Genomic DNA, 56600 nt, shown 5'->3' with positions numbered 1-56600 from the left:
AGCCTGATCATCGGCGTGCTGCTGCTGGCCGCCGTACTTCTGAACAACACCTTCCGCACCATGGCGTTGAGCCACTCCGCACCACGTGCTAAACCAAAGGCCAGCAAATGACTACCGCACCTCTGCTACAGCTCAAAAACGTCTACAAATCCTTTGGCCCGGTAGATGTACTGCACGACATTTCCCTGGACGTCAAAGCCGGTGAAGTACTCTGCCTGCTGGGTGACAACGGCGCCGGCAAGTCCACACTGATCCGCCTGCTGTCCGGCGTACACAAGCCCACCTCGGGCGAGATGCTGATGAATGGCAAACCCGTGGCCTTCAACACCCCACGCGATGCCAGCGACCACGGCATTGCCACCGTGCACCAGTTCGGTGGCACCTTCCCACTGATGAGCATTGGCCGCTCGTTCTTCGTCGGCGCGGAACCCACCAAGCAGTGGGGTCCGTTCGAAGTGTTCGACCGCAAGCGGGCCAACGAGATTGCCGTACGCGAAATGCGCGAGCTGGGCATCACCCGCATCACGGACGGTGACCGCCTGGTGGGCGGCCTGTCTGGCGGCGAACGGCAGGCGCTGGCGATTGCCCGTGCCGTGCACTTCGGCGCCAGCGTACTGATTCTGGACGAGCCCACCGCCGCCCTGGGCGTGAAGGAAGCCGCACACGTGCTGCGCATTGTTCTGCAAGCCCGCAGCAAAGGCATTGCCGTCATCTTCATCACGCACCAGGTGATGCACGCGCTGACCGTGGGCGACCACTTTGCGGTGCTGATCCGGGGCGCCAAGGCGGCCGACTTCCGCAAGGGCGAAAAAACCCGGGAAGAAGTGACCGACCTGATGGCCGGCGGCGAGTCCATGGCCTCGCTGGAAGCAGAAATCGAAAGCCACCTCTAACTTTTCCCTTAAACCTGACCCTGACTGACATTGAACATGACACACACCTTCACCCTCGCCGCCTGCGCCGAAATGCTCTGGCAAGACAAACCCATGGAATGGCGTGTAAAACGCCTGACCGAATTGGGCTTCCAGGTCGGCCTGTGGAACTGGCCTGAACATGATCTGGCCATGCTGGAAAAATCAGGTGCCACCTTCTCCATCATGAATGGCTACCTGCGTGGCCGCCTGTCTGACGATGAGGGCGCGGAGGAGTTGCTGCGCACCGCGCGCGAGACCGCCCAAGTGGGCAAACGCCTGGGCGTAGCGCGCCTGAACCTGCACGGCACCGGCCTGGGCGATCGCGGCCTGCCGGTCACCCCATGCACGACGGTCACTGGCCCGATGTGGCTCAAGGCCCGCGACACGCTGTGCCGCATTGCCGACATGGCCGACAAAGAAGGCGTGGTTTTCACGCTGGAAAACCTGAACCTGCCGCTGGACCACCCCGGCGTTCCCTTTGGCCGTGCTGAAGATACGCTGGCGCTCGTGTCGTCCGTGAACCATCCACGGCTGCGCCTGAACCTGGACCTCTACCACGCACAAATCGGCGAGGGCAATCTGATTGAGTTGTGCCGCGCCTGCCTGCCCTGGATTGGCGAGGTGCAGGTGGCCGATGTGCCAGGCCGCATAGAGCCCGGCACGGGCGAAATCAACTACGCCGGTGTTGCGCGCGCCCTGTTTGCCATGGGCTACCACGGCCCGGTGGGCATGGAGGCCTTTGCCAGCGGCGACCCGGAAGCCGCACTGGAAGCCTTCCGCAGCGCCTTCACGCTCTGAACCCCACATCTTTCCCCTTTCATTTTTAACCCCCTCGCAACCGGCTTGAACGCCGGGTCTGCATCTACTTTTTTGGAGAACTCTATGATCAAAGTCGGACTTCTGGGCGCAGGCCGCATCGGAAACGTACACGCCAAAAGCATTGCCGCCAACGCGCAAAGCCAGTTGGTGGCTATTTCGGACTTCCACCCCGCAGCCGCAGAAACCCTGGCCGCCGCCTACGGCGCCAAGGCACGCAGCACCGAAGAGATCATTGCCGACCCCAGCATCGGTGCGGTGCTGATCGCCACCTCTACCGACACGCATTCCAACCTGATCGAAGCCGCCACCGCCGCCGGCAAAGCCGTGCTGTGTGAAAAGCCGGTGGACCTGGACCTGGAACGCGCACTGGCCTGCCAGGCCGCCACAGCCAAGCACCACCGCCCGGTGATGATTGGCTTCAACCGCCGCTTCGACCCCAACTTCGCCGCCCTCAAAAAGTCATTCGACGCGGGCGAAATCGGCAAGGGCGAACTGCTGTCCATCACCTCGTTCGACCCGGCACCTCCACCGGTCAGCTACATCAAGGTGTCGGGCGGCCTGTTCCGCGACATGGCCATCCACGACTTTGACATGGCGTGCTGGATCTTTGGCGCTGCACCTGTGGCCGTGACCGCCGTGGGCAGCAGCATCGTGGACCCCGCGATCGGCGAAGCCGGTGACGTGGACACCGCCGTCATCACCCTGCACTTTGCTGATGGCCGTATCGCGGTCATCAAGAACAGCCGCCGCGCCGTCTATGGCTATGACCAGCGCATCGAGTTGCTGGGCTCCGACGGCCTGCTGCAAGCCGGCAATATGCTGGAGAGCAGCATCACCAAGACCACCGTGCAAGGTGCCATTGGCGCCAAGCCCGAATACTTCTTCCTGGAGCGCTATATGCGCTCGTACGAAGCCGAATGGCGCGCTTTTGTGCAGGCCATCAGCACCGAATCGGCCCTGCCCGTGAGCCTGCAAGACGGCGTGAATGCACTGGCCGTGGCAGAGGCTGCCACGCTGTCCGCCCGCCTGGGCAAGACCGTGCAACTCAAGAACGGCCGTCCCGTATCCGCCTGATCGCGGTACGCAGGCTAAACACCCACGCTAAGCCTGCCGCCGATGCGAAGCACGCAGCACCAGCGCCCCAGGGGCCAGCACCGAGCCCTGGGGCGTTTTTTCATCTGGGAACATGCGGCGAATGCCTTCGGATACCAGATGGTCCACGGGCTGCCGAAAGGTGGTCAGCTCGTAGCTGGGGGACCCGGCCAATTCGATGTCATCGAACCCGACGATGGCGATCTTGCGTACTGCATTGGCCGTCACCAGGGCGTCCATCGCACCGATGGCCAGGATGTCGTTCTCGCAAAAAAGGGCCTCCATGCGCTCGCTGCGTGGCGTGGACTCCATATAGCGCAGCAGGGACTGCATGCCCTCCTGGCGGCTGTAGTGCGCCGTTTCCAACACAGCACACAAATCCACCCCGCGACTGCGCAGCCCGTGCTTGAAGCCTTCCTGGCGGCGCAACTCGGTGCGCTCGGACATGGGGCCCGCCATGTAGGCAATGCGTTGCTGGCCTTGCTCCAGAAACAGTTCGGCGATTTCCACCCCGGCAGAAAAGCCATCGGTGCTGACAAACGGAATACCGGCCTGCCCGGTGTTGCGCATCAGCACCACCAGAGGAATGTGCTTGATGTTCTGCGCCAGATGGACCAGCTCGCTCTTGAGCGTGGTACCCAGAAACATGATGCCGTCCACCTGGAACTGGTCTGCCAGACGCAAGGCCTCTTCTGGCCCGTATTCCTGGCTGATATTGAGCAGCATGGAGCTATAGCCCCGCGCCTGCAATTGCCGGGTGGCTTCATTCAGCAGCTTGAGCAGGTTCGGATTGGCCAGCTCGTCCACCACCAGGGCAACCAAGTTGGAGCGCCGTGTGGACAAGCTGCGGGCCAGCAAATTGGGCGTGTAGCCCAGCTCTTTGGCGACCGCTAGGATGCTTTCTCGCACCTTGGGCGCCACCGACGCACCATCAGTAAATGCACGCGACACCGTCCATTTGGACACGCCTGCCCGGTCTGCCACATCGCTTGCGGTCACTTTCTTGGGCGGTTTATCTGCAGGAGCGGAGGACATGGGCACTCGGGTTCTGGGGCTGGGCCTGGGCAGTTTAGCAAAGCCCCCCTTGGAGATACCGCCGGCCAACCAGGTCTCGACCCTTGCGCCAACACAACCTGTGGCGCATGCCAACAACGCATTGGAGCAAATGGCACGCGGCCTGTGCGGCCTGCACGACATCAGCCGCCCCACGCCACGCCCAAGCAAAATCGAGCCCGTGGCACTGGGCCGCGAATTGGTGGAGTGGATACAGAACGACATCCCCCTGCTCAAGCCCAAAATGCGCAAAGTGGCAGAACACCTGCTGCAGCACAGCGCCAGCCTGCACATGCAAGGCATACAGAACCTGGCCCAGCAAACCCATACCGCGCCAGCCACCATCGTCCGCCTGGCCAAGCGCTACGGCTTCAACGGTTTCAGTGACCTGAAGGTGGCCTTTCTTCAGGTGCTGCCTGCTGCAGGCAAGGCGGAAACACCGCCATTGGAAGCACCTCTGCACCGCCCACCCAAACACCAGGGGCCAGACATCTTCGGCGACGCGCTGATCGCGCGCATCCGCCAGGACCTACCCCGGCTCAGCCCCAAGATGCGCAACGTGGCCGAGTACCTGCTTCACCAAAGCAGCAGCCTGCACCAGCAGCGCATCAAGACACTGGCACTGCAAGCCCATACGATTCCGGCCACCATCGTGCGTGTGGCCAAGCGCTACGGATTCATCGGCTTCCACGACCTGAAGCTGGCCTTCCTGCCGAACGCTGAAGCAGCCAGCCCCGAAGCCAGCGCAGCACTGGCAGAGCTAGACCGCTGGGCGCGGCACATGCACGCCGTACGCGCCATGGTGGAACATGCTTTCTTCCTACAGGTTGTACTGGCCCTGTACGCAGCGCCCCAGATCGCGGTATGTCCGGTACGGCCGGGCGACTTGGCCGTGGCAAGCTACCTCACCAGCCGACTGGCGGCGCTGAAGACGCGCACGGCATTGGCCGGACCGGAGCAGTTGGCACCCCTGATGGCTTGCGCACCCGCGCAATCCGTGGTGCTGGAAGTGTGTTTGGCTGAACACGCGCACAGGCCTCGCGCTATGCCACAACGGCGTGGCAACGCAAAGCTGAGGTGGATCCGCATGCAAACCGGTGCGACACCATCTGCGGACGCGCAAGACCTCAGTCTGAACGTCCCCGGTGCAGCCGAATCGCCGGCCAACCATGGTGCTTTTGCCCTGGTGGATGCGTTGTGCGCGGCATTGCTTGCGCATGCCAGCGCCCGCTAAGCTTCCCGCAGCCCACTAGTGCGCGGGTTTGGCAACCGCAATTGCGCGCATGCTGACTTGCACCGCGGGCGCGCCGTCGTACACCGTGGTGATGCTTTGCACCTGCACCGGCACGGCGCTTCCGTCCAGGCGGAGCAGCACCTCCTCGAACGGAGCCGAGGGTACATGGACCTGGCTAGCCTGCGCCAGACGTACCATGGCAGCGGCATGGTAATCCGGGTGCAGCCGCTCCAGGCGTGACTGCCCCAGCAGCGCGCGGGCATCCGTAGCGCCCAGCAAGGCAGTAGCAGCCGCATTGGCAAAAATGATCTTGCCAGCGCGGTACACGCATATCGCATCTGGCGACCACTCCACCAGCGCCTGGTAGCGCGCCTCGCTGGCGCGTAGCGCGGCCAGGGCGGCATGCTCCACCGTCACATCGGTCAGCACCAGGCGCTGCACAGACTGGCCCGCGGCATCCCGGGCCACGACGCCCACCACGTGCACCCACAAGCGGCCGCCGTCTGCCTTGGTCATCTGCAGATCGCAGGTCTGAGGCACACCGGTATCAACCAGGCGCCTACGATAGGCATGGAAAGCATCCTGCTGCGCCACTTCCACAAAGCGGTACATGCGCTGGCCCACCAGGTTTTTACGTGCCAGCCCCAGCAGCAAGGCTGCCGCAATATTCGCGTCGTGCACCACCCCGTGCTCATTCAGGCTGAAATAGCCCACAGGCGCCTGGTCAAACAAATCCAGGTAATGCGTGCGCGAAGCATCTGTCAGGGCCTGGCTGTGCAGCAGCTCCTGGTTCTGGCGCTCCAGCTCTTGCTGGCTGAGGTGCATGGTGTACATGGCGTGGTGCATATCGCCATGCTCGTCAGTGATGTGAATGGGCAGCGCTTGTACGGATGCTTCGCCATGTCGGTCGCTCACCCGGCGATGAAGCCCTTGCCCACCGGCAGCACGGCCGCCGTTACGTCTGTCCATAATGTCCAAGATATTCCCCTTTCTTGGTACCAAGCCGCATTGCCGTGCGGCGATCCCGGGGCGCTACCAGGTTCTTCAGCTCTTATCTGCCTGTTTCGCCCAGCTAAATGCCAGTGTATGTGTGTAAGCAAGCTTTGTGCAGCTTGGTTACGCAAACTTGCATGCGGCTCTTCAATAAGCCATTGCCAGCCAGCCGAAAAACGCTGTTTTACTATCTTTTAGATAGCTGCTAGCGCAGGTAAGACATGCGCTGGAGGTCGTTTTAATAGATGACGTTCTAAGGACATATTACAGGCTCAAAACGCCCGCAGAGCCGGCCGCATCTGAGGCCACAGGCTTGATCACACTCCACCGGCGATTGCTGGGCACAACGCAGACGGCAAGGCCCATGGCGCCGCATTGCGCGCCTTGCTACGCAATGCATAGCGGCTACCGCAGGTTTTACGTGCGCCAGTGGCCTCTATTGTTGGAATATGTGTGTGGCCGTCAGCGATGCCGTGCACCGTATCGGGCCTCGGGAACTCAGCCCTTGGCGGCCAGCTTGTCCTGCGTCTGCGTGTCGAAATCACTGGCCGCGTGGCGCTCGTGCAGCTGCTCGGACGGCTCGCCCCAGGCGCGGTTCACCATACGCCCGCGCTGCACCGCCGGACGCGCGGCGATCTGCCGGGCCCAGCGCACAACATGGGTGTATTCGTGCACGCTCAAAAACTCGGCCGCACCATACAACTGTCCCAACACCAAGCCGCCGTACCAAGGCCACACCGCAATGTCGGCAATGCTGTAGTCGTCACCCGCCAGGTAGCCGTGCTCGGCCAGGCGGTGGTCCAGCACGTCCAGCTGGCGCTTGACCTCCATCGCATAGCGGTTGATTGGGTACTCGAACTTGGCCGGAGCGTAAGCATAAAAATGGCCAAAACCGCCGCCCAGAAACGGCGCACTGCCCATTTGCCAGAACAGCCACGACAGGCACTCGGCCCGCGCCGCACCGCTGGCAGGCAGAAAAGCGCCAAACTTCTCCGCCAGATACTGCAGGATGGCGCCCGACTCGAACACCCGCACCGGCTCGGCACCGCTGCGGTCCATCAGCGCAGGAATCTTGGAATTGGGGTTGACCTCGACAAAGCCGCTGCCGAATTGCTGGCCTTCGGTGATGCGGATCAGCCAGGCGTCGTATTCAGCACCGGTGTGGCCCAAGGCGAGCAGCTCCTCCAGCATCACCGTCACCTTGATTCCGTTCGGCGTGGCCAGCGAATACAGCTGCAGCGGATGGTTACCAACTGGCAGTTCTTTGTAGTGGGTGGAACCGGAGATCGGCCGATTGATACTGGCGAACTCGCCACCGTTTTCCTTGTCCCAGGTCCAGACTTTGGGTGGCATGTAGGCATTGGTGTCGGTCATGCGGTTTCTTTGAAATGGTGTGGATCAAAACAGAATAGATGGCAGGTTAACGGCTGTGCGATGACCCCGGGGCTTTAGGGTTTTGAGGGAACGTGGTAAGCGCTAGAGCAGCGCAGTTCAAATACCGGCCTTCGTTGCAAAGGCTGGTCGGACTGGCAAGGGACTTGTGCCGAGACTTCACTATCCCGCCGCCACGATCACATGCGCCTGGATTTTCCCGGCCACCGGGCCTACACCGTGGCGGCTGACAATCGCCTCAGTCGCACGGTCGGTGGCCAGCTGCAGCAGGCTGGCATCACGCACCTCGATTTCATTGCGCAGCGGCGTGCCCTGGCAATAGGCTGTGGCAGCGTCGCGTGCCGAGGGTGCGTGGCTCAGCTTCTCGCGGGTCTTTATCTCGATGTCGATAAACCCTGCGCGACTCAATTCCTCGCGGATCAATGCGACGTCGTGGTAACCGTGCGGCGTGCGGGCAAGAAAGCGTGGTGGATCATGCGGAAACACCGTGGCGACGGCCCTGGTGACGTCGTCGGCAAAGGCGTTCTCTTCGATACGGTCCCAGACGCTGAAGACGAAGCGCCCGCCGGGCTTCAGCACGCGACGTGCCTCGGCGTAGCCGGCGACCCGGTTCGGGAAAAACATCGCACCGAACTGGCAGCACACCACATCGAACGCGGCATCGTCGAACGGCAGAGCCAGCGCGTCAGCCTGTCGCCATGCAATGCGGCTGTCTATCCCCTGCCGGGCGGCAGCATAGTCGAGCATGGGCTGGTTCAGGTCGGTCACCACATAGCGCGCGTCGGCACGCAACTGGGGCGCCAACGCTCGCGTCACCACGCCACTGCCGGCAGCCGTCTCCAGCACTGCGCCGGGCGAAAAGCCGGCGACAAGCTCCGCTGTATCGGCAGCATAGCCCCCGAAAATCAGGGGCACCATCAGCGTATCGTAGAACTTCGGGATAGAGCCCGCGAATACCTTGTCGCTTTCAGCCATGGGGCCTCCTTGCAAGCACCTGAATGGTGACCATGCGCCATAGTGGCCCCGCACGCTGGGCTCGTCAATGCATAGGCCCGCGAATATGAGGTCAGCTGCATGAATTCTGAAACATGGTTTTAGGATCTGGAGGCTATGGTGCGTGCACCCTTCTCCCACGATGTAAATTCATACGCCGGATGTATTGGCCAGGGTTTTCCGTTTAGCTCACGTTCGGCGTCAAAAATCCTAACGCTATCAAAGGCAATTCCATGAAGACCCAGTACTACACGGCGACGAGCCTCGACGGATTTATCGCCACCGAAGATGATTCCCTCGACTGGCTATTCCCGCTGGGTGATATCAACGAAACGGGCTACCCGGCTTTCATCGCTGAAGTTGGCGCGTTGGCCATGGGCTCGGCCACCTATGAATGGATGCTGCGCCACGCGCAGACTGTTGAAACCGAAACAGGTGCTTCCTGGCCATACGTGCAACCAACCTGGGTCTTCACCCACAGGGTGTTGCCGCCAGTTCCGGGAGCCAAACTGCACTTCGCATGTGGAGATGTGCGCTCCGTGCACGCCGCCATGCGCGAAGCCGCTGGAGGCAAGAATATCTGGGTTGTCGGCGGCGGCGACTTGGCAGGCCAATTTCACGACGCCGGCCTGCTCGACGAGGTGATCGTTCAAATAGGCTCCGTCACTCTTGGCAAAGGCAAACCGCTGTTTCCCCGCCGACTGACCAGTCCTTCGCTGAAGCTGGTTTCAGTCAAGCAGATCGGCCCGGGCTTTGCGGAGCTGCGCTACCAAGTTCCTTCACCCAGCACAAACAGTACTGAGTGACCGCGAGGGCAGCCACGAAGACGGCCCTAGCTACGGCGCATTATTTCTTTGTCGCCACACGGTCGGGCATGGACTTGGCGACCAACTCCCGCACATGGGGGATCATTTTGTTGACCGAATCCAGGAACGCGGCCGAAATCACTTTGCCTTCATTGGTATTGGTCCAACCGGCCGCGCCACCACCACCGGCAGCGCCGATCATCAGGCCCGCAGTCCCCAAATCTGTGGCGCGCGCCGAGCCCTCGGCGCTCACCAATTGCTCGGTTGTTTGCGAGTCGGTCAGGGTCAGCACCACTTGGGCTTCCTTGAACTTCACCTTCTCGGCCAGACCCGCGAACTGCCCAATGTACGGAATACGCGCCAGGATGCCCTCCAGCCCACCGCCAGCGTTCTGCTCCGAAAACACCAGGGTGGGTGTCAGTACGTATTGGGCTTCCAGCACATGGCCACGCGGGTTCACGGTGCTGTCCTTGCGGGTCAAACCTGACTCTTGTAAATCCAGCTCTTGCCGGGTGCCTTTGAGGCCCAAATTGCGGTCCACCACGCGAAAGCAGCCGCTTTGCTGCAGCATCAGCCGCACCAAAGGCACAGGCGAGTTGGGCAACCCGCCCGCGCTGCTGGTGTAGGTATAGCCGTTGGGGTTTTCGATCACGCCCAGCGTGGCAAGCGGAGCATCGCACTTTTCAATCTTGCGTGTTTCGCCCGTGGACTGTTTTTGCCCAGCGGCGCCTGTCGCCAAGCCACCGGCATTGCCGGTTTCAATCCCCGAAGGCTTGCAAGCAGCAAGCAAGGCCATCACCAAGGTGGCGGCAACAAGAGCGGGAGCAGATCGGTTCATAGGTAGGGACTAAATAAAGTTCGGCACGGATGGTACATGCAGCCTATGGGACTACAGCCCCCTAGGCCGGACAATCGTTTGTTACGAATTGCATCTACCACGGGCCCGGGAATGCGCGACCAGTTTGCTAAATCCTGCAAGCCGCAAACCCCGCCCCATCCGCCAGCACAAAGTCCCGAAACGCCGCCCCCAGATCCGATGGCACGGCATCGCGGCGGTGCAGCAGGCACCAGTCCAGCATCTTCGGCATGTCCTGCAGGTCCAGCACCGCCAGCATGCCGGCGGCCAGCTCGACCTGGAACACGTGGGCGGATAAGAAGCTGATGCCCATGCCGACCATCACGGCCTGCTTGATGGTCTCGTTGCCGGACAGCTCCATCGACACATTCACCTGCAGCGACTGGGATTGCAGCAGGTGCTCCAGGAACTGCCGGGTGGCCGAGCCGGGCTCGCGGAAGATGAAGTCCTCGGTGCGCAGATCGGCCCAGCTGAGCTTGCGCCGCGCAACCAGCGGGTGGTTGGGCGGGGCCACGATGCAGTGCGGGTTGCGGGCAAAGGTTTCAGCCTCCACATCGGCCTCGCTGGGGGGGTAGCCGCCGATGGCCACGTCCAGTTGGTGCTCTTGCAGCATGGCCAGAATCTTCTCGCGCCGCTCCACCGTGAGCTTGAAGCGAATGCCCGGGTGCCGCGCCTTGAAGGCCATCAGCAGCGCCGGCGCGAAGTAATGCGCGGTCGGCACCACGCCGAGGTGCAGCAGGCCGCCCTCACCGCTGCGGCTGGCGGTCATGGCCTCGTCTGCGATGCGCACCTGGTCGAGGATGCGGCGGGTGTGGCGCAGCAAGGCTTCGCCCGGCGGACTCAGCACCAGACGTTTGCCGGTTTTGACGAACAGCGGCTGGCCCACATCCTCCTGCAGCTGGCTGATCTGCATGGACACGGCAGGCTGGGTCAGGTGCAGCTGTTCGGCGGCGCGCGAGTAGCTGAGGCTGGTGGCCACGGCCTCAAAAATCCGCAGCTGGCGCAGGGTGGCGTTTTTCATAGCAATCGGTACAGGGTTTCACCCTGAAATCAGGCATCCAACAGGTAATAGAACGGGCGTTCACATCGGGATCTGGCGGGTAGTTTCCCTTAGCTGCGGCGCAGCAATTCCAACCCTATCCGCATGGCGTACCGACCCACGCTGGAGCAAGCCCAAAGTATAAGTAAAACTTTGACAAAACATAAAAATACATGTGTTGTGGATATACATAGGCATACCTAGACTTGCGGCCATTGCAACCCCTTTTGCCCTTTCGCACACCACCTGCTCTCATGTCCAACACCACCATCGCCCCCTTCCCTACCTGGAACGACGCCCACGCCGCCACGCTGGATGCACCCGGCCTGCTGCTGTACCGCTCGAACCTGCTGGGCTCCGACCTGCGCATCACCAACTACGGCGGCGGCAACACCTCCGCCAAGCTGGTGCAAAAAGATCCGCTGAGCGGCCAGGACACCACCGTGCTGTGGGTCAAGGGCTCGGGCGGCGACGTGGGCTCGATGAAGCTCGACGGCTTCAGCACCTTGTACATGGACAAGCTGAACGCTCTGCAAAAGCTCTACCGCGGCCCGCAGTTTGAAGACGAGATGGTGGCCTACCTGCCGCACTGCACCTTCAACCTGAACCCGCGCGCCGCCAGCATCGACACGCCCCTACACGCCTACCTGCCGTTCGCCCATGTGGACCACATGCACCCCGACGCGGTGATCGCCATTGCCGCCATGGCCAACAGCGAAGCGCTGACGGCGAAGATTTTTGAAGGCACGGTCGGCTGGCTGCCCTGGCGCAAGCCCGGCTTCGAGCTCGGCCTGATGCTGCAACGCTACCAAGCCGCCCACCCCGACCAGCGCGGCCTGGTGCTGGCTGGCCACGGCCTGTTCACCTGGGGCGACAGCGCCAAGAGCTGCTATGAAAACACCGTGGGCGTGATCGCCCATGCGCAAAACTGGCTGGGCCGCGAGCGTGTGGCCCGCAAGGCGGTGAGCTTTGGCGGCGTAGCACAGGAATCACTGCCCACCGCCGAGCAAGACGCCACCCTGGCCCGCGTGCTGCCGGTGCTGCGCGGCCTGGCTTCCAAGAGCGGCCACAAGCTGCTGCATGTAGACCGCCAGCCCACGGTGATGGAATTCGTCAACAGCCGCGACCTGGCGCCGCTGGCCGCCATGGGCACCTCCTGCCCGGATCACTTCCTGCGCACCAAGATCCGCCCGCTGATCCTGGAAGCCTCTGTCTACCAACTGGAAGGCGCCGCCCTGGCCGCCGCGCTAGAAGAAAAGCTCGTTGCCTACCGCGCCGACTACGCCGCCTACTACGAGCGCTGCAAGCGCGCCGACAGCCCGGCCCTGCGCGATGCCAATCCGGTCATCATCCTGTTGCCCGGCATCGGCATGGTGTCGATTGCCAAGGACAAGGCCACGGCGCGCATCGCTGGCGAGTTCTATGTGAACGCCATCAACGTGATGCGCGACGCCAACGCCATCGATACCTATGTGGGCCTGCCCGAGCAAGAGGCGTTTGACATCGAATACTGGTTGCTGGAAGAAGCCAAACTGCAACGCATGCCCAAGGCCAAGCCCCTGGTCGGCAAGGTGGCAGTGGTCACCGGCGGCGCCGGCGGCATCGGCCGGGCGATCGTCGAACGCTTTCTGAACGAAGGCGGCTGCGTGGCGCTGCTGGACATCGACGTAGAAGCACTGGAATCCACCCGCGCCGAGCTGGCCAAGCGTTTTGGTAAGGACGTGGTGCGCAGCATGGTCTGCGACGTGACGTCCGAAGACTCCGTCATCAACGCCTATGTGCAGGCCACGCTGGAGTTTGGCGGCGTCGACATCCTGGTGTCGAACGCAGGCATCGCTTCCGCCGCGCCGATCGAAGACACTAGCCTGGCATTGTGGATGCGCAACCAGAACATCCTGGCCACCGGCTACTTCCTGGTGGGTCGCGAAGCCTTCCGCCTGATGAAGGCCCAGGCCATCGGCGGCGCCATGGTCTATATCGCCAGCAAGAACGGCATGGTGGCCAGCGCCCAGGCCAGCGCCTACTGCGCGGCCAAGGCGGCCGAGATCCAGCTGTCGCGCAGCTTTGCCTTGGAAGGCGCACCGCTAGGCATCCGCTCCAACGTGGTGAACCCCGACGCGGTGATCCGCGGCAGCAAGATATGGACCGGTGCCTGGAGCCAGGAGCGCGCCGCCGCCAACAAGATCAGCGAGGAAGAACTCGAAGCCTTTTACCGCGACCGCTCCATGCTGAAGCGCAGTGTCTTCCCCGAAGACATTGCCGAAGCCACCTACTTCCTGGCCAGCGACCTGGCCGCCAAATCGACCGGCAACATCATCAACGTGGATGCAGGTAACCTGGCTGCATTCCCGCGCTGATTGCCCATTAAAAACACAACACGAGACAGCCATGACCACGACCAAAATTGCTCCTGAATTAATAGCTGACCACGCACATAGTGCCAGTGCCAGAGTCGATTCTGACTACAAACATCTGGGCGAACAGCTGGCCCGCCGCAATGTCAACATCGACACGCTGAAAGCCGAAGTAGCGAAGTTCGCCGTGGCCGTGCCCAGCTGGGGCGTGGGCACCGGCGGCACCCGCTTCGCCCGCTTCCCCGGCAAGGGCGAGCCACGCAATGTGTTCGACAAGCTGCAGGACTGCGGCGTGATCCAGCAGCTGGTGCGCTGCACCCCCACCGTGTCGCCGCATTTCCCCTGGGACAAGGTCAGCGACTACAAGGAACTGCGCCAGCATGCCGAGTCCTTCGGCCTGGGCTTTGACGCGGTCAACTCCAATACCTTCTCCGACCAGAAGGACCAACCGCTGTCGTACAAATTCGGCAGCCTGACCCATGCTGACGCCGGTGTGCGCGCCCAGGCCGTAGCGCACAACCTGGAATGCATCGAAATCGGCAAGCAGATCGGCAGCAAGGCGCTGACGGTGTGGATTGGCGACGGCTCCAACTTCCCCGGCCAAAGCCACTTCCGCCGCCAGTTCGACCGCTACCTGGACAGCAACCGCCAGATCTACGCGGCCCTGCCAGCCGACTGGAACATGTTCCTGGAACACAAGATGTTCGAACCGGCCTTCTACGCCACCGTCATCCAGGACTGGGGCAGCAGCCTGCTGGCCGCGCAAAGCCTGGGCGAGAAAGCCCGCTGCCTGGTGGACCTGGGCCACCACGCGCCGAACACGAACATCGAGATGATCGTGGCGCGCCTGGTGCATGCGCAAAAGCTGGCCGGCTTCCACTTCAACGACAGCAAGTACGGCGACGACGACCTGGACAGCGGCAGCATCAACCCCTTCCAGCTGTTCCTGGTGTTCAACGAGCTGGTCGATGCGGCGCAAAGCAAGGTGCCCAACTTCAACCCCGCCTACATGCTGGACCAGTCGCACAACGTGACCGACCCGATAGAGAGCCTGATGACCAGCGCCGTGACCGTGCAGCGCTGCTACGCCCAGGCCCTGCTGGTCGACCGCACGGCCCTCACCGGTTACCAGGACGGCAACGACGTGCTGATGGCGGCGCAGACCTTGAAGGCCGCCTTCCACACCGACATGACCCCGCTGCTGCAAAAGATCCGCATCGAAGCCGGCGGCGCCGCCGACCCCGTGGCAACTTACAGAACTTCGGGCTACCGCACTGACATGGCAACTATTCGCCCCGCCAGCGGCCCCAGCAGCGGCATTGTTTAAGGTAGCTGTGCCCCCAGCACAGCGCCACCCCATCGAGACCGGCGCGCAGCTCCCCAGCTGTAGCGCCGGTAGCGACACCGGCCATAACTCCATTGTTAAGGCCAATTTTTGATACCAACAAAGACATCCAGGAGACAAGCATGAAGAAACAAATCGCAACCCTGCTGACCGTGGCATTGAGCGCGGCCTTGGCCAGTCCGGCATTTGCTGCGGACAAGATCGCCCTGGTGGTGAAGAGCCTGGGCAACGGCTTCTTTGACGCGGCCAACCAGGGTGCGCAGGAAGCAGCCAAAGAGCTGAAAAATGTGGAAATCATCTACACCGGCCCGGCCAAGGCCACGGCCGAAGGCCAGATCGAAATCGTCAACTCGTTGATCGCGCAAAAGGTCTCGGCCATCGTCATCTCGGCGAACGACCCCGACGCCCTGGCACCAGTGCTCAAGCGCGCCATGGACCGCGGCATCAAGGTCATCTCATTCGACTCCGGAGTGCGCAAAGACGGCCGCATGATGCACCTGAGCCCCTCCAGCAACCCGCTGATCGGCGAAAAACTGGTGAAGATGACGGCCGACGCCGTAGGCTCCACCGGTGAAGTGGCCATCCTGTCCGCTACCGCACAGGCCACCAACCAGAACATCTGGATCGACGAAGCCAAGAAAGTACTGGCCCAGCCCGCCTACAAGGGTCTGAAGTTGGTTAGCGTGGTCTACGGCGACGACCAGACCGACAAGAGCTACCGCGAAGCCCAAGGCCTGTTCAAGAGCTACCCCAACCTGAAGGCCATCATCGCCCCCACCACCGTGGGTGTAGCGGCAGCCGCCAAGGCTGTGCAGGATGAGAAGAAAGTCGGCAGCGTATTCGTAACGGGCCTGGGCCTGCCATCTGAAATGGCCGGCCATGTGAAGAGCGGCGCGGTCAAGTCCTTCGCCATCTGGAACCCTATCGACCTGGGCTACTCGTCCATCTATGCGGCCAGCCAGTTCATCTCTGGCAAGGTCACTGGCAAGCCGGGTGAAAAGGTGTCTCTGGGCCGCGTTGGCACCGTGACACTGGATGCGAACAGCGAAGCCGCCATGTCGGAACCCTTCACCTACGATGCCACCAACGTCGAGAAGTTCGCGAAGTTTTTCTAACCCCCAGGCTGCAGTGCTGCGCACTTTTCGCCAACCCCCCTCATATCGGTTTGGAAAACCGATATGACATGCAGGGGGCAACCCCAGTGGCCCGGCAGAGCCGGATCCACGGGGTTTCTGGTGGAGTTGCGGGGTGACTGATTGGGTGTCGGTGAACCGACAAGTTCGTGGGGCATCTCTGTCAGGGTGGGTGCCCCTTTTTTATGCAAAGCTGGATTTCTAAATGAGTGACGTATTGCTTAGCCTGCGCGGCATCCACAAACGCTTTGGCGCTACCCATGCGCTGCGCGGCGTGGACCTGGATTTGCAGGCCGGAGAAGTGCTGGCCCTGGTGGGCGAAAACGGCGCCGGCAAGTCCACTTTGGTCAAGCTGCTTACCGGCGTGATTCCGGTGGACGAAGGCAGCATCTCCTTGCGCGGCGTGGCACACAAGTTTGCCAACGCCCAGGCCTCGCAGGCCGCCGGCATTCTGGCCGTGCACCAGGAGACGGTGATGTTCGAAGAACTCAGCGTGGCCGAAAACATTTACGTGGGCCGCCACCTGATGCGTGGCCCTTTCATCGACTGGAAGAGCATGAACACCCAGGCCCAGCAGGTGCTGGAGCAAATCGGTGCGCGCTTCCAGGCCAGCACCATGGTGAAAGACCTGAGCCTGGCCGAGCGGCACCTAGTGGAGATCGCCCGTGCCCTGTCGCAAAAAGCCCAGGTCGTCATTCTGGACGAGCCCACGGCGGCCTTGTCGCAGCAGGAAATCCGCGACTTCTACGGCATCGTGCGCAAGCTGCGTTCCCAAGGCGTGGGTGTAATCTTCATCACCCACAAGTTCGACGAAATATTTGCCGTGGCCGACCAGTATGTGGTGCTGCGCGACGGCACCACCGTGGGCAGCGGCCGCATTGCCGAGGCCACCGAGCAAGACCTGGTGAAGCTGATGGCCGGCCGCGCCATCGACCAGATCTACCCTGCCATCACCTCGGTGCCGGGCGATGTAGTGCTGACGGTGCAAGACCTGTCCCACCCCACCGAATTTGACAAGCTGAACTTCACGTTGCGCAAAGGCGAGATCCTGGGCTTTTACGGCCTGGTGGGCTCCGGCCGCAGCGAATCCATGCTGGCGCTGATGGGGCTGAACCCCGCTGCCCGCGGCACCTTCACCGTGGGTGGCAAACCCTTTTCGCCCAAAGACCCGGCGGACGCCATCAACGCCGGCATCGCCTATGTGCCTGAAGAGCGCCAGCGCCAGGGCGGCATTCTGAGCTTTTCGGTGCAGCACAACATCAGCCTGGCGGGCCTGAGCCGCTTTGCACGCGGGCCCTGGTTGTCGCAAGTGCGCGAATCGGCACTGTGCCAACGCATGATCGAGCGCCTGCGCATCAAGACCCACTCACCCGACACCCTGCTGTCCGGCCTGTCGGGCGGCAACCAGCAAAAGGTGGTGATCGCCAAATGGCTGGGCCTGGAGCCGCGCATCGTGATCCTGGATGAGCCCACCAAGGGCATCGACGTGGGTGCCAAGCAGGCCGTGTACCAGTTGATAGCGGAAATGGTGGAACAAGGCCTGGCGGTGATTCTGGTGTCCAGCGAACTGCCCGAGGTGATGAACCTGGCCCACCGCACCATCGTCATGCGCCGTGGCGTGCAGGTGGCCGAATTTGCCCGTGCTGACGCGCATGCGGAAGCCATTGTGGCGGCGGCATCCGGCGCCACTGCGGCCAGCAGCCCGCCGCCTGCGGCGCGGCCCACCCCGGTATTGCGAGAGGCATTTGCAGCATGAAAAAGTTCAACGTGATTCGCAGGGAATGGCTGCTCCTGGCCATCATCGTGGTGATTGCCCTGGCCGTGGGCGCACGGGCTCCCGTATTCCTCAGCTGGCGCAACGGCCTAGACATCGCCAACGACTCGGCCATCCTGAGCATCCTGGTCATGGGCCAAATGCTGGTGCTGCTGACCCGCGGCATCGACCTGTCGGTGGCATCCAACCTGGCGCTGACCGGCATGGTCTGCGCGCTGCTGGGCCGGGCCTGGCCCGAGGCGCCCATCGTGCTGCTGATATTGGTGTCGCTGGTAGTAGGTGCGCTGCTGGGCAGCGTCAACGGCTGGCTGATCACCCGCTTTGCGCTGCCACCCATCGTGGTGACGCTGGGCACGCTGTCGGCCTACCGGGGCGCGATCTTTGTGGCCAGCAAGGGCGCCTGGATTTCCGACCAGGACATTCACCCCGCCATCAAGGGCCTGCCGCGCGAGGTCTGGCTGGGCCTGCCCGCCCTGGTGTGGTTTGCGCTGGCCGTGCTGGTTGCCAGTGCCGTGTTTTTGAAGCTGCGGCGTGAAGGCCGCGAGATCTACGCCCTGGGCGGCAACCCGCATGCGGCGGCCTATGTAGGCATCTCGGCCAACAAGCGGCTGATGATGGTTTACACCCTGTCCGGCATGCTGGCCGGGCTGTCCGGGCTGCTGTGGGTGGGGCGCTATTCGATTGCCTATACCGAGCTGGCCGCAGGCTATGAGCTGACCGTGGTGGCGGCCTGTGTGATCGGCGGCGTGAGCATTGGCGGCGGTGTGGGCAGCGTGCTGGGTGCTGCGCTGGGCGTGCTGTTCATCGGCGTGGTTAACGGTGCCTTGCCGGTGATACAGGTGTCGCCCTTCTGGCAGCAGGCGATTGCGGGGGCGGTGATCTTGGTTTCGGTGGCGGTGAATGCCCGTGCCGAGCGGCGCGCTGGGCGCCAAATTCTGGAACGCAAAGGGAGTCTGGCATGAAAGCCTGGAACACATGGGAACGGGTGCTGCTGGCCCTGCTGGTGCTGCTGTTGGTGGTGTTTGGCGTCACACAACCGGGCTTTATGTCGCCCGACGCGCTGGCCGACAGCACCTTCAACTTCAGCGAGAAAGGCATTCTGGCGCTGGCCCTGGCCTTGCTCATCATCACAGGCGAAATTGACCTGTCCATCGCCGCCACGCTGGCGCTTTGTTCGCTAGCCATGGGATTTTCCATGCGGGCGGGGGCCGGTCCGCTGGGCATCACGCTGGCGGCATTTGCCACCGGTGCCGTTGCCGGCGGGCTGAACGGCTGGCTGGTGACGCGCTACAAGCTGCCCTCCATCGTAGTGACGATTGGCACCTTGTCCCTGTACCGGGGCCTGGCCCTGGTGGCACTGGGTGACAAAGCCATCTCTGGCTACCCCGAGGCCTTCTCCACCCTGGGTAACGCTTATGTGGGCGAGCTGATTGGCGTGCGCTGGCTGGTGCTGCCGATTGAATTCGCCATCCTGCTGCTGTGCGCCGTGGCGGTGGGCGTAGTACTGCACCGCACCGTGCTGGGCCGTCGGCTGTATGCCGTGGGCGCGAATCCGGTGGCAGCCCGCTTCTCGGGTATTGCGGCCGACCGATACCGCATGGGCCTGTTTGTGTTTGCCGGCCTGATGGCGGCGCTGGCAGCCATCATGTTGACCGGCCGCATCGGCAGCACCCGCCCCAACATCGCCATGGGCTGGGAGCTGGACGCCATCACTATGGTTATCCTGGGCGGCGTGGCCATCGAAGGCGGACGCGGCAGCATCGTGGGCACCATGCTGGCCGTGCTGCTGCTAGGCCTGTTCACCTTTGCCATGGGCATGGCGAACGTGACCGGCATTGTGATGAGCATGGTGATTGGCGCGCTGCTGATCGTCTCCATGGTCTTGCCGCGCATGTTCAAGCGCCCCGGCCGGAGGCTGTTGGCATGACGGAGGCTGCTGGCATAAGCGTTGAAATTAGCGGTGAAAAATATGCCTTCCGCATGTTTCTGCACCCGGGCTGCGTGGCGGAATACAAAAAGCGCCACGACGAAATCTGGCCTGAGCTGGTTGACCTGCTGAAAACAGCGGGCGTGAGCGACTACAGCATCTATCTCGATGAGGAACACCATGTGCTATTCGCCGTGCTGCGCCGCAAGGCCGGCCACACCATGGACGCCCTGCCCCAGCACCCGGTCATGCAGCGCTGGTGGGCGTACATGGCCGACCTGATGCGCGCCAACCCTGACGGTTCGCCAGTGGCCGAGCCCCTGCCCTGCATGTTCCACCTGGACTGATGCCCATGCAGGACACGACTCTGGACCTGACCCTGGTCATAGACATAGGCAAGAGCCACGCCAAACTGCTGCTGGTCAACGACAGCGGCGAAGTGCTGGAGCAACACGGCCGCAAGAACGCGCCGGTAATGACGACTCTGGGCTATACCGCGCTGGACATCGGCGGCCTGACCGACTGGATGTGCTCCACCCTGGCCGCGTCACCACTGACCCGGCGCTGCGCACGCGTGATTCCCTGCACCCACGGCGCAGCGTTTGTCGCACTGGACGACAGCGGCCTGGCCTGGCCCGCACTGGACTATGAATTCGACGGCTACGCGGGCCAGACCAGCCCGCTACACCAGGCCTACCAAAGCCAGCGCGATGCCTTCGAGGCCACGCTGTCGCCCGACCTGCCCATGGGCCTGAACGCGGCCCGCCAGCTCTACTGGCTGCAACACACCCACCCAGACGCCTGGGCCCGTACCCGCACCCTGCTGCCCTACCCGCAGTATTGGGCCTGGTGGCTCAGCGGCGTGGCCGCCAGCGAGGTATCGTCCCTGGGCTGCCACACCCAGCTGTGGATACCCGACAAGCAGGGCTATTCCGCCCTGGCCCAATCGCAGGGCTGGGCGGCACTGTTCGCCCCGCTGGCCCCGGCCTGGCAGGTATTGGGTACGGTGCGCCCGGCCCTGGCCGAGGCATTGGGCTTGCCCCTGGCCTGCGAGGTCCACGCAGGTGTGCATGACAGCAATGCCTGCCTGGCGCGCTACCTGTCCAGCACGCAGGACCTGACCGTGGTGTCGTCCGGCACCTGGACGGTACTGATGGCACCCGACGCCCCCACGGCCACGCTACGCGCGGAATGCGACATGCTGTGCAACGTCAACGTGCTGGGCCAGGCTACGCCCACCGCCCGCTTCATGGGCGGCCGCGAATTTGCCGCCATCCTGGACGGCGCGCCGCCCGACCTGGGCACGCTGGATGACGTGCAGCAGTTGCTGCACAGCCACACCGTTGCCCTGCCCAGCTTTGCGCCGCAGGGCGGCCCGTTCATGCACCGCGCAGGGCAAGTACTGCGGGGCGGCAAGACTATCGCCTTGCAAGTGCTGCCCCCAAGCCAACGTTCGGCCCTGGCGGCCCTGTACTGTGCCCAAATCACCGTCTGGCTGGTGTTGCAGCTGCGCCCGGCCAGCGCCACTGCCACCGTGGTCGTGGAAGGCCCGCTGGCGCACAACCCTCTATACCTGGGCCTGCTGCAGGCCTTGTTGCCCGGCCACCAGTGCCAGGCCAGCACCGATGCCATGGAAGGCACGGCACGCGGCGCCTGGATGCTGAGCCGCTGGCCCGCGCCTGCCACGGCGCACAGCCTGCAAGCCGCGCCCCGATACGCGCTGAATGCGCCGAATGCGCTGGACGAACTGCAGGGCTACCACGCAGCCTGGCTGAACGCCCTGCACTGATCACTATGGTTTTCATAGCTGCTAGCGCAGGATTTATCTGCGCCAGAGGCCGGTTTCATACAAATTGCCAAACACACAACACTTCAGCACAAACAGCACGTCACTTGCGCTATCAAATAAGTAACTACCCAGGCAGATAAAAACTGCGCAAAACCTCGTTTATTTATAGAAAATTAGCCCCTCTGGCGTAATGTCAGGCACTTTGCGAACCACTATCATGTAAAGCGATGACCACGCCTTGCATGCCCGCCCATTCGCTTCAGAACACCACCTCAGACGGCGCTCATGACGATCAGCCCATGCCCGCCTTCGCCCAGCCGGGTGCCAGCTTCGGTAGCTACACCGTGCTGGAAACGGTGTACCAAGGCCGGCGCTCCCTGGTGCTGCGTTGCTTGCAGGCTGGCCAGCCCAAAGTCGTCAAGTTTTTGCGCCAGGCCCGGCTGGAGCCAGGCGACGTGGCCCGCTTTCGCCGTGAATTCGAGCTGTCGCGCCGTGTCACGCACCCGCATGTGGTCAGCGCCGAGACGTTGGACAGCCATGGCGGCATGCTCTTTCTCGCCATGGCCGATGACAACGCCGTCTCCCTGCGCAGCCTGCTGCAGCAAGGCACTCTGCCGGTGGCAGACGCGCTGCACATCGCCCTGGCGTTAGTGGACGCGCTGGAGGCCATCCATGTGCGCGACATACTGCACAAGGACATAGGTCCGGGCAACATCATCGCCAGGCTGGGCAGCGCGCCCGGCCAAGCCACGATAAAGCTGATCGACTTCGGCATTGCCGCCGACATGTCGGTGGAACGCACCCAAACCGCCAACCTGCGCGAGCTGGAGGGCACGCTGGCCTACATGGCGCCCGAGCAGACCGGCCGCATGAACCGCGACCTGGACTACCGCGCCGACTTCTACGCTCTGGGTGCCACGCTGTTCGAGCTGCTCACCGGCACCCCGCCGTTTGGCCACACCGCCGACCCAGTAGAGGCCGTGCACGCCCACCTGGCGCGCACCCCGCCCCCGTTGCTGCCGTTGCGGCCCGACGCGCCCCCGGTATTGGCAGCCCTGCTGGAGCGTCTGCTGGCAAAGGAACCCGAGGCCCGCTTCCAAAGCCACCCGGTGCTGCGACGCGACCTGCAACACATACTGCAGCACCTGCAGACCCCGCACTTACGCGACGCCCTGGTGCTGGCGCAGGGCGATTTATCCGAGCGCTTCCAGGTTTCCGGTCGGCTGTATGGTCGCGCGCAAGACGTACAGCGCATGCTGGCTGCCTTCGAAGCAGCGGCCAGCGGCAGTGCCCAGGTCATCACCGTCGCCGGTGTGTCCGGCATAGGCAAGACCGCCCTGGTGCACGAGGTACAGCGCAGCCTGCTGGGCCACCGTGGCCATATGGTCAGCGGCAAATTCAACCAGTTCAGCCAGCACACGCCCTGCGCGGCATTTCTGCAAGCGCTGGAGCAGCGCGTGCGCCAGGTGTTGGCCCTGCCAGCGGCGGAGCAAAGCCTGTGGCGCGACGCCCTGCTGCAGCAATTGGGCCCAAACACAGCTGTCGCCCACGCAGCCCTGCCGGAGCTAGGCCTGCTGCTGGGCGATGATCTGCTGCCGCCGGTGCCGCTGGGCCCCACCGAAGCAGAAAACCGCTTTCTGCGCAGCATGCAGCTGTGCTTTGCCGCCCTGTCCCGCGCCGATGCCCCTCTGGTGGTGTTCATTGACGACCTGCAGTGGGCCGACCGCGTGTCCCGCCGCCTGCTGCGTGAGCTGGCGCTGGACGAAGGCCTGCAGCACCTGCTGCTGATAGGCGCCTACCGCGCCGACGAAGTGCCCGCCGGCCACCCGCTACTGCAAGACCTGGCCGCCCTGGCCGACAACGGCGGCCGCCATACCGCCCTGGCCGTGGGCCCGCTGCAGGTGGATGACGTTGCCCAGTTGCTGGCCGACAGCCTGCACCAGCCCGTGGCGCAAGTACAGGCACTGGCCAGCCTGTGCATGGCCAAAACCGGGGGCAACCCGTTCTTCCTGGCGCGCTTCCTGGAAGACCTGTACCGCCGCCGCCTCATCTGGCTGGACCGCAGCGGCCCCTGCTGGCGCTGGTCCGAAGAACACATCCAGGGCGAACGCATTGCCGACAACGTGGTCGGCCTAATGCTGGAGCAGTTGCGCCGCCTGCCACCCGACACTGGCACCCTGCTGACCACCGCCGCCTGCCTGGGCAGCCGGTTTGCGCTAAACACGCTGAGCCAGGCCTGCGAAAGCAACGAACACGCCGTGCTGCGCGCCCTGGCTCCCGCCTTGCATGCCGGGCTGCTGGTGCCGCAGGACGTGCGCTACAAATGGATCAGCATGCTGCAAGCCCACGAGAGCCAGGGCGTGCATGTAGAGCTGTCCTTCGTGCATGACCGGGTGCAGGAAGCCGCTTATCTGCTGACCAGTGCCGACCAGCGCCCTGCGCTGCACCTGCGCATAGGCCGCCTGCTGCGCGACAGCAGCCAGCGCCAGCAACCCGACTTTGCCGTCGTCAACCATCTCAACCAGGGCCAGGCCCTGCTGCACGACGCCGCCGAGCGCCTGCAGCTGGCAGGCTTCAATGCCCGCGCTAGCCACCTGGCTCGCGACGCCGCCTCCTTCGACCTGGCCGCCGACTATGCCGCCCAGGCCATTGCGCTGTATGGCGACGCACATTGGCAGCAAGACCCGGTCGCCACCCTGGCCCTGCATGTGCACGCCGCCCGCATGGCCGCGCTCAAGGGCGACAGCGAGGCCATGGACCGCTGGATCAGCGCCGGCCTGGCGCACACCACGGCGCCCAGCGACCACGCCAGCCTGCTGGACGTACGCATCGAATCCTTTTACGCCTCCGGCCGGCTGGACGAAACCCTGGAGCTGGGCCTGGCCGTGCTACGCCTGCTGGGTACCGAGCCACCCGCGGCCGCCACACCAGCAGAAGCCATGGCGCTGGTGGCCGCCATGCGCGACACCATCCAGACCCTGGGCTTCGGGGCCCTGGCCGCCCGCCCCGCCATGACCGAGCCGCTGTACCTGCAACAACTCAGCGTGATCGCCAAGATGACCGCCGCCGCCTACATCGCCCGGCCCGCGCTGCTGCCGCTGCTGACTGTGCTGCAGGTACGTCTGATGGTGGCCCACGGCCATGCACCCGGCGCAATGTCGGCCTATTCGGTCATGGGCCTGATGGTGGCTGAATTTCTGCAGGACTACCGCTTTGGCTACCAGTTGGGCCGCGTCTCCATGGAGCTGCTGGAGCAGCACGGCTGGCGCCACGTGCATGCGCATGCGGGCTTCTCCTTCAACTCCTTTTTGCGCCATTGGATAGAGGGCATTTCCAGCGGCCTGCCGGCCCTGATGGAGGTGCACCGCGACGGCCTGGAAACCGGCAGCCTGCGCCATGCGGGCCTGTCCATGTATGTGCACGACTACCACGCCTTCCTGTCCGGCATGCCACTGGCCGACCTGAGCACCGAGCAGGAACAGCATGCCGCCACGCTGCGCCGCATCCGCCAGCCGGTAGCACACGACTACCTGGCCGCGCTGCGCGCCACCCTGCAGGCGCTGCACCAGCCCCGCTTCGCAGAGCAGCCGCTGGAAACACCGCAGTTTTCTGCCCAGCAGCTGGAGCAGACTTACACCGCGCGCGCCGACCAGACCGGCACCATGTTCCTACAGGCCTGGCGCTGCATGCTGCATGCGCTGGCCGGCCAACCCGAAGCCGCGCTGGCCGCTGGCGACGCGGCCCAAAAGCTGTTCCCCGCCGGGCGCGGCATGGTGGTGGTGCCGTTCTGCGTCTTCTTCAGCGCCATGGCCGCCCTGGACTGCGCTGCAGCCGACGAAGCCACGTCCGCGCGCTGCCAGGCAGCACTAGCCCGGCTCAGCCTGTGGGCGCAGACCTGCACAGATGTGCGGCCGCTGCAGCATCTGCTGCAAGCCCATCTGCTGCCCGAAGATGCGGGCCTACCCGCCCAGGAGGCCGAATTCCAAGCCGCCCTGCAAGCAGCGCAACAGCTCCACAACCTGTTCCTGCTGGGCCTGGTCCACAGTTACCACAGCCGGGCCCTGGCCCGCGCCGGCCAATCGCTGCAGGCCCAGGCCGCCCGGGCCGAGGCGCGCGCCATATTTCTACGTTGGGGCGCACATGCCCTGGTAGAGCAACTGGACCGAGCCCACCCACAGCCTGCACCCATCGCCCCGCCGGTGCACGATGCCACCGATACCGTGCTGGCGGTGCCCGCCAGCGCGCTGGACCTGTCCACGCTGATGAAAAGCGTACAAGCCATCACCGCTGAAAGCGCCCTGGACGAACTGCTCACGCGCCTGGTCCATGTGCTGCGTGAAAATGCCGGCGCCAGCCGCGCCGCCATCGTGCTCGGCGACCACCGCCGCTGGCAGCTGCAAACCGACAGCAGTGCCGCCGACAGCGCCAGCGTGCTGGAAGACCTGGCACTGGAAGACGCCGGCCACCGCCTGCCCCTGGAAATATTGCGCACCGTACTCAGCACCGGCCAGCCCGTGGTGGTGCACGACGCCAGTAGTACCCCGGCCTGGCAACGCCTGCCGTATTTCAGCAGCCACCTGGCGCACTCGGTGCTATGCATGCCACTGCTGCGCCAGGGTAAGACCATGGGTGCGCTGTATCTGGAAAATGCTGCGGTCAGCGGTGCCTTCTCGCCAGAGCGCATACAGTTTCTGGAGCTGCTCTCGGGCAATGTGGTCAACGCCATCGACAACGCCCGCCTGGTAGCCGAGCTGCGTGGCCTGGCCGACACGCTGGAGCAACGCGTAGCCGAGCGCACCCGTGCGCTACGCGAGAGCGAGGCCCGCACCCTGAGCATTCTGCGCAATGCCCCGCTACCGATGACGGTAACCCGCCTGTCGGACAACGTATTTGTCTATGTCAACGAGCGCGCGGCCGAGCTGGCCGGCATGCCGGCAGACGCCCTGATGGGCCATGCGCCTTACAGCCTGTACCGCAACCCTGAAGACCGCGTGCGGATGTTGGCCCAGTACCAGCGCGATGGTGCGCTGCGCGACTTTGAAGTCTGCCTGGGCTCGCCCGAGAACCCAGAGGTCTGGGCCCTGGTGTCCATGGTGCCCATCACCTACGACGGCCACGCCTGCGTGCTATCGACCGTGATCGACATCACCGAGCGCAAGTCCATGGAAACCACCCTGCGCCAGATTGCCTCCACCGACAGCCTGACCGGTATGGCCAGCCGCAGCCACTTCATGGAATGCACCGAGGCAGAGCTGGCCCGGGCCCGCCGCTACGAACACCCGCTGTCCATAGTGATGCTGGACGTGGACCACTTCAAGCAAATCAACGACCGCCACGGCCATGCCGTGGGCGACCAGGTGCTACGCGGACTGGGCACCACCTGCCGCAACCTGGTGCGTCAACAGGATGTGGTGGGCCGGCTGGGTGGCGAAGAATTCGCCATCCTCATGCCCAACACCGATCCACAGAACGCCGTGGCCCTGGCCGAGCGCTTGCGCGTAGCTCTGGCCACCCTGCCCATGGCCCTGGCCCACGGCGCAAGCCTGACCGTCACAGCCAGCTTCGGCGTGGCCACTCTGCAGCCCGAAGACACGCTGGACAGCCTGCTGGCCCGTGCCGACACCGGCCTGTACCAGTCCAAACACGCGGGGCGCAACCGCATCAGCTGCGCCGACCTGCCCAGTACGGTGTGACAAGCCTGTCGCCAGCGCTCTCTTTTTGATAGCCTCTTGCGCAGCTACTACCAACGCTACAGCCTTGTTTTTCATATATCCAGATGCGGGAAAGGTATATGCATCTGCATTTACACTTACAGGGTGCGCACTTGTTGGTGCGCAGCAGCGTTCTCAGGGCGGGGTGAAATTCCCCACCGGCGGTAATGGCAGCAATGCACAAGCCCGCGAGCGCCTGCAGATGGCAAACATCCGCAGGGTCAGCAGATTTCGGTTTGATTCCGAAGCCGACGGTCATAGTCCGGATGCAAGAGAACGCGTCCCTTGCAGCCTTGTGCCGTGCGCGGCGCTTGGCTGGGCGGGTGCGCGTGCGTCCTGGGTTTGGAAACTTTTAATGTGTTGAAGCCCTATGACCACGACCGCAAAATTCTCCGGCAACATCCGCGTTGCCTTCGTTCAAGCCACCTGGCACGCCGACATCGTCAACCAGGCGCGCGACGGCTTTCTGGCTGAAATGGCCCGCCACGGCGTTGCCCGTGAATCCATTACCGTGATTGAACTGCCCGGTGCTTTCGAGATTCCGCTGCACGCCAAGAAGCTGGCCCAGTCTGGCCAGTTCGATGCCATCGTGGCCGCTGGGCTTGTGGTGGACGGCGGTATTTACCGCCATGAATTCGTGGCCACTGCGGTGATCCAGGGCCTGATGTCGGTGCAGTTGGAAACCGGTGTGCCAGTGTTCTCTGCCGTGCTGACACCGCACCACTTCCATGCCGGTGCCGAGCACCAGCAGTTCTTCAGCGACCACTTCGTACACAAGGGTGTGGAAGTGGCCCAGGCCTGCCTACGCACGGTGACCAGCCTGCGCCAACTGGACGCGCTGACGAAGTAAGAAGCAGCTGCTAAGGGCCTGTTGCCTTAGTGCAGCATCAGTGTGCGTTCACCCTTGCACTTGCCGGCACGTGCCGGTGGGCTGCACAGGCCGCACACATACTGGCGGGGGTTCTCATACAGCTCGGTGACGAACTTGCCACCGCAACCGCTGCACTGCGTCATGTTCAGCATGTTCGCATCGACAAACTTCACCAGGCGCCAGGCGCGGGTAAAGGACAGCAGCGGGTCGATCTCGGCGGCCAGGATCTGCTCGCTGTACAGGCGGTAGGCCTTGGTCAACGTGTCGATCGAGTCCAGGTCCACGCTCTTGGACAGATATTCGTAGATGTTGAGAAACAGCGACGAATGGATGTTTTCTTGCCACGACAAAAACCAGTCGGTGGAGAACGGCAATTGGCCTTTGCTTGGCGACTTGCCCGACACTTCCTTGTACAGGCGCAGCAGGCGCTCGTAGGACAGGTCGGTCTCCGACTCCAGCACCTGCATGCGTGCGCCCATGCGGATCAGCATCGCGGCACGTTCTATTTGCTGGGAATCCTGCAGCACGCTCTTGACGGGTTTGGTTGCCATGGTGCGCTCCTTACAGGACTTCGGCCACGCGGCCAGCCATCAAGATATTGGCATGCAAGATGTTGGTGGCCGAGTTGCCCACCTTCTTGATGTCGTGATTGGTCAACAAGCTCCACACCAGGCTGTCTTCCACGCGGAAGTGGCACAGCAGCATATTGCCCGAGGCCAGTTTCAATATTTGTGCTGCCGACAATGCGCCGAGGATGTCGGCGGCTTCTTCATTGATGCCCAAGCGGAACAAGGCCTCGGCCTTGTCCTGCCGAATCAGGCTTTGCGCCAGCATGAGGTACGTCAGATTGGCCTCGCGGATTTCGGCAATGATCTGTTCGCTGTTCATGGTGATGTCCTTTGGGGCTGACCCCGTTCAAGCCCAGTTCAGGCCGCATATTGCTTGTCGCAAATTGCTTCTTCCCGATCCGTTGAAATGGATTGTGAATACCCCCCAATCAAAAATTAAGTCGGGGTAGAGCCATCCCGCATGTCAGGCTTTCAAGGGCGCGTGTAAGGTTTTTTCTTACACGCTTGTCAGCCCGCTCAGGGCAGTTCCGCGACCGGGTCCCGCCCCATCAGAGCGGAGACCACGTCAGCCGGGCGCATACGTCCGTCCAGCAAGGCCACCACGCCCTCGGTAATCGGCATATCCACACCCAGGGCCTGGGCGCGTTGCAGCACCGTGCGGGCGCTGTACACGCCCTCGGCCACGTGGCCCAAAGAAGCCACTGCCTGCTCCAGACTGTGGCCCTGGGCCAACAGCAAACCCACTTGGCGGTTGCGGCTAAGGTCTCCTGTAGCGGTGAGCACCAGATCGCCCAGGCCGGACAAACCCATAAAGGTCTCGGCCTTGGCACCCAAGGCCAGGCCCAGGCGCGTCATCTCGGCCAGGCCCCGTGTGACCAGGGCGGCCCGCGCATTCAGGCCCAGGTGCAGGCCATCACACAGGCCGGTGGCGATCGCCAGCACGTTCTTCACCGCGCCGCCAACCTCCACACCGGCCACATCGTCGCTGGCGTACACGCGCAGCGCCGGGCTATGGAATGCCGTCACCAAGGCATCACGCACGTGGGCCTGGTGGCTGGCAGCCACCAGCGCCGTGGGCTGGCCCCGCGCCACTTCCTGGGCAAAGCTGGGACCGCTCAGAACGCCGTAGCCGGCGTCCTGCCATTGCGGATTTTTTGCTATTAATTCAGTAGCTACCTGCGCACGTATTTCGTGCGCTAGCAGCCCAAAAGACTTGGAACCCGGTGGCTCGAAACCCTTGCACAGCCAGGCGACCGGCGCAGCGCACGCGGCCACCAAGCCCAGCATGGAACGCAGGCCCGACATGGGCGTGCCGACGATCACCAGGTCGTGCCCGGCAAGCAGGCTGGCCAGGTCTTCTACGGTGGAGGAGCAGAGTTGCAGCGCATCCGGAAAGCGAATGCCCGGCAGATACCGGGCATTGCAGCGATCGGCCTGCATGGCCGTCACCTGTTGCGGATCGCGCGCCCACAGCGTGACGGCGTGGTGCGCAGACGGGTTTTGGGCGGCGCTGATGGCCAGCGCCGTACCCCACGCACCCGCGCCCAGCACGACAATTTTCATGGCAGGCTGGGCTATGGGCTTACTGCAGCGTGGCAGTGGGCGCTTCGGCCGAGGCAGCAGCGGCATTGGCTTGCTGCTGTTCGTACATAGCCTGGAAATTGATTTCCGCCAGATGCACTTGCGGGAAGCCCGCGCGCTGCACTAGGTCGGCCACGTTGCCGCGCAGGTAGGGGTAGACGATTTGCGGGCAGGCAATACCGATGATCGGGCCCATCTGCTCTTGCGACATATTGCGGATTTCAAAAATACCGGCTTGCTTGGCTTCCACCAGGAACACGGTTTTTTCAGCAATCTTGGTTTGTACGGTGGCGGTCACAGCCACTTCAAAAATGCCGTCGGCCACAGGGTTGGCTTCCACACCGAGTTGGATTTCCACCGAAGGCTGGGCCGGGTCCAGCAGTATGCCGGGGGAATTGGGCTGCTCCAGCGAAGCCTCTTTCAGGTAAACGCGCTGGATTTGGAATACGGGATCTTGTTGCTCGGACATGTAATTCTTTCAATTCGAATCAAAAACAAAGCCCGCCAAAACAGCTCGGCGGGCTAAAAAGCAGACGGATTATTGCCGATCGGGATGACGCTTCACGCCGCGTTCAGCAAGGGCAGCAAGCCACCCCTGCCATCCAGCGCCACCAGGTCATCACAACCACCCACGTGGGTATCACCGATAAAGATCTGCGGCACGGTGCGGCGGCCGGTGATTTCCATCATGGTCGCCCGCGCATCCGGCAGTTGGTCTATGCGGATCTCGTCAATCGACTCCACACCCTTGCTCTTAAGGATTTGCTTGGCGCGTATGCAATACGGGCAAACAGCGGTGGTGTACATCTTCACAACTTGCATGGGCAGTTACTTTCGGCAAAAACACAAAACTTTATTTAAGGCCGTATCAGGACTTTTCAATCGGCAGATTGGCTTCTTTCCAGGCCTTCAGGCCGCCGCTGAGCACTTCGGCCTGCTCATAGCCCAGCTTCTTGGCCACAGCCAGGGCGCGGTTGGCGCGCGCGCCTGTGGCGCATACCAGGATCAAGGGCAGGCTCTTGTTCTTCACCGTGCTGGTGAGCTTGTCTTCCAGCTGGGCCAAAGGAACGTTCTTGGCACCGCCCACATGGCCGGCAGCGAACTCTTCGGCTTCGCTCACGTCCACCACCACGGCTTTTTCGCGGTTGATGCGCTGCACAGCACCGTTGGCCGTCAGGGTTCCAGCTTTGGCGCCATTGGCCAGGACCGGCCACAACAAGCCCGCACCGGAGGCCACCGCCACCGCTATCAACATCCAGTTATCCAGTAAAAACTTCACTTTGCACCTTTATTTGGGGTTAACCGGGACTTGCCCGAACCGGCGATTTTAGAATGGCGGGGTAGCGATCGCTTGGGACGCTATTTAAATACAACCTGCCTACACGCCACATGTACAAACTCGTTCTGATCCGCCACGGCGAATCCACCTGGAATCTTGAAAACCGCTTCACGGGCTGGACCGATGTGCCCCTGACCGAAACCGGCATCGAGCAAGCCAAGCAATCCGGCCGCCTGCTAAAGGCCGATGGCTACGAGTTCGACGTGGCCTACACCAGCGTGCTCAAGCGCGCCACGCACACCCTGTGGCACTGCCTGGACCAGATGGACCGCACCTGGCTACCCGTGGTGCACAGCTGGCGCCTGAACGAACGCCATTACGGCGCGCTGCAAGGCCTGAACAAAGCCGAAACCGCCAAGCAGTACGGCGATGACCAGGTGCTGGTCTGGCGCCGCAGCTACGACACGCCGCCACCGGCGCTGGAAGCCACCGATCCACGCAGCGAGCGCGGCGACATCCGCTACGCCAAGCAGTCGCCCGAACAAATTCCGCTGACCGAGTGCCTGAAAGACACGGTCGCCCGCGTGCTACCCTTCTGGAACGAATCCATGGCCCCAGCCATCAAGGCGGGCAAACGCGTGGTACTGGCCGCGCATGGCAACTCCATCCGTGCGCTGATCAAGTACCTGGACAACATCTCCGACGACGATATCGTGGGCCTGAACATCCCCAACGGCATCCCCCTGGTGTACGAACTGGACGCCGACCTGAAACCCATTCGCCACTACTACCTGGGCGATGCCGAAGCCGCAGCCAAGGCAGCGGCTGCCGTTGCGGCCCAAGGCCAAAAGAAATAGGCTTCAAAAAGGTTTACATGGAACGTATCCGTACAAACGGATATCAACGTGTATATTGACAGCGACTTGAAAGATGCTTATGGGCCAGAAACTCAAAATTACCGGCTGGGTTGCCGCCGGTGCTATCGCCGGGGCCTTAACCACGGTCTCGCTGCAAACTGTTGCGCGGGGCGCGATGGCGCCACTGCCGCTGGAAGAGCTGCAACAACTGGCTGCGGTCTTCGGCATGGTCAAAACAGACTATGTGGAGCCGGTGGACGAGAAAAAGCTGATCAGCGATGCCATCTCCGGCATGGTTGCCAGCCTGGACCCCCATTCGCAGTACTTTGACAAAAAGTCTTTCAAGGAATTCCGCGAAGGCACAACCGGCCGCTTTGTCGGTGTGGGCATCGAAATCACCCAGGAAGACGGCTTGGTCAAGGTGGTTTCACCCATCGAAGGCTCGCCGGCCTTCCGTGCCGGCCTGAAGCCCAATGACCTGATCACCAAGATCGACGACACGGCGGTCAAAGGCCTGGCCTTGAACGAAGCCGTCAAGCGCATGCGCGGTGAGCCCAATACCAAGGTCAGCCTGACGATCTTCCGCAAGGATGAAAACCGCAGCTTCCCTGTCACCATCACCCGCGAAGAAATCCGCACCCAATCGGTACGTGCCAAGGTGGTCGAGCCCGGCTATGCCTGGATCCGCCTGAGCCAGTTCCAAGACCGTACGGTAGAAGACTTCGCCCGCAAGATCGAAGACATCTACAAACAGGAACCCAAGCTCAAGGGACTGGTACTGGATTTGCGCAACGACCCCGGTGGCCTGCTGGATGCCGCGGTCGCAGTGTCGGCCGCCTTCTTGCCTGAAAACGTGACCGTGGTGTCCACCAACGGCCAGTTGGCAGACAGCAAGTTCACCTACAAAGCCTCGCCCGAGTTTTACCAGCGCCGTGGCGCCGACCCCCTCGCCCACCTACCCGCAGCCCTGAAAACCGTGCCGCTGGTGGTGCTGGTAAACGAAGGCTCGGCTTCGGCCAGCGAAATCGTGGCCGGCGCCCTGCAGGACTACAAGCGCGGCACCCTGATGGGCAGCCAGACCTTTGGCAAAGGCTCGGTGCAAACCGTGCGCCCCCTGGGGCCAGACACCGGCCTGAAGCTGACTACCGCACGCTACTACACGCCTAGCGGCAAGTCCATCCAGGCCAAAGGCATCGTGCCGGACGTGATGGTGGACGACTCCGAAGAAGGCAGCCCCTACGCGGCCCTGCGCATGCGCGAAGCCGATTTGGACAAGCACCTGAACAGCGGCCAAGGTGAAGAGAAGAAAGACGAAGCCCGTGAAAAAGCCCGCGAGGAAGCCCGCAAGCGACTGGAAGCCGAGGCACTCAAGCCGATTCCTGAGCGCAAGCCAGCTCCCGAGTTCGGCAGCGACAAGGACTTCCAGCTGATCCAGGCCATCAATCAGCTGAAAGGCCGGCCAGTGCTGGTCAGCAAAACACAAACAGAACGCGCAGAAGAGAAAAAAGAGAATTAAGCTCCTCAGCCCCCACACAATGCCCCGGCTTACGGGGCATTTTTCTTTGTCCACGACAATTGCCGCATGAACGACGAGCAACTTCTACGCTATTCACGCCACATCCTGCTGGACGACATCGGGATTGAAGGCCAGGAGCGCCTGCTGGCGTCCCGGGCGCTGGTGATTGGCGCGGGCGGACTGGGCTCACCCGTTGCCCTCTACCTGGCAACCGCAGGCGTTGGCCAGATCAGTCTGGTGGACCACGACACGGTAGACCTGACCAACCTGCAGCGGCAAATCGCCCATACGCTCGAGCGTGTCGGTAGCGCCAAGGTGGACTCGGCCCGCCAGTCCATGGAAGCCATCAATCCTGAAATCCAGATCAACCCCATCCAGGCCCGTGCCGATGCCGAGCTGCTGGACCGCCTGGTGGCGGATGCGGATGTGGTGGTGGACTGCTGCGACAACTTTGCCACCCGGCACGCCATCAACGCCGCCTGCGTGCGCCACGGCAAACCACTGGTGTCAGGCGCCGCCATCCGCATGGACGGACAAATCAGCGTATTCGACCCACGTTCGCCGCTATCGCCTTGCTATGCCTGTGTCTTCCCACCCAGTGAGGATTTCGAGGAAACCCGGTGCGCAGTCATGGGTGTGCTGGCACCACTGGTCGGCATCATTGGTGCCATGCAGGCCACCGAGGCCATCAAACTGCTGAGCGGCGCAGGCAGCTCCCTGGCAGGCCGGCTGCAAATGCTGGATGCCCGCAGCATGGCCTGGAATGAAATTCGCATTCCCCGTGATCCAGGCTGCAGCGTCTGCGGTCAGCGGCATATATCCTGACCCGTATACTCCTATTTTCATAGCTAGAAGCCCAGGCAATATATGCGGAGAGCGCTGAAAAAGTTCCACATCTTCGCCCCACATTGCCAATGAATACTGCGGCACGACTACAGCGCTGGTTTCCCTTCCTGGCCTGGCCCCGACCTGATCGCAGCACGCTGGTGGGCGAACTCTGGGCGGGCTTGACCGTAGGCATGATGCTCATCCCCCAGGGCGTCGCCTATGCCGCGCTGGCAGGTATGCCGCTAGTCACCGGCATTTACGCCTCCATGCTGCCGGCTTTGGTTGCCGTGCTGTGGAGTTCATCGACCCGCTTATCCGTAGGTCCTACGGCCCTGAGTGCACTGCTGGTGGGCAGCGCGCTGCTAGGCATGGCCGAGCCGGGCAGCGCCCAATGGGTGAAATTGGCCGTCTGGCTGGCTCTGCTATGCGGCCTTCTGCAAGTATTGCTAGGTCTGGGACGCTTTGGTTGGCTGCTGAACCTGGTCAGCGCACCGGTCTTGACAGGTTTCACCCAGGCTGCAGCCGTACTGATTCTGCTGTCTCAATTGCCTGCGTTGTTGGGCCTGCGCGGCTCTCTGTCCAGCTTGTTGCAACAGCCCGCGATGGACCTGCAGGCTGCAGCCTTTGGCCTCGGTGCCTGGGCAGTTCTAGCCATGGGCAAGCGCTGGCTGCCCAAGTTTCCCACCTTGATGCTGCTGGTCGTCGCCAGTGCTGCGCTGAGTGCCCAACTGGGTTTTGCCGACCATGGCGGCGCGGTCGTTGGCCACCTGCCCGCAGGCCTGCCCTCCTTGCAATGGCCCGCCATGCTGGGCTGGTCCGAGCTAGGCAGTCTGGCCCTCCCTACTCTGGTGCTGACGTTGATCAGTTTTCTGGAAACCGCCTCTAGCGCCAAGGTGGACAGCCAGCGCAGCGGCAAGCGCTGGAACGAGAACCAGGATTTGATCGGCCAGGGTATGGCCAAAATCGCATCGGGCCTGTGCGGTGCGTTTCCCACCAGCTCCTCGTTTTCGCGCTCGGCCATCAACCTCTATGCCGGCGCCAAGACCGGCTGGGCAACGATTTTCTCGGTACTGCTGGTGCTGCTGGTGCTGTTGTGGCTGACACCCTTGCTCTACCACGTGCCCCAGGCCGTGTTGGCAGCCGTGGTGGTGGCCGCCGTGTCCAGCCTACTGCAGCCGGCCGAATTGCGCCGCATCTGGCGCGCAGCACCGGTGGAAGCCCTGACCTGCGCCACCACCTTTGTGCTGACCCTGGCAACCGCGCCCCGGCTGTACTGGGGTGTGCTGGCCGGGCTGCTGATAGGCTTGTCCCATTTTCTGTACCACCGGCTGCACCCTCGCATCATCGAGATCGGGCTGCACCCGGATGGCAGCCTGCGGGATCGCCACTTGTGGCAACTACCGATGCTGGCACCTGATACCTATGCACTGCGCATGGATGCCGAGCTCGACTTCGCGTCCGCCAGTGCGTTGGAGCGCACGCTGATGGAACATCTGGCGCAACATCCCGGAACACGCCAGGTCTGCCTGTTTGCACAACCCATCAACCGCATCGATGCCACAGGCGTGGAAACCTTTGGCAAGCTGCGCCAGACCCTGGCGCAACGAGGCATCACCTTGCACATAAGCGGAATGAAATTACCGGTCGAACAAGTTTTACGTCGTGCCGGAGAGCTCCCCCCTGTAACATCCACACCGGAGCTGTTACAACTACACCGCACCGACCAAGATGCGCTCATCGCTTTGCAAAAGGAGCTGCAAGACTTCGTGATCTGACACCGGGTAGCACCGCAATCAAGGGCTGCATTGCACAAGTACCGCTTTTTATGACCTTACTGTTAAACTTTCTGCACTACTGATTGGTACTTTTGTGTCTGCACCGGCAACCTCACTTTCCATCGATTTGCACGGTTTGCATCTGGAGCCGGCCTGCGCCCTGCTCCAGATAGAGCTGCCTGCACCCGATGTGGCCGACCCCACAGCGTACCTGCAAAATATCCTGGACAGCTTGTGCGATCTGTCCCTGCGCGACCCACTCACGGGTCTGTCCAATCGCCGCCACTTTAATGCCGTGCTGGCCTCCGAGGTGGACCGTGTGGCACGCTCAGGCGAAGAAGCCCTGCTGTTGATGATCGACATTGACCATTTCAAAAAGGTGAACGATACCTATGGCCACGCCGCCGGCGACGAAGTCCTGCGGGTGATTGCCAAAACCTTGCAGACCTGTGTGCGCCCCATGGACACGCTGGCACGCTTTGGCGGTGAAGAGTTCGTGGTCATATTGCCATCTTGCCAACCAAGCTTTGGCCACGTAGTGGCCGAACGCATACGCAGGGCTGTGGAAAATACCGTGATACCAATCTCCCCCGGACTCGATCTGAAGGTTACGATCAGCATCGGTGGCGCATTTGCACTGCAATGGATACGGTCTACCAGCGAACTCTGGACGGAGCGGGCGGACCAGCAACTTTATTTAGCCAAAACTACCGGGCGTAACCGCCTATGCCTGGAGCCCCCACCGGAAAGCAATGTCAGCGCGGAAGAAAAAAATCTGTTGTTTGGTCACCTGTCTGCCATCGAGCCGGCATGGGTTGAAATGTCGTCTAGCGCCACCTCTGATGGCGCTACACAAAGGTAAGCCGTGAGTAACAACAATACAACAACCTCGACCACTCCGGCAGGCGCCGGCGCCAAGGTATTGGCCATCACCAGTGGAAAAGGCGGTGTAGGGAAAACCTTTGTCTCGGCCAATCTGGCTGCGGCATTGGCCAAGCGCGGCCACCGTGTACTGGTGCTGGATGCAGATTTGGGCTTGGCCAATCTGGATGTGGTGCTGAACCTGCACCCGAAGATCACGCTGCATGACGTGTTTACCGGCAAGGCGACGCTGGACGAGGCCATCATCAAGGCACCAGGCGGCTTCTCGGTACTGCTGGCCGGCTCAGGCATGGTGGAGTATTCACGCCTGACACCAGAGGTCCGTGACGAATTCCTGCAGGTAGTGCGCAGCCTGGTGCCGCGTTATGACGTGCTGCTGCTGGACACCGGCGCAGGCATCTCGGATGTGGTGCTGTTCTCGGTCTCCCTGGCGTCCGAAGTACTGGTGGTGGCCACTCCAGAACCCACGTCGCTTACCGACGCATATGCAGCCATCAAGGTGCTGGCCACCCAGCAAAAGCGCCAGCATGTGCGCATGATCATCAACCAGACGGCGCGTGCCGGCGATGGCCGAGCCATCACCACCCAGCTGCAGCAGGTGCTGGACCGCTTTGTAACCACCGGCACCGGGCGCTCGGTACGCCTGATCCACGTAGGCGACATTCCCGCCGACCTGGCGGTGCGTGAAGCCGTGATGCGACGCCAGCTGCTGCTGGTCAACACGCCGGGTTGCCCCGCTGCGCTGGCGATGTCCGAATTGGCACGCAAGCTTGATGAAACGGTAATCAGCCCCACGGAATTCAGCAAGGCTTGAGCACGCAGCGTCTCAGACCGTGATGATCCACCCCTCCAGCGGGTCCATGTCAATGGGCAAGCCGTAGCGGGCAACACCTGCTGCATGCTGCTCAGCGGCCCACCCGGCCTGCAGCATGCACAGCACGGCATCCAGGGCATCGCCACTGGCATCGTCCACCAAGCTTTTGCGCTGGTCGGCATTGATACCCAAACGCAACCCCAGACCTACCGCACCATGGGCGCCCTGCCCCGATTCCAGAGCCTGCACCAGGTCTTGGCGCGCCTGCAGACGCTCTGGCGTTTGCTTGGCTTTGTCATCGCTTTTATAACTGCGCCGTCCAACGCCAAAGGCACTCGGCTGCCAGCCGTCCAGCACCCGGCGCGCCAGCAAACCGGGGTAGGCCTCCAAGGCCGCGCGTCGGGGGTCACCAGAATACAGACCTGGGAAATCCACCCCGGCATCCAGCAACAAGGGAACGCCCGCATGCAACATATAGGCAACCGGTGGGTTCACCCACTTCATTGACGGACTGGAGCCAGCCGCAAAATCACAGCCGCGGTGGGCGAACTTACCGCCTGCCGGGCGGGCATCGCAAAAAGCCGCAAACTGCGACCGGACCTGGGCCCGGTCCAGGCCGGAAAAATGGCGTATGCAGTCCAGCCAGCGCAGCGGCCAACCCAGGGTTTCAACCAGCTCGCGGGGCAGGCCAAAGGGTAAATCGAATGCACCGACCCAGGCCTGGGGCTGGGCCAGTACGGCAGCAAAATCAGACAGGGAAGATAAACGCTCCAGCCGGGTCAACACCACGCATCCATCTGCATGGTGGCCCCAGGCCAGCACAATATTTTTATGCCGGGTCGGACTACTGGAAAAGTCACAGCCCAGCAGCGCAGGAGAGCCCATGCCCTAAGCTGCAGCAAGTACTAGAAGGCGTCTAGACGCGGCCCACAATCGATGCGGTGGCCATCAGCTCTTCCAGCAGGGCCAACGAAACTTTGCCCGACACGGAATACGGGTCCAGCTCTGGCTTTTCTGCGTATTTCAAGAGAATGGACTGGTTCAGCCGCTGGATATTCACCTGGCCCATGGTCCAGCCACCAAAGCGGCGCTCGGAAATCTCTTCAAAATGCAGCAGCGCCACGTCTTTATGGCGTGCATCGCGCTGGATATGGCCGTACAGCTCATTGACCGGCATACGCCCGCCTTCAATGGCCTGCAGGAAGATACCGCCGCCATAGCAAAGAATGCCGGTGATGCCGCAGGTCGGGTTGTATTGACGCGACTGCGCAAGGATGGCCTCAATCGCAGCAGGGCTGGTATCCAGGGCGCGGCTGGCGTAGAGCAAGCGTACAAGCATGGTGTTAGCCCTTTCTGGGGAGGAGAGACAGGAATTCACGGCGCAGACTGGAGTCCTTCAGGAAAGCACCGCGCATGACCGAGTTGATCATCTTACTGTCCACATCTTTCACGCCGCGCCAGCCCATACAGAAATGGCTGGCCTCCATCACGATGGCCAGGCCGTCCGGCTGGGTCTTCTCCTGGATCAGATCGGCCAGTTGCACCACGGCTTCTTCCTGGATCTGGGGGCGGCCCATGATCCACTCGGCCAGGCGCGCATATTTCGACAAACCGATCACATTGGTGTGCTCGTTGGGCAGCACTCCGATCCAGATCTGGCCCATGACTGGGCACAGATGGTGCGAGCAGGCGCTGCGCACGGTGATCGGGCCGACGATCATCAGCTCGTTTAAATGCTCGGCGTTAGGGAATTCGGTGATGGTGGGGGCCGCCACATAACGACCCTTGAATACCTCTTTCAGGTACATCTTGGCCACACGGCGGGCGGTGTTCTCGGTATTGTGGTCGTGTTCGGTATCGATCACCATGCTATTCAGCACACCCTGCATTTGCACGGTGACCTCATCCAGCAAGGCGTCCAACTCACCCGGCTGGATGAACTCGGAAATATTGTCGTTGGCGTTGAAACGCTTGCGCGCGGCCTTCAGCCGTTCGCGAATTTTCACGGATACAGGTGTGCCTTCCCCGTCTCGGGCATCAGCCAGCGCAGTGGGATTCATAGCATCGGGTGTTTTCATTAACATACAAGAATGGTAGCAGGGCAGGCAATAGCGCCGCGCGAAGGCACTGCAAAGCCCTTTTCAAAGTCGCCCCATCGGGGCCTGCTGCGAGCACAGCATAATCAGCCCCTTTTTCGAAACGCTGGCTCCCACAAAAAGAAACTATGGACAACATCGACCTACTCAACACACGTAAAAACTGGTACGCGGCCTTCTTTGCAGGAGACACCGACTTCATGGCCAGTGTGGAGGCCGACTCCTTCTGCGTAGTGCATGCGTCCGGAGTGCAATCCAAATGGGAACAATTGCACGGTATCTCCCGTGCGGTGCAGGCTGACCGTTGGTTTCCCAGCAATGCCTGCAAGCAGGACGCCAGCCTGTCGCTGCAAAACCATGGGGAATTCGTCGTGGTATCCGGCCAAAGCCATACGCTGATCGACGAAGAACGTCTGGGTAGCGTGTACTTCAGCGAACTCTGGCGCAAGCAGGCGCAGGACTGGCAAGTCATGCACCTGCACTACACGCCGGTGGAATAAGCTGGCAGCCAGCTCCTCCACCGATTGCTGTACTGGATTACTGGGTTGAGGCGCCCGATTCGAACCACTGTTTAATCATTGCGCGCTCGGCATCGGTGATGCCGGTGGCGTTGTTCATCGGCATGATCTTCGTCACCACCGCCTGTTGGTACACCGCCTGTGCGTGCTGCTGCAGGGCGGCCGGTGAGTCCAGACGCACATTCTTCATCTGCACCTGGGGGCCGTGGCACATATAGCAGCGCTGCGCCAGCACGGGCTGTATCTTTTCATAAGGAAATGTGGCTACAGCGCTTGTATTACCTGCGGGAGCAGCTACGGAACTTATAGCATCCACGGGTGCAGGCCGCATCCACGCAATCGCCCCCACGATCACCGCCAGGCCGACCAGGGCATACGCTATGGGATGGCGGTTGCGGCCCAGCAGATAGCCGTGGCGCATCACGAAGAACTGGCGGATGGCCGCGCCCGCGAACATCATCAGCACCAGCACCAGCCAGTTCTGCGGGTGGCTGTAGGTAAAGCTGTAGTGGTTGCTCAGCATGGCAAACAGCACCGGCAACGTGAAATAAGTGTTGTGCACGCTACGTTGCTTGCCGCGCTGGCCGTGGATCGGGTCCACCGGCTGGCCGGCCTTGATGGCCGCCACCACGGTGCGCTGGCCAGGGATGATCCAGAAAAATACATTCGCGCTCATGGTGGTGGCGATCATCGCGCCCACCAGCAGAAAGGCCGCCCGCCCGGCAAACCAATGGCAGGCCAACCAGGCTGCCACGCAGACCAACACCGCTACCAGCGCACCGACGATGGCGTCGCCATGCTTGCGCTTGCCAAACAGCTGGCAGATGCTGTCATAGAACATCCAAAACACCACCAGGAACGATAGCGCAACACCGATCGCCGCGCCAGGCGACCAGTTCATCAGCGACTTGTCGATCAGGTAGGTGCTGGCATTCCACAGATAGGACACGGTGAACAGCGAAAAGCCGGTCAGCCAGGTGGAATAACTTTCCCAGTAAAACCAGTGCAGATGCTTGGGCAGCTGCGGCGGCGCCCCGGCGAACTTCACCGGATGGTAGAAACCGCCGCCGTGCACGGCCCACAGCTCGCCACTGACGCCCTGTTTTTTGAGGTCGTCATCGACCGGCGGCGTCAGGCTGCTGTCAAGAAACACAAAGTAAAAGGAAGAGCCAATCCAGGCGATGGCGGTGATGACGTGGACCCAGCGCAGCAGCAGGTTGGCCCAGTCGAGGTAATAACTTTCCATATGCACTCTCACGCTTGACGGCACCCGCACGGGGCGCCAGTAGTTTCTCTGCCTACCACTGCGGGCACTGTAGGCAAAAAGAGGTCGCGAACAAAAGCTGTGAGAGAAAGCCTTGCACCGCTGCGACCTGAACCTGTGATTCTATGGAGTAATGCTTTGCAACAACTGTGCCGCAACCGCAACCGCGATCACCTCGGGCTCCTTACCCGCAATGCCCGGCACACCGATCGGGCAGGTCACCCGGGCCAGTTCGGCATCGCTAAACCCACGGGCCTGCAGCCGCTGGCGAAAGCTGGCCCATTTGGTCTTGCTGCCTATCAGGCCGATAAACGGTAGGTCGCCCTGGCTGCGCTGGCGCTGCAGGCAAGCCGCCACGATATCCAGGTCTTCGGCATGGCTGAAGCTCATGATCAGCACCTGGCTGCCAGGTCGCAGGTTGGGCACGGCTTTTTGCACCGGGTCGGAGTGTTCACAATGCACATGGGCCGGCAGATCGGCAGGGAAAATGCCGTCGCGGCTATCTATCCAGCTCAGCTGGAATGGCAGGCGAGACAACACCTGCACCAAGGCATGGCCCACATGGCCGCCGCCAAACAAGGCCACGGGCCGGAGCTGTTGGGCGCACTGCTGACGAAGACGCGGTGCATCCGCCGCCGTAATGAACTCAAACCGCAGGTAAACCACGCCACCACAGCACTGGCCCAGGCTAGGGCCTAGGGGATAGCGCAAAGTCTTTGCGGCAACATCGCCAGCCTGCAAGCGCGCCCGGGCTTCAGCGATGGCCTGGAACTCCAGATTGCCGCCACCGATCGTGCCCACCAGATGGTCGGCAAACACCGCCATCCAGGTCCCGGACTCACGCGGCACCGAGCCTTGGGTAGACTCTACATAGATAAGCACCGCAGCCTTGGACTGCAAGTGGTGGAGTAAAACGTCAATATGTGTCACAGCAAGCAATCCGGCCAAGAGTGCAGTATGCACGGCTGCACGCGCTGCCCCAAGCCTTCAAAATAATGAAAAAACAACTCAAATACCTGCGTTTGAAACTAGCCGGCCTGTCCGCAGCCGCCGCGGCCTTGGTCGCGGGTTGCAACTCCACGCCAGCTCCGCAGCCAGCCGGTACGCCAACCCCGCCGTCGCCCCCCAACACCGCTGCGCCCAGCACCCCTCGCCCGGCCCAGCCTGCGCCGCCCAAGATATCCGTTGCCACCAACCCGCGCGACTACCGGCGCGATGCCGCCCGCCACCTGTATGACCGCAATACGGAACGCATCTTCCAAGGCAAGTTGCAAGCCAATCTGTACGCGATCGGCGTGCTGGAAGTGCACCTGGACCGCAACGGCATGGTGACCGGCCTGCACTGGATGCGTGCGCCAAGACATGCCCCAGAGGTGATTGACGAGATCGAGCGCACCGTGCGCGCTGCCGCCCCCTTCCCTCCTCCCTCCCGCATGGGCAAGGTCACCTACACCGATACCTGGCTGTGGGACAAGAGCGGCCAGTTCCAGCTGGACACGCTGACCGAAGGCCAGCTCTAAGTTCACTACAAAAAATATAGCTGCCAGCGCAGGTAAATTCTGCGCCAGCGGCCTATTTCTCTTAAGAACCTATCAGCTCCCCCGGTAGGTCGAATAGCTCCAGGGGCTGACCAGCAGCGGCACGTGGTAGTGCTGCGCCGTGTCGGCCACGCCGAAATCCAGGCTCACCTTGTTCAAAAACTGCGGTTCCGGCAGTGCCACGCCGCGCGCCGCAAAATAGGCCGCCACATCAAACACCAGCCGGTAGGTGCCGACCTGTAGTGCGTTGTTGTCAAACAGCGGCGCATTCGTGCGGCCGTCGTGGTTCAGGACATGGCGCTGCAGCAAGGTGCTGCTGTCGCCCTGGGTGGCATACAAATCCACCGCCATGCCGGCGGCCGGACAGCCGTGCATGGTGTCCAAAACGTGTGTGCTCAGTCCCATAGGTATCTCCACATAAACGGTTTCAAAACGTAAAACAGATGTGTATACAGTTCAGTAATTCCGCTATTATGGATGCATGGAAGCAAGCACCACCAACACCCATACGATCGTCGAAGCACTGACCAAGGCCATTGTGGAACACCGGCTGCACCCAGGCACCAAGCTGGCCGAGCAGAAGCTGGCCGACCATTTCGGCGTCTCGCGCACCCTGGTAAGGCAAGCCCTGTTCCAGCTATCGCAAAACGGCCTGATCCGCCTGGAGCCGGCCCGTGGCGCCTTCGTAGCCGCGCCTTCGGTGGCAGAGGCTCGCCAAGTATTTGCCGTGCGCCGCATGCTGGAGGCGGAAATCACCCGCTCCCTGGCCCGCAGCATGACGCCAGCCAAACTCAAGGTCTTGACCGACCATTCGGCCCTGGAGAAATCCGCCCTCAAAACCCAGGACAACAGCAACCGCGCCGAGCTGCTGGGCGACTTCCACATCCGCATGACCGAGCTGCTGGGCAACGATGTGCTGGTGCAAATGATGGTGGAACTGCTGTCTCGCTGCTCGTTGATCACCCTGATGTACCAGCCCGACAGCGCAGCAGAGCACTCCAGCGAAGAACACGACGCATTGATACAAGCACTCGCCGCACAAGACGAAGACCTGGCCGTGCGCCTGATGGACGAACACCTGCAACACGTGGAGGCCAGTCTGGCCTTCGACCGCAAAATTCCCAGTAACGACATCGCAATGGCACTGGCCTGACTTGTGCTTGAGGAGCCCTATGACCGAGACATCCGCCCCCCGCCCCCACTACCCCCGTGACCTCGTCGGCTATGGCCGCAAGGTACCCCACGCGCAGTGGCCCAACCAGGCCAAGATCGCCGTGCAGTTTGTTTTGAACTACGAAGAAGGCGGCGAAAACAATGTGCTGCATGGCGACGCCGCATCGGAAACATTTCTGTCCGAACTGATCACTGCCCAGCCCTTCCCAGACCGTCACATGACCATCGAGTCCATGTACGAGTACGGCTCGCGCGTGGGTGCCTGGCGCATCCTGCGCGAGTTTGAAAAGCGCGGCTTGCCGCTGACCATCTTCGGTGTCTCCATGGCACTTGAGCGCCACCCCGAACTGACCCAGGCCTTCATCGACCTGGGCCATGAAATCGCCTGCCACGGCTGGCGCTGGATCCACTACCAGAACCTGCCCGAAGCCACCGAGCGTGAGCACATGGCCATAGGCACGGAAATCCTCCGCAAGCTGACCGGCGGCCAATGGCCCCAAGGCTGGTACACCGGCCGCGACAGCCCCAACACCCGCCGCTTGCTGGCCGACCAGGGCGGCTTCAGCTACGACAGTGACTACTACGGTGACGACCTGCCCTTCTGGATGCCCACCACCAAGAGCGACGGCACGGTGGAGCCCCGCCTGGTCGTGCCCTACTCGCTGGACACCAACGATATGCGCTGCGTGCAGGTGCAAGGCTTCAACACCGGCGACCACTTCCTGCAGTACCTGAAGGACAGCTTCGACGTGCTGTACGCCGAGGGCGATAAAGCCCCGAAGATGATGAGCATTGGCATGCACTGCCGCGTGCTCGGACGGCCTGGCCGCTTCGGCGCACTGCAGAAATTCCTGGACTACGTGCAAAGCCACGAGCGCGTGTGGATCTGCCGGCGCATCGACATCGCCCGTCACTGGCACGAAACCCACCCTTTCAAAGGCTGAGCCTCGCATGGCACTGACGCTAGATTTCCTCAACACGGCTCCCCTGGAGACCGTGTTGCAGCAGTTGCCTGGCCTGTACGAACACTCGCCCTGGATCGCCGAGCAGGCGCTACAGCATCGCCCGTTCCGCTCTCTCGCACAATTCAAATACGCCATGGTGCAGGTGCTGGCCGCGGCCGGCAAGCAGGCCCAGCTGAACCTGATACGCGCCCACCCTGACCTGGCAGGAAAGGCCATGGAGGCCAACAGCCTGACGGCCGAATCCACCCACGAGCAAAACCAGGCCGGCCTGACCCGCTGCACGCCCGAAGAGCTGGCCCTGCTGCAGCAGCTCAACGCCGACTACCGTGCGCACAACGGCTTCCCCTTTATCCTTGCCGTGCGCGGCCCGCGCGGCACCGGCCTGCGCAAGCAAGAAATCATCGACACCTTCCAGCGCCGCCTGCGCAACTCGGCCGACTTTGAACAGGCCGAAGCACTGCGCAACATCCACCGCATCGTGGAAATCCGGCTGGACGACGCCTTTGGCAGCGCGCCCTTGGCGGGCAACTTAGTCTGGGACTGGCAAGAAGCACTCAGCGTCCACACCGACCCCGGCTACGCCGAAAAGGGCCAGCTCACCGTCACCTACCTGACCGACGCGCACCGCGCCTGCGCCCAGCAGATCGTGGACACCATGCGCGACTGCGGATTTGACGAGGTGTCTATCGATGCCGTGGGCAATGTGGTGGGCCGCTACCACGCTGCTACGCCAGATGCCAAGACCTTGCTCACCGGCAGCCACTTTGATACGGTGCGCAACGGCGGCAAATACGACGGCCGCCTGGGCATTTACGTGCCCCTGGCCTGTGTGCGCGAACTGGCGCGCCAAGGCAAGCGACTGCCCTTCCACTTGGAGGTGGTTGGCTTCGCAGAAGAAGAAGGCCAGCGCTACAAAGCCACCTTCCTGGGTTCGGGCGCACTGATTGGCGACTTCAACCCCAGCTGGCTGGACCAGACCGACGTCGACGGCATCAGCATGCGCTCCGCCATGCAGCATGCAGGCTTGCGGATAGAAGACATCCCGGCCCTGCAACGCCAGGCCGCCGATTACCTGGGCTTTGTCGAGGTACATATAGAACAGGGCCCGGTGCTCAACGAGCTGGATATTCCGCTGGGCATCGTCACCTCCATCAACGGCAGCGTGCGCTATACCGGCGAGGTTCAGGGCGTTGCCTGCCATGCTGGTACCACCCCCATGAACCGCCGCCGCGACGCAGCCACCGCCGTGGCCGAGCTGGCGCTGTTTGTGGAGCAACGTGCCGCGCGCGATGGTGACTCAGTCGGCACCGTGGGCATGCTGCAGGTGCCCAACGGCTCCATCAACGTCGTGCCGGGCCTGTGCCAGTTCAGCCTGGACCTGCGCGCGCCGAACAATGCGCAGCGCGACGCCCTGGCTAACGACGTAGTGGCCGCACTGCAAACCATCTGCGAACGCCGCAGCCTGCGCTACACGCTGGTCGAGGCCATGCGCGCCGCCGCCGCCCCCAGCGCACCTGCCTGGCAGAAGCGCTGGGAACGTGCGGTGGACGACCTGGGCGTGCCCCTGTACCGCATGCCCAGTGGCGCTGGCCACGACGCCATGAAGCTCCATGAAATCATGCCCCAGGCCATGCTCTTCGTACGCGGCCAGAACTCCGGCATCAGCCACAACCCGCTGGAAAGCAGCACCAACAACGATATGCAGCTGGCAGTGGATGCCTTCGCCCAGCTTTTGACCCAACTCGCAAACGAATCCCCATGACAGATTACGCCCGCCTAGACGACTGGATTGACAACCATTTCGACGCCGAAGTCCAATTCCTGCAAGCCCTGATCCAGGTCCCCACCGACACTCCGCCCGGTAACAACGCACCGCACGCCGAGCGCACGGCCGAGCTGCTGCAGGCCTTTGGCTTTGAAGCAGAGAAACATGCCGTGCCCGCCGCCGAGGTACAGGCCGCCGGCATGCAGTCCATCACAAATCTGGTGGTCCGCCGCGCCTACGGCCCGGGCAAAACCATTGCCTTGAATGCCCACGGCGACGTGGTGCCACCTGGCGACGGTTGGACGCATGACCCGTATGGTGCTGAAATCGCTGACGGCAAGATGTACGGTCGAGCCACGGCCGTTAGCAAAGGCGACTTCGCCAGCTTCACCTTCGCGGTGCGGGCGCTGGAATCCCTGGGCCTGCCGCTCAAGGGTGCTGTCGAGCTGCACTTCACCTACGACGAGGAATTCGGCGGCGAACTCGGCCCGGGCTGGCTGCTAAAAAACAAAATCACCCGGCCCGACCTGATGATTGCCGCCGGCTTCTCCTACCAGGTGGTCACCGCGCACAATGGCTGTCTGCAGATGGAAGTCACCGTGCACGGCAAGATGGCCCACGCCGCCATCCCCACCAGCGGCGTAGATGCACTACAAGGCACGGTCCACATCCTGAACGCCCTGTACGCGCAAAACACGCTGTACCAGCAGGTCACATCCCAGGTAGAAGGCATCACCCACCCCTACCTGAATGTGGGCGTGATCGAAGGCGGCACCAATACCAATGTGGTGCCCGGCAAGGTCACGTTCAAACTAGACCGCCGCATGATTCCCGAAGAAAACCCGGTCGAAGTCGAAGCCAACATCCGCAAGATCATTGCCGACGCGGCTGCCAGCCAGCCCGGCATCACGGTGGATATCAAGCGCCTGCTGCTGGCCCACTCCATGCAGCCCCTGCCCGGCAATGCGCCGCTGGTCGAGGCCATACAGAAGCACGGCTTGGAAATGTTTGGCGAGGCCATTCCGGCCATGGGCACACCGCTGTACACCGACGTGCGGCTGTATGCGGAGGCCGGCATCCCTGGCGTGATCTACGGCGCCGGCCCGCGCACCGTGCTGGAATCGCACGCCAAGCGTGCCGACGAAAGGCTGGACCTGGAAGACCTGCGCCGCGCCACCAAGGTGATTGCGCGCACGCTGCGCGACTTGCTGGCGTAGTCACTCGCTGCATAGAAAAGGCCCTGAACCGCATTGCGCGATTCAGGGCCTTTTGTCGTCAAAGCGCGGACGCAGCCGCGCGGTGGATCAAACGATCAGAAGCTCTGCGAGTACTGCAGGCCCATGACCCAACCACTGTCCTTGTAGGTGCCGTTCAAAGCCCCCCGACCAGCAGCGGCCTGGTTGTTCTGGATCTGTGCGTCCTTCAAGTACAGATAGGCCAAACCGAAGTCCAGCGTGGAGGCTTGCGAGAGCTTCCACTGCGCGCCGGTAGAGAGCCAGATGCGGTTGTTGTCCGGCAACGAGGCCAGGCGCGTGGTAGCGCCCTTCACTGGAGTCTGGTCATAGGCTACGCCGTACTTGAACTTCCAGGCATCGTTGTACTTGTAGTTGGCGCCCACGGCCACACGCCAGGTGTCGCGGAACTCGGTGTCCAGGGTCTGCGCCACGGTACCTGCAGCTGCACCCGAAGTACGCACGATGTCTATCTTGGGAATGCTGCTCCAGCCGGTCCAGGACAGGTCACCCAGCAACTCCCAGCTCGGGTTGAGCTGGTGCGTCACGCTAGCGATGAAGGTGTCAGGCAAAGTCACGCTGGCCTTGACGTTGGCGCCAATCGCTGCGTTCACTGCGGCCGACGGGCTGCCACCCGTCAGGGTGCCAGTGAGGTCGTACTTGATCTTGGAGCGGTATGACACGCCGACCTTAGTTGCAGGCGCAAGTTTGATGAGCGCGCCCACGTTCCAGCCCCAGGCATTGTCGTCAATGCTCAGCGCCAGCGGCGTGGCGCCTGGCAGGCCTGGCGGTACGGTTGGCACCACCGCAAGTTGGCGCGAGTAATCTGCAGTAAGGCGCTGCCAGTTCAGACCAAAGCCCCACGAGACCACGTCGTTGGCCTTCCAGGCAATCGACGGGTTGATGTTGTAGGTCTTGACATCGAACTGATTCGATTGCGCGCTGCCGGTCCAGGGCGCTTCGTAGTCGGTCTTGGAGCCAAACGGCGCGCCAAAGCCGATACCGGCGTACAACCCGTCCTGCAGCTTCCACGACAGGTAGCCATTGGGTGCCACACCCCAGTGTCCGGCGTCACCGCCCGAACCTGCGGTGGCCAGCGTGCCGACCGAAGAGCCCTGGTTCTGGAACTTGAAGCCGGGCTTGATAGCGGTCGCGCCAATCGAAAACTCGCGGTCTTTGAGCTCGGTCATACCGGCCGGATTGAAGTAGATGGTGCTGGCGTTCTCGGCCACCGCCGCAGAGCCAGCAAAGGCATTGCCAATGCCACTGGCGTTTTGCTCCAGCAGTTGGAAGCCCGACGCGCCGGCGCTACCAGCAAAGAGCGCGGCGATGAGCGCCGATAGATGTTTGAGGTCGTGGGTTTTCATCATGTCTCCAAGTTTGTTAACAAATGTGTCTGGTTTATGTCCGCGACATAACACTGTACCAACGAAAATGTGCAACAAAGCGCCTGTGAAAGCCTTCAATGTCACCTGCGGAACAGCACCAGAACACGAAACCGGGCTGCACGCGAATCTGCAGGCTGGAAGTCACAGGCCAAACACACCGACGAACAGCTGAACCTGGAAGACCTACGCCGCGCCACCAAGGTCAAGGCCCGCACGCTGGCGGACCCGCTTGCATCAATCGCATAACGTCATACATCCTTCGCATAACTTTTCACAACGTAAGTAGGCTCCACAATGTTTATCGCCTGTGGCTTGCGTTAGGCTTACCTTTCATAAAAATTCTTCGAGGACACACTCAATGGCCAAAGAAATTTCCCCTGCCGAAATGGCTCTGCGCGACGCCGCACGGGAATACCACAGCACCCCCAGCAAGGGCAAAATTTCCGTCACCCCTACCAAGCCGCTGTCCAACCAGCGCGACCTATCGCTGGCCTACTCGCCAGGTGTGGCCTACCCCTGTCTGGACATTGAACGTGACCCCTCCCTGGCCGCCGAATACACCTCGCGCGGCAACCTGGTCGGCGTGATCACCAATGGCACGGCTGTGCTGGGCCTGGGCAATATCGGCCCGCTGGCGTCCAAGCCGGTGATGGAAGGCAAGGGCTGCCTGTTCAAGAAGTTCGCCGGCATCGACGTGTTCGACATCGAACTGGCCGAGAACGACCCCGACAAGCTGGTGGACATCATCGCCGCCATGGAGCCCACGCTGGGTGGCATCAACCTCGAAGACATCAAGGCACCCGAGTGCTTCTACATCGAGCAAAAACTGCGCGAGCGCATGAACATCCCGGTGTTCCACGACGACCAGCACGGCACGGCCATCATCTCCTCCGCCGCCCTGCTGAACGGCCTGGAACTGGTCGGCAAGAAGATTGAAGACGTGAAGGTTGCCGTGTCCGGCGCCGGCGCAGCTGCCATTGCCTGCCTGGACGTGATGGTCGGCCTGGGCGTGCAGCGCAAGAACGTGTTTGTATGCGACTCCAAGGGTGTGATCTACCACGGCCGCGCGGGCGGCTTCGACGCCTCCAAGGAACGCTACGCCCAAGACACCTCGGCCCGTACGCTGGCCGATGCGGTCAATGAAGCCGACGTATTCCTGGGTTGCTCCGCCGCCGGCGTGCTGACGGCCGAGATGGTCAAGACCATGGCCGCCAAGCCCATCATCCTGGCGCTGGCCAACCCCGAACCCGAGATCCGTCCCGAGCTGGCCAAAGCCGTGCGCCCCGACTGCATCATCGCCACCGGCCGCTCCGACTACCCGAACCAGGTCAACAACGTCCTGTGCTTCCCCTACATCTTCCGTGGCGCGCTGGACTGCGGTGCCACCAAGATCACCGAAGCCATGAAGCTGGCCTGCGTGCGCCAGATTGCCGACCTGGCCAAGGCCGACATCAGCGAAGAAGTGGCCGCCGCCTACGCTGGCAAGGAACTGGTGTTCGGCAGCGATTACCTGATCCCCACCCCCTTCGATTCGCGCCTGATCCTGCGCATCGCCCCCGCTGTGGCCAAGGCTGCGGAAGAGTCCGGTGTGGCCACGCGCCCCATCAAGGACATGGAGGCCTACCGCCAAAGCCTGTCGCGCTTCGTCTATCAAACCGGTATGTTCATGCGCCCGGTGTTCAGTGCCGCCAAGGCCGTGCCCGCCAACGCCAAGCGCGTTGCCTATGCCGAAGGTGAAGACGAACGCACGCTGCGCGCTGCCCAGTTGGCCGTGGACGAGAACCTGGCCCACCCCATCCTGATCGGCCGCCCCGCCGTGATCGAGGCCCGCATCCTCAAGGCCGGCCTGCGCATCCGTATCGGCACCGACGTGGAAGTGGTGAACCCCGAAGACGACTCCCGCTTCCGCCAGTACTGGGAAACCTACCACCGCCTGATGGGCCGCCGTGGCGTGTCACAAGACGTGGCCAAGGCCGCCGTGCGCCGCTCCAACACCACCATCGCCGCACTGATGGTGCGCCTGGGCGATGCCGACGCCATGCTGTGCGGCCTGCTGGGCCGCTACGAAGGCCATCTGCAACACGTGCGCGACATCATCGGCCTAAAGAAAGGCGCCTCCGGCTTTGCCGCGCTCAACGCGCTAATGCTGGAAAAGCACACCTTGTTCATCACCGACGCCTTTGTGAATGAAGATCCGACTGCCGAACAACTGGCCAGCATCGCCGTCATGGCTGCCGACGAAGTCAGCCGCTTCGGCCTGCCACCCAAGGTTGCCTTCCTGTCGCATTCCAACTACGGCTCGTCGGACCGCCCCTCGGCCCGCAAGATGCGTGCGGCCCACGAACTGTTCAAGGCCATGGCGCCCGACATCGAATCCGATGGCGAACTGCAAGGCGATGCGGCTCTATCGCAACCCATGCGCGAAGCCTCGCTGATGGACGCCGAAACCAATCTGCACGGTGAAGCCAATCTGCTGGTCTGCCCCAACCTGGACGCGGCCAACATCTTGTTCAACGTGCTGAAGATGACCGGTGGCCAGGGCGTGACCGTGGGCCCGATCCTGCTGGGTGCGGCTGCTTCTGCACACATTCTGACCCCATCGGCCACCGTGCGCCGTGTGGTCAACATGACTGCGCTGGCCGTGGCCAACGCCGCGACCGTGCACAAATAAGTACCAGCCCCCTCGGGCAACTGAGGGCCACAAAGAACGCACCTGCACGGTGCGTTTTTTTATGGGCATGGGCACCTTTTTTGCTCTAATGCAGCTAACTCTTTCTGGAAACTCCATGACCAAACGCGTCTTTTTGCAGTCTGCCCTGGCCTGCGCCGCCCTGCTGGCCACCGTACCGGCATTTGCCCAAACCACACCCATCAAATTTCAGCTGGACTGGCGCTTTGAAGGCCCGGCCGCCCTCTTCCTCACCCCCGCAGCCAAGGGCTATTTCAAAGACGCCAAGCTGGATGTCACCATTGATGCGGGCAACGGTTCGGGTGGGGCCGTCACCCGCGTGGCATCCGGCGCGTATGACATGGGCTTTGCCGATATGGCGGCACTGATGGAGTTCCACGCCAACAACCCCGACGCCCCCAACAAACCCGTGGCGGTGATGATGGTCTACGCCGACACACCGGCATCCGTGATGGTGCTGAAAAAATCTGGCATCAAAACCCCCGCCGACCTGACGGGCAAGAAGCTGGGCGCCCCGGTGTTCGACGCCGGCCGCCGCGCCTTCCCCATCTTCGCCAAGGCCAACGCCATCACCGGCGTGCAGTGGACCAGCATGGACCCGCCACTGCGCGAAACCATGCTGGTACGTGGTGACGTGGACGCCATCACCGGCTTCACCTTCACCTCGCTGCTGAACCTGGAGGCACGCGGCACTAAGGCCGAAGACGTGCTGGTGCTGCCCTACCCGCAGTTCGGCGTCAAGCTGTATGGCAACGCCATCATCGCCTCTCCCAAGCTGATCAAGGAGAACCCGGCCGCCGTAAAAGCCTTTTTGCAGGCCTTTGCCAAGGGCATGAAGGACGTGATCGCGAAGCCCGCCGCCGCGATTGAAGATGTGAAAGCCCGCGACGGCATCATCAACAGCGCGTTGGAGCTGCGCCGCCTGAACATGGCCCTGGACACCGCCATCAACACCCCTAACGCGCATACTGAAGGCTTTGGCAAAACCACGCCGCCGCGCCTGTCGCTGATGGCATCCCAAGTATCCGATGCCTTCGCCACCAAGACCCGCGTGAACCCGGAAGCGGTGTGGAACGGCAGCTTCCTGCCCAGCGCTGCCGAGCTGAACGTACTTCCAGCCAAGAAGTAAACACTATTCTTTTTATAGCTGCTCGCGCAGTTGATACCTGCGCGAGCGGCCTATTTCTTATAAATTTGTGAATACCCCCGCGTTTGTCGACTTCCGCGACGTCTGGCTGGCCTACAACGACGAGCTGCGCGCACAAAACCAGTTCGCCGTCGAAGCCATCGACCTGCAGGTCCAGCAAGGCGAATTCATCGCCATCGTCGGCCCCTCGGGCTGCGGCAAGTCCACCTTCATGAAGCTGGCCACCGGGCTGAAGATGCCGTCCAAGGGCAGCATCCGCATCGACGGCCAGCCGGTCACCGGGCCGCTGAAGATCTCCGGCATGGCCTTCCAGGCGCCGTCGCTGCTGCCCTGGCGAACCACGGTGGACAACGTGCTGCTGCCGCTGGAAATCGTCAAACCCTACCGCAGCCAGTTCAAGGCCAAACGCAAGGAGTTCGAACAGCGTGCGCGCCAGCTGCTGCAAAAGGTCGGCTTGGCCGGCTATGAGGACAAATTCCCCTGGCAGCTGTCGGGCGGCATGCAGCAGCGCGCCAGCATCTGCCGCGCGCTGATCCACGAGCCCAAGATGCTGCTGCTGGACGAACCCTTCGGCGCGCTCGACGCCTTCACCCGCGAGGAGCTGTGGTGCATCCTGCGCGACCTGTGGACCGAGCAGCGCTTCAACGTGATCCTGGTCACCCACGACCTGCGCGAGAGCGTGTTCCTGGCCGACACGGTCTACGTCATGGGCAAGAGCCCGGGCCGCTTCATCGTCAAGAAGCAGATCGAACTGCCGCGCCCGCGCGAGCTGGAGCTGACCTACACGCCCGCATTCACTGACATCGTGCACGAGCTGCGCGGCCACATCGGCTCGATACGAAAGACCACGCCATGAACGCCAAGACCCTGGAACGCTGGTCGCCCTGGGTGCTGCTGGTCGCCATCGTGCTGCTGTGGCAAGGCATCTGCAGCGCCTTCGACGTGTCGGAATTCATCTTCCCCAGCCCCTGGCGCATCGCCACCCAGCTGGTCGAATTCAAGGGCCCCATCGCCCTCCACGCCTGGCGCACCTACTGGGTGACCATGGCCGGCTTTGGCCTGGCGATCGTGGTTGGCGTGCTGCTGGGCTTTGTGGTCGGCAGCTCGCGCCTGGCCTATGCGGCCATCTACCCGCTGATGACGGCCTTCAACGCCCTACCCAAGGCGGCATTCGTGCCCATCCTGGTGGTGTGGTTCGGCATCGGCACCGGGCCGGCGATATTGACCGCTTTCCTGATCAGCTTCTTTCCCATCATGGTGAACATCGCCACCGGCCTGGCCACGCTGGAGCCCGAGCTGGAAGACGTGCTGCGGGTGCTGGGCGCCAAGCGCTGGGACGTGCTGGTCAAGGTCGGCCTGCCGCGCTCCATGCCCTACTTCTTCGGCTCGCTGAAGGTGGCAATCACGCTGGCCTTCGTGGGCACCACGGTGTCGGAGATGACAGCCGCCAACGAGGGCATTGGCTACCTGCTGATCTCGGCCGGATCGTCGATGCAGATGGGCCTGGCCTTTGCCGGCCTGATGGTGGTGGGCGCGATGGCCATGGCCATGTACGAGCTGTTCAGCTACGTTGAAAAGCACACCACCGGCTGGGCGCACCGCGGGTCACAAAATGACTGAGCAGTAGCAGACTAACCCGTTGTGTCTTGACTTGGCGCAAGACAAACCTTGTGAACTATGCGTATGCTGCGACTGCCGTTGCTATTGACGGCAGCCGTCCGCAGTTTTAAGCGGGCGCTCATAAGGAAACCCCATGAAGACCCAACGACGCGTATTTTTGATGGCAGTCGCCGCCGGCGGAGCCACACTGAGCACTTTGGCACGCGCCCAGGCCAAGGTCGATGACAAAGACCCCCAAGCTGCTGCCCTCGGCTACGTGACCGACGGCACCAAGGCCGACGTTAAAAAATACCCCAAGTACGCTGCCGGCCAAAACTGCGGTAGCTGCGCCCTGTACCAAGGCAAGGCCGGCGATGCCACCGGTGCCTGCCCGCTGTTCGCCGGCAAGGTTGTCGCTGCCAAGGGCTGGTGCAGCGCCTGGGCCAAGAAGGGTTAATTCCGGTCCATGCCGCCGGCCTCGTTCAAGGGCAACAAGCAGTCCCTGCCCAGCAAACTCTGCGCGGCCTGTGGCCGGACCATGACCTGGCGTAAACGCTGGGCCAAGACCTGGGACCAGGTGAAGTACTGCTCCGGCGCTTGTCGTAAGGCAAAAAAATTAGGCACTTGGTGCTCGTGCCGGGCGACCAGCTGAACCTGAACTCTTCGGCCATCGACGTCGTCAACCCCGCACAGGATGCGGTGTGAATGGCCGAGATGGCCGAAGAATCCACCCATATCTGGTCCAGCAAGCAACGCATCGCGCTCTTTCTGGTCGCCGTGCGCCACTTTGCGCAGACCTACCACTGCATTACACCTACCTGGACCAGGCGGAGAACCGGGATAGCCTGGCGCCCCGGTGGCAAGCGGGCAGTTGCGCACAGACCTAGACACGCTTGAGTTGCTTCCTGAGAGCGTCACCACGCCATGCTCATCAACGCCATGAACATGCAAGACGTTCTTGATCAGACTTAAGCCGACTCAGACTGTTGCCGTCTGACGTTCCTTGGATACTGGGGAGACCCAAGTTTCC

Annotated in this window: 54 protein-coding genes and 1 riboswitch (1 of these 55 cut by a window edge); of the genes, 34 read left to right on the top strand and 20 right to left on the bottom strand. The window is 62.4% G+C overall.

What is annotated here, in order from left to right:
* The 4 genes from AC07VY_RS05400 to iolG all read left to right on the top strand — a co-directional run.
* On the top strand, window positions 1-111 hold the 3' end of the coding sequence (locus AC07VY_RS05400) for an ABC transporter permease (protein WP_495074539.1). It extends 963 nt beyond the left edge of the window; 111 of the gene's 1074 nt are visible here — the last part of the coding sequence; its start codon lies off the left edge, out of view; it ends in the stop codon at window positions 109-111.
* Entirely contained in the window at window positions 108-893 is a 786-nt protein-coding gene (locus AC07VY_RS05395; RefSeq protein WP_495074540.1) for an ATP-binding cassette domain-containing protein, read from the top strand. The genes AC07VY_RS05400 and AC07VY_RS05395 overlap by 4 nt, the downstream gene beginning before the upstream one ends.
* A gap of 36 nt (window positions 894-929) precedes the next feature.
* A complete protein-coding gene (locus AC07VY_RS05390) occupies window positions 930-1712 on the top strand; it encodes a TIM barrel protein (RefSeq protein ID WP_495096468.1) in 783 nt (260 codons plus the stop codon).
* Between the two features lie 84 nt (window positions 1713-1796).
* Window positions 1797-2807 carry an inositol 2-dehydrogenase gene (gene iolG, locus AC07VY_RS05385; RefSeq protein ID WP_495096469.1) on the top strand — a complete coding sequence of 337 codons (1011 nt, stop codon included), beginning with the start codon at window positions 1797-1799 and terminating at the stop codon, window positions 2805-2807.
* A 27-nt stretch (window positions 2808-2834) separates the two neighbouring features.
* Here the strand turns inward: iolG and AC07VY_RS05380 are convergent, their stop codons facing one another.
* Window positions 2835-3860, bottom strand: coding sequence for a LacI family DNA-binding transcriptional regulator (locus AC07VY_RS05380; protein ID WP_495096470.1), 1026 nt, complete (start codon window positions 3858-3860; stop codon window positions 2835-2837).
* Between AC07VY_RS05380 and AC07VY_RS05375 the strand changes: the two genes are divergently transcribed.
* Complete coding sequence (locus AC07VY_RS05375) at window positions 3859-5112, top strand: MurR/RpiR family transcriptional regulator (protein WP_495096471.1); 1254 nt, start codon at window positions 3859-3861, stop codon at window positions 5110-5112. The genes AC07VY_RS05380 and AC07VY_RS05375 overlap by 2 nt on opposite strands.
* A gap of 15 nt (window positions 5113-5127) precedes the next feature.
* On the opposite strand, the gene AC07VY_RS05370 is transcribed toward AC07VY_RS05375, so the two are convergent.
* The 3 genes from AC07VY_RS05370 to AC07VY_RS05360 all read right to left on the bottom strand — a co-directional run bounded on the left by AC07VY_RS05370 (window position 5128) and on the right by AC07VY_RS05360 (window position 8472).
* Entirely contained in the window at window positions 5128-6081 is a 954-nt protein-coding gene (locus AC07VY_RS05370) for a PAS domain-containing protein (protein WP_495111288.1), read from the bottom strand.
* 522 nt (window positions 6082-6603) lie between these two features.
* Window positions 6604-7479 carry a glutathione-dependent disulfide-bond oxidoreductase gene (gene yghU, locus AC07VY_RS05365; protein ID WP_495096473.1) on the bottom strand — a complete coding sequence of 292 codons (876 nt, stop codon included), beginning with the start codon at window positions 7477-7479 and terminating at the stop codon, window positions 6604-6606.
* A gap of 180 nt (window positions 7480-7659) precedes the next feature.
* On the bottom strand, window positions 7660-8472 hold the full coding sequence (locus tag AC07VY_RS05360) for a class I SAM-dependent methyltransferase (RefSeq protein ID WP_495096474.1): 813 nt from the start codon (window positions 8470-8472) through the stop codon (window positions 7660-7662).
* Between the two features lie 251 nt (window positions 8473-8723).
* Between AC07VY_RS05360 and AC07VY_RS05355 the strand changes: the two genes are divergently transcribed.
* A complete protein-coding gene (locus tag AC07VY_RS05355) occupies window positions 8724-9296 on the top strand; it encodes a dihydrofolate reductase family protein (RefSeq protein WP_495096475.1) in 573 nt (190 codons plus the stop codon).
* Between the two features lie 40 nt (window positions 9297-9336).
* On the opposite strand, the gene AC07VY_RS05350 is transcribed toward AC07VY_RS05355, so the two are convergent.
* Window positions 9337-10134: a CsgG/HfaB family protein gene (locus AC07VY_RS05350; protein WP_495096476.1), complete on the bottom strand. Its 798-nt coding sequence runs from the start codon at window positions 10132-10134 to the stop codon at window positions 9337-9339.
* 127 nt (window positions 10135-10261) lie between these two features.
* Entirely contained in the window at window positions 10262-11173 is a 912-nt protein-coding gene (locus AC07VY_RS05345; RefSeq protein ID WP_495096477.1) for a LysR family transcriptional regulator, read from the bottom strand.
* A gap of 272 nt (window positions 11174-11445) precedes the next feature.
* Between AC07VY_RS05345 and AC07VY_RS05340 the strand changes: the two genes are divergently transcribed.
* From AC07VY_RS05340 to AC07VY_RS05295, 10 genes are all read left to right on the top strand, one after another.
* Window positions 11446-13548 carry a bifunctional rhamnulose-1-phosphate aldolase/short-chain dehydrogenase gene (locus AC07VY_RS05340; protein WP_495096478.1) on the top strand — a complete coding sequence of 701 codons (2103 nt, stop codon included), beginning with the start codon at window positions 11446-11448 and terminating at the stop codon, window positions 13546-13548.
* 31 nt (window positions 13549-13579) lie between these two features.
* On the top strand, window positions 13580-14872 hold the full coding sequence (rhaI, locus tag AC07VY_RS05335) for an L-rhamnose catabolism isomerase (RefSeq protein WP_495096479.1): 1293 nt from the start codon (window positions 13580-13582) through the stop codon (window positions 14870-14872).
* Window positions 14873-15012: 140 nt separating this feature from the next.
* Entirely contained in the window at window positions 15013-16005 is a 993-nt protein-coding gene (rhaS, locus tag AC07VY_RS05330) for a rhamnose ABC transporter substrate-binding protein (protein ID WP_495074553.1), read from the top strand.
* Window positions 16006-16228: 223 nt separating this feature from the next.
* Window positions 16229-17779 (top strand): sugar ABC transporter ATP-binding protein, encoded by a 1551-nt coding sequence (locus AC07VY_RS05325; RefSeq protein ID WP_495096480.1) that lies wholly within the window; start codon window positions 16229-16231, stop codon window positions 17777-17779.
* Complete coding sequence (locus tag AC07VY_RS05320) at window positions 17776-18759, top strand: ABC transporter permease (RefSeq protein ID WP_495096481.1); 984 nt, start codon at window positions 17776-17778, stop codon at window positions 18757-18759. Before AC07VY_RS05325 ends, AC07VY_RS05320 begins: the two co-directional genes overlap by 4 nt.
* Window positions 18756-19724, top strand: coding sequence for an ABC transporter permease (locus tag AC07VY_RS05315; RefSeq protein WP_495074556.1), 969 nt, complete (start codon window positions 18756-18758; stop codon window positions 19722-19724). The genes AC07VY_RS05320 and AC07VY_RS05315 overlap by 4 nt, the downstream gene beginning before the upstream one ends.
* Window positions 19721-20071, top strand: a complete 351-nt coding sequence (gene rhaM / locus AC07VY_RS05310) for an L-rhamnose mutarotase (protein WP_495096482.1) — start codon at window positions 19721-19723, stop codon at window positions 20069-20071. Before AC07VY_RS05315 ends, rhaM begins: the two co-directional genes overlap by 4 nt.
* A gap of 5 nt (window positions 20072-20076) precedes the next feature.
* A complete protein-coding gene (locus AC07VY_RS05305) occupies window positions 20077-21513 on the top strand; it encodes an FGGY-family carbohydrate kinase (RefSeq protein ID WP_495096483.1) in 1437 nt (478 codons plus the stop codon).
* Between the two features lie 299 nt (window positions 21514-21812).
* Window positions 21813-27206: a diguanylate cyclase gene (locus tag AC07VY_RS05300; RefSeq protein WP_495096484.1), complete on the top strand. Its 5394-nt coding sequence runs from the start codon at window positions 21813-21815 to the stop codon at window positions 27204-27206.
* 145 nt (window positions 27207-27351) lie between these two features.
* Window positions 27352-27506: riboswitch (FMN riboswitch) on the top strand.
* Window positions 27507-27594: 88 nt separating this feature from the next.
* The gene (locus AC07VY_RS05295; protein WP_495096485.1) at window positions 27595-28074 is read left to right on the top strand and encodes a 6,7-dimethyl-8-ribityllumazine synthase; all 480 of its coding nucleotides are present in this window, start codon (window positions 27595-27597) and stop codon (window positions 28072-28074) included.
* A 26-nt stretch (window positions 28075-28100) separates the two neighbouring features.
* Here the strand turns inward: AC07VY_RS05295 and flhC are convergent, their stop codons facing one another.
* The 6 genes from flhC to AC07VY_RS05265 form a co-directional block, all read right to left on the bottom strand.
* Entirely contained in the window at window positions 28101-28646 is a 546-nt protein-coding gene (gene flhC, locus AC07VY_RS05290) for a flagellar transcriptional regulator FlhC (protein WP_490593026.1), read from the bottom strand.
* 10 nt (window positions 28647-28656) lie between these two features.
* On the bottom strand, window positions 28657-28983 hold the full coding sequence (flhD, locus tag AC07VY_RS05285) for a flagellar transcriptional regulator FlhD (RefSeq protein WP_490593027.1): 327 nt from the start codon (window positions 28981-28983) through the stop codon (window positions 28657-28659).
* A gap of 197 nt (window positions 28984-29180) precedes the next feature.
* Window positions 29181-30227 (bottom strand): NAD(P)H-dependent glycerol-3-phosphate dehydrogenase, encoded by a 1047-nt coding sequence (locus tag AC07VY_RS05280; RefSeq protein WP_495096486.1) that lies wholly within the window; start codon window positions 30225-30227, stop codon window positions 29181-29183.
* 19 nt (window positions 30228-30246) lie between these two features.
* Entirely contained in the window at window positions 30247-30714 is a 468-nt protein-coding gene (secB, locus tag AC07VY_RS05275) for a protein-export chaperone SecB (protein WP_495074562.1), read from the bottom strand.
* A gap of 92 nt (window positions 30715-30806) precedes the next feature.
* On the bottom strand, window positions 30807-31067 hold the full coding sequence (gene grxC, locus AC07VY_RS05270; protein WP_495074563.1) for a glutaredoxin 3: 261 nt from the start codon (window positions 31065-31067) through the stop codon (window positions 30807-30809).
* Between the two features lie 46 nt (window positions 31068-31113).
* Window positions 31114-31524: a rhodanese-like domain-containing protein gene (locus tag AC07VY_RS05265; protein WP_495096487.1), complete on the bottom strand. Its 411-nt coding sequence runs from the start codon at window positions 31522-31524 to the stop codon at window positions 31114-31116.
* Between the two features lie 110 nt (window positions 31525-31634).
* Here AC07VY_RS05265 and gpmA point away from each other — a divergent pair, with 110 nt between their 5' ends.
* From gpmA to AC07VY_RS05235, 6 genes are all read left to right on the top strand, one after another.
* Entirely contained in the window at window positions 31635-32381 is a 747-nt protein-coding gene (gene gpmA, locus AC07VY_RS05260) for a 2,3-diphosphoglycerate-dependent phosphoglycerate mutase (RefSeq protein ID WP_495074565.1), read from the top strand.
* A gap of 79 nt (window positions 32382-32460) precedes the next feature.
* Complete coding sequence (locus AC07VY_RS05255) at window positions 32461-33897, top strand: S41 family peptidase (RefSeq protein ID WP_495074566.1); 1437 nt, start codon at window positions 32461-32463, stop codon at window positions 33895-33897.
* Window positions 33898-33963: 66 nt separating this feature from the next.
* Complete coding sequence (locus AC07VY_RS05250) at window positions 33964-34722, top strand: HesA/MoeB/ThiF family protein (protein WP_495096488.1); 759 nt, start codon at window positions 33964-33966, stop codon at window positions 34720-34722.
* 89 nt (window positions 34723-34811) lie between these two features.
* A complete protein-coding gene (locus tag AC07VY_RS05245) occupies window positions 34812-36500 on the top strand; it encodes a SulP family inorganic anion transporter (RefSeq protein ID WP_495096489.1) in 1689 nt (562 codons plus the stop codon).
* A 94-nt stretch (window positions 36501-36594) separates the two neighbouring features.
* Window positions 36595-37362, top strand: coding sequence for a GGDEF domain-containing protein (locus AC07VY_RS05240; RefSeq protein WP_495074569.1), 768 nt, complete (start codon window positions 36595-36597; stop codon window positions 37360-37362).
* A gap of 3 nt (window positions 37363-37365) precedes the next feature.
* Entirely contained in the window at window positions 37366-38196 is an 831-nt protein-coding gene (locus tag AC07VY_RS05235) for a MinD/ParA family protein (RefSeq protein ID WP_495074570.1), read from the top strand.
* A gap of 12 nt (window positions 38197-38208) precedes the next feature.
* Here the strand turns inward: AC07VY_RS05235 and AC07VY_RS05230 are convergent, their stop codons facing one another.
* From AC07VY_RS05230 to folE, 3 genes are read right to left on the bottom strand one after another with little or no spacing between them, the layout of a single operon-like run.
* On the bottom strand, window positions 38209-39081 hold the full coding sequence (locus AC07VY_RS05230) for a DUF429 domain-containing protein (RefSeq protein WP_495096490.1): 873 nt from the start codon (window positions 39079-39081) through the stop codon (window positions 38209-38211).
* A gap of 31 nt (window positions 39082-39112) precedes the next feature.
* A complete protein-coding gene (locus AC07VY_RS05225; protein ID WP_490593039.1) occupies window positions 39113-39535 on the bottom strand; it encodes a BLUF domain-containing protein in 423 nt (140 codons plus the stop codon).
* A 4-nt stretch (window positions 39536-39539) separates the two neighbouring features.
* Window positions 39540-40280 (bottom strand): GTP cyclohydrolase I, encoded by a 741-nt coding sequence (folE, locus tag AC07VY_RS05220; protein ID WP_495074572.1) that lies wholly within the window; start codon window positions 40278-40280, stop codon window positions 39540-39542.
* 140 nt (window positions 40281-40420) lie between these two features.
* Here folE and AC07VY_RS05215 point away from each other — a divergent pair, with 140 nt between their 5' ends.
* On the top strand, window positions 40421-40792 hold the full coding sequence (locus tag AC07VY_RS05215; protein WP_495096491.1) for a nuclear transport factor 2 family protein: 372 nt from the start codon (window positions 40421-40423) through the stop codon (window positions 40790-40792).
* Window positions 40793-40829: 37 nt separating this feature from the next.
* On the opposite strand, the gene AC07VY_RS05210 is transcribed toward AC07VY_RS05215, so the two are convergent.
* Together AC07VY_RS05210 and xdhC are read right to left on the bottom strand one after the other, a co-directional pair.
* On the bottom strand, window positions 40830-42056 hold the full coding sequence (locus AC07VY_RS05210; RefSeq protein ID WP_495096492.1) for a urate hydroxylase PuuD: 1227 nt from the start codon (window positions 42054-42056) through the stop codon (window positions 40830-40832).
* A 141-nt stretch (window positions 42057-42197) separates the two neighbouring features.
* Window positions 42198-43004, bottom strand: coding sequence for a xanthine dehydrogenase accessory protein XdhC (gene xdhC / locus AC07VY_RS05205; RefSeq protein ID WP_495096493.1), 807 nt, complete (start codon window positions 43002-43004; stop codon window positions 42198-42200).
* 65 nt (window positions 43005-43069) lie between these two features.
* Here xdhC and AC07VY_RS05200 point away from each other — a divergent pair, with 65 nt between their 5' ends.
* The gene (locus tag AC07VY_RS05200) at window positions 43070-43594 is read left to right on the top strand and encodes a hypothetical protein (protein WP_495096494.1); all 525 of its coding nucleotides are present in this window, start codon (window positions 43070-43072) and stop codon (window positions 43592-43594) included.
* Window positions 43595-43666: 72 nt separating this feature from the next.
* On the opposite strand, the gene uraH is transcribed toward AC07VY_RS05200, so the two are convergent.
* Window positions 43667-44017: a hydroxyisourate hydrolase gene (uraH, locus tag AC07VY_RS05195; protein WP_495096495.1), complete on the bottom strand. Its 351-nt coding sequence runs from the start codon at window positions 44015-44017 to the stop codon at window positions 43667-43669.
* 76 nt (window positions 44018-44093) lie between these two features.
* On the opposite strand from uraH, the gene AC07VY_RS05190 reads away from it, so the two are divergent.
* The 4 genes from AC07VY_RS05190 to AC07VY_RS05175 are packed head-to-tail and all read left to right on the top strand — an operon-like array spanning window position 44094 to window position 48732.
* Complete coding sequence (locus AC07VY_RS05190; RefSeq protein WP_495074578.1) at window positions 44094-44765, top strand: GntR family transcriptional regulator; 672 nt, start codon at window positions 44094-44096, stop codon at window positions 44763-44765.
* Between the two features lie 19 nt (window positions 44766-44784).
* Window positions 44785-45729 carry an allantoinase PuuE gene (puuE, locus tag AC07VY_RS05185; RefSeq protein ID WP_495096496.1) on the top strand — a complete coding sequence of 315 codons (945 nt, stop codon included), beginning with the start codon at window positions 44785-44787 and terminating at the stop codon, window positions 45727-45729.
* 7 nt (window positions 45730-45736) lie between these two features.
* Window positions 45737-47512, top strand: a complete 1776-nt coding sequence (uraD, locus tag AC07VY_RS05180) for a 2-oxo-4-hydroxy-4-carboxy-5-ureidoimidazoline decarboxylase (RefSeq protein ID WP_495096497.1) — start codon at window positions 45737-45739, stop codon at window positions 47510-47512.
* Window positions 47509-48732: a M20 family metallopeptidase gene (locus AC07VY_RS05175; RefSeq protein ID WP_495096498.1), complete on the top strand. Its 1224-nt coding sequence runs from the start codon at window positions 47509-47511 to the stop codon at window positions 48730-48732. The genes uraD and AC07VY_RS05175 overlap by 4 nt, the downstream gene beginning before the upstream one ends.
* A gap of 95 nt (window positions 48733-48827) precedes the next feature.
* Here the strand turns inward: AC07VY_RS05175 and AC07VY_RS05170 are convergent, their stop codons facing one another.
* Window positions 48828-50114 carry an OmpP1/FadL family transporter gene (locus tag AC07VY_RS05170; protein WP_495096499.1) on the bottom strand — a complete coding sequence of 429 codons (1287 nt, stop codon included), beginning with the start codon at window positions 50112-50114 and terminating at the stop codon, window positions 48828-48830.
* A 379-nt stretch (window positions 50115-50493) separates the two neighbouring features.
* Here AC07VY_RS05170 and AC07VY_RS05165 point away from each other — a divergent pair, with 379 nt between their 5' ends.
* From AC07VY_RS05165 to AC07VY_RS05145, 5 genes are all read left to right on the top strand, one after another.
* A complete protein-coding gene (locus AC07VY_RS05165; RefSeq protein WP_495074583.1) occupies window positions 50494-52806 on the top strand; it encodes an NADP-dependent malic enzyme in 2313 nt (770 codons plus the stop codon).
* A gap of 115 nt (window positions 52807-52921) precedes the next feature.
* The gene (locus AC07VY_RS05160) at window positions 52922-53953 is read left to right on the top strand and encodes an ABC transporter substrate-binding protein (protein ID WP_495096500.1); all 1032 of its coding nucleotides are present in this window, start codon (window positions 52922-52924) and stop codon (window positions 53951-53953) included.
* A gap of 67 nt (window positions 53954-54020) precedes the next feature.
* Complete coding sequence (locus AC07VY_RS05155) at window positions 54021-54827, top strand: ABC transporter ATP-binding protein (RefSeq protein ID WP_495096501.1); 807 nt, start codon at window positions 54021-54023, stop codon at window positions 54825-54827.
* Complete coding sequence (locus AC07VY_RS05150) at window positions 54824-55591, top strand: ABC transporter permease (protein ID WP_092756129.1); 768 nt, start codon at window positions 54824-54826, stop codon at window positions 55589-55591. Before AC07VY_RS05155 ends, AC07VY_RS05150 begins: the two co-directional genes overlap by 4 nt.
* Before the next feature lie 133 nt (window positions 55592-55724).
* Window positions 55725-56027, top strand: a complete 303-nt coding sequence (locus AC07VY_RS05145; protein ID WP_495074586.1) for a high-potential iron-sulfur protein — start codon at window positions 55725-55727, stop codon at window positions 56025-56027.
* On the opposite strand, the gene AC07VY_RS05140 is transcribed toward AC07VY_RS05145, so the two are convergent.
* Window positions 56024-56356 carry a hypothetical protein gene (locus AC07VY_RS05140; protein WP_495096662.1) on the bottom strand — a complete coding sequence of 111 codons (333 nt, stop codon included), beginning with the start codon at window positions 56354-56356 and terminating at the stop codon, window positions 56024-56026. The two genes, AC07VY_RS05145 and AC07VY_RS05140, sit on opposite strands and share 4 nt — an antisense overlap.
* Here AC07VY_RS05140 and AC07VY_RS05135 point away from each other — a divergent pair.
* Window positions 56276-56467 (top strand): cryptochrome/photolyase family protein, encoded by a 192-nt coding sequence (locus tag AC07VY_RS05135; RefSeq protein WP_495119475.1) that lies wholly within the window; start codon window positions 56276-56278, stop codon window positions 56465-56467. The genes AC07VY_RS05140 and AC07VY_RS05135 overlap by 81 nt on opposite strands.
* Window positions 56468-56600 lie beyond the last annotated feature (133 nt).

It is taken from the genome of Rhodoferax sp. GW821-FHT02C08 (genome assembly GCF_059421805.1).
This window is presented reverse-complemented; position numbering and strand designations above follow the sequence as displayed.

What these genes read in the sequence shown, in the direction of transcription:
- AC07VY_RS05395 (WP_495074540.1), top strand. Translation starts at nt 108, where the DNA reads ATGACTACCGCACCTCTGCTACAGCTCAAAAACGTCTACAAATCCTTT.
- AC07VY_RS05390 (WP_495096468.1), top strand. Translation starts at nt 930, where the DNA reads ATGACACACACCTTCACCCTCGCCGCCTGCGCCGAAATGCTCTGGCAA.
- iolG (WP_495096469.1), top strand. Translation starts at nt 1,797, where the DNA reads ATGATCAAAGTCGGACTTCTGGGCGCAGGCCGCATCGGAAACGTACAC.
- AC07VY_RS05375 (WP_495096471.1), top strand. Translation starts at nt 3,859, where the DNA reads ATGGGCACTCGGGTTCTGGGGCTGGGCCTGGGCAGTTTAGCAAAGCCC.
- AC07VY_RS05380 (WP_495096470.1), bottom strand. Translation starts at nt 3,860, where the DNA reads ATGTCCTCCGCTCCTGCAGATAAACCGCCCAAGAAAGTGACCGCAAGC.
- AC07VY_RS05370 (WP_495111288.1), bottom strand. Translation starts at nt 6,081, where the DNA reads ATGGACAGACGTAACGGCGGCCGTGCTGCCGGTGGGCAAGGGCTTCAT.
- yghU (WP_495096473.1), bottom strand. Translation starts at nt 7,479, where the DNA reads ATGACCGACACCAATGCCTACATGCCACCCAAAGTCTGGACCTGGGAC.
- AC07VY_RS05360 (WP_495096474.1), bottom strand. Translation starts at nt 8,472, where the DNA reads ATGGCTGAAAGCGACAAGGTATTCGCGGGCTCTATCCCGAAGTTCTAC.
- AC07VY_RS05355 (WP_495096475.1), top strand. Translation starts at nt 8,724, where the DNA reads ATGAAGACCCAGTACTACACGGCGACGAGCCTCGACGGATTTATCGCC.
- AC07VY_RS05350 (WP_495096476.1), bottom strand. Translation starts at nt 10,134, where the DNA reads ATGAACCGATCTGCTCCCGCTCTTGTTGCCGCCACCTTGGTGATGGCC.
- AC07VY_RS05345 (WP_495096477.1), bottom strand. Translation starts at nt 11,173, where the DNA reads ATGAAAAACGCCACCCTGCGCCAGCTGCGGATTTTTGAGGCCGTGGCC.
- AC07VY_RS05340 (WP_495096478.1), top strand. Translation starts at nt 11,446, where the DNA reads ATGTCCAACACCACCATCGCCCCCTTCCCTACCTGGAACGACGCCCAC.
- rhaI (WP_495096479.1), top strand. Translation starts at nt 13,580, where the DNA reads ATGACCACGACCAAAATTGCTCCTGAATTAATAGCTGACCACGCACAT.
- rhaS (WP_495074553.1), top strand. Translation starts at nt 15,013, where the DNA reads ATGAAGAAACAAATCGCAACCCTGCTGACCGTGGCATTGAGCGCGGCC.
- AC07VY_RS05325 (WP_495096480.1), top strand. Translation starts at nt 16,229, where the DNA reads ATGAGTGACGTATTGCTTAGCCTGCGCGGCATCCACAAACGCTTTGGC.
- AC07VY_RS05320 (WP_495096481.1), top strand. Translation starts at nt 17,776, where the DNA reads ATGAAAAAGTTCAACGTGATTCGCAGGGAATGGCTGCTCCTGGCCATC.
- AC07VY_RS05315 (WP_495074556.1), top strand. Translation starts at nt 18,756, where the DNA reads ATGAAAGCCTGGAACACATGGGAACGGGTGCTGCTGGCCCTGCTGGTG.
- rhaM (WP_495096482.1), top strand. Translation starts at nt 19,721, where the DNA reads ATGACGGAGGCTGCTGGCATAAGCGTTGAAATTAGCGGTGAAAAATAT.
- AC07VY_RS05305 (WP_495096483.1), top strand. Translation starts at nt 20,077, where the DNA reads ATGCAGGACACGACTCTGGACCTGACCCTGGTCATAGACATAGGCAAG.
- AC07VY_RS05300 (WP_495096484.1), top strand. Translation starts at nt 21,813, where the DNA reads ATGCCCGCCTTCGCCCAGCCGGGTGCCAGCTTCGGTAGCTACACCGTG.
- AC07VY_RS05295 (WP_495096485.1), top strand. Translation starts at nt 27,595, where the DNA reads ATGACCACGACCGCAAAATTCTCCGGCAACATCCGCGTTGCCTTCGTT.
- flhC (WP_490593026.1), bottom strand. Translation starts at nt 28,646, where the DNA reads ATGGCAACCAAACCCGTCAAGAGCGTGCTGCAGGATTCCCAGCAAATA.
- flhD (WP_490593027.1), bottom strand. Translation starts at nt 28,983, where the DNA reads ATGAACAGCGAACAGATCATTGCCGAAATCCGCGAGGCCAATCTGACG.
- AC07VY_RS05280 (WP_495096486.1), bottom strand. Translation starts at nt 30,227, where the DNA reads ATGAAAATTGTCGTGCTGGGCGCGGGTGCGTGGGGTACGGCGCTGGCC.
- secB (WP_495074562.1), bottom strand. Translation starts at nt 30,714, where the DNA reads ATGTCCGAGCAACAAGATCCCGTATTCCAAATCCAGCGCGTTTACCTG.
- grxC (WP_495074563.1), bottom strand. Translation starts at nt 31,067, where the DNA reads ATGCAAGTTGTGAAGATGTACACCACCGCTGTTTGCCCGTATTGCATA.
- gpmA (WP_495074565.1), top strand. Translation starts at nt 31,635, where the DNA reads ATGTACAAACTCGTTCTGATCCGCCACGGCGAATCCACCTGGAATCTT.
- AC07VY_RS05255 (WP_495074566.1), top strand. Translation starts at nt 32,461, where the DNA reads ATGGGCCAGAAACTCAAAATTACCGGCTGGGTTGCCGCCGGTGCTATC.
- AC07VY_RS05250 (WP_495096488.1), top strand. Translation starts at nt 33,964, where the DNA reads ATGAACGACGAGCAACTTCTACGCTATTCACGCCACATCCTGCTGGAC.
- AC07VY_RS05245 (WP_495096489.1), top strand. Translation starts at nt 34,812, where the DNA reads ATGAATACTGCGGCACGACTACAGCGCTGGTTTCCCTTCCTGGCCTGG.
- AC07VY_RS05230 (WP_495096490.1), bottom strand. Translation starts at nt 39,081, where the DNA reads ATGGGCTCTCCTGCGCTGCTGGGCTGTGACTTTTCCAGTAGTCCGACC.
- AC07VY_RS05225 (WP_490593039.1), bottom strand. Translation starts at nt 39,535, where the DNA reads ATGCTTGTACGCTTGCTCTACGCCAGCCGCGCCCTGGATACCAGCCCT.
- folE (WP_495074572.1), bottom strand. Translation starts at nt 40,280, where the DNA reads ATGTTAATGAAAACACCCGATGCTATGAATCCCACTGCGCTGGCTGAT.
- AC07VY_RS05215 (WP_495096491.1), top strand. Translation starts at nt 40,421, where the DNA reads ATGGACAACATCGACCTACTCAACACACGTAAAAACTGGTACGCGGCC.
- AC07VY_RS05210 (WP_495096492.1), bottom strand. Translation starts at nt 42,056, where the DNA reads ATGGAAAGTTATTACCTCGACTGGGCCAACCTGCTGCTGCGCTGGGTC.
- AC07VY_RS05200 (WP_495096494.1), top strand. Translation starts at nt 43,070, where the DNA reads ATGAAAAAACAACTCAAATACCTGCGTTTGAAACTAGCCGGCCTGTCC.
- uraH (WP_495096495.1), bottom strand. Translation starts at nt 44,017, where the DNA reads ATGGGACTGAGCACACACGTTTTGGACACCATGCACGGCTGTCCGGCC.
- AC07VY_RS05190 (WP_495074578.1), top strand. Translation starts at nt 44,094, where the DNA reads ATGGAAGCAAGCACCACCAACACCCATACGATCGTCGAAGCACTGACC.
- puuE (WP_495096496.1), top strand. Translation starts at nt 44,785, where the DNA reads ATGACCGAGACATCCGCCCCCCGCCCCCACTACCCCCGTGACCTCGTC.
- uraD (WP_495096497.1), top strand. Translation starts at nt 45,737, where the DNA reads ATGGCACTGACGCTAGATTTCCTCAACACGGCTCCCCTGGAGACCGTG.
- AC07VY_RS05175 (WP_495096498.1), top strand. Translation starts at nt 47,509, where the DNA reads ATGACAGATTACGCCCGCCTAGACGACTGGATTGACAACCATTTCGAC.
- AC07VY_RS05170 (WP_495096499.1), bottom strand. Translation starts at nt 50,114, where the DNA reads ATGAAAACCCACGACCTCAAACATCTATCGGCGCTCATCGCCGCGCTC.
- AC07VY_RS05165 (WP_495074583.1), top strand. Translation starts at nt 50,494, where the DNA reads ATGGCCAAAGAAATTTCCCCTGCCGAAATGGCTCTGCGCGACGCCGCA.
- AC07VY_RS05160 (WP_495096500.1), top strand. Translation starts at nt 52,922, where the DNA reads ATGACCAAACGCGTCTTTTTGCAGTCTGCCCTGGCCTGCGCCGCCCTG.
- AC07VY_RS05150 (WP_092756129.1), top strand. Translation starts at nt 54,824, where the DNA reads ATGAACGCCAAGACCCTGGAACGCTGGTCGCCCTGGGTGCTGCTGGTC.
- AC07VY_RS05145 (WP_495074586.1), top strand. Translation starts at nt 55,725, where the DNA reads ATGAAGACCCAACGACGCGTATTTTTGATGGCAGTCGCCGCCGGCGGA.
- AC07VY_RS05135 (WP_495119475.1), top strand. Translation starts at nt 56,276, where the DNA reads ATGGCCGAGATGGCCGAAGAATCCACCCATATCTGGTCCAGCAAGCAA.